The 57,671-nt window shown below is 59.1% G+C and carries 50 protein-coding genes, 1 tRNA gene and 2 pseudogenes (1 of these 53 only partly in view); 28 read left to right on the top strand and 25 right to left on the bottom strand.

Features of this window, described 5'->3' with window-relative positions:
- Positions 1–130 precede the first annotated feature (130 nt).
- The gene (locus PHA81_RS13760; protein ID WP_273837232.1) at positions 131–622 is read left to right on the top strand and encodes a nucleotidyltransferase domain-containing protein; all 492 of its coding nucleotides are present in this window, start codon (positions 131–133) and stop codon (positions 620–622) included.
- Positions 612–1,040, top strand: coding sequence for a DUF86 domain-containing protein (locus PHA81_RS13755; RefSeq protein ID WP_273837230.1), 429 nt, complete (start codon positions 612–614; stop codon positions 1,038–1,040). Before PHA81_RS13760 ends, PHA81_RS13755 begins: the two co-directional genes overlap by 11 nt.
- Before the next feature lie 223 nt (positions 1,041–1,263).
- Here the strand turns inward: PHA81_RS13755 and PHA81_RS13750 are convergent, their stop codons facing one another.
- Positions 1,264–1,569, bottom strand: a complete 306-nt coding sequence (locus tag PHA81_RS13750) for a hypothetical protein (protein WP_273837228.1) — start codon at positions 1,567–1,569, stop codon at positions 1,264–1,266.
- Positions 1,570–1,727: 158 nt separating this feature from the next.
- Between PHA81_RS13750 and PHA81_RS13745 the strand changes: the two genes are divergently transcribed.
- The 5 genes from PHA81_RS13745 to PHA81_RS13725 all read left to right on the top strand — a co-directional run bounded on the left by PHA81_RS13745 (position 1,728) and on the right by PHA81_RS13725 (position 4,754).
- On the top strand, positions 1,728–2,009 hold the full coding sequence (locus tag PHA81_RS13745) for a PadR family transcriptional regulator (protein WP_273837227.1): 282 nt from the start codon (positions 1,728–1,730) through the stop codon (positions 2,007–2,009).
- A gap of 100 nt (positions 2,010–2,109) precedes the next feature.
- Entirely contained in the window at positions 2,110–2,604 is a 495-nt protein-coding gene (locus PHA81_RS13740) for a TRAM domain-containing protein (RefSeq protein WP_273837225.1), read from the top strand.
- Between the two features lie 100 nt (positions 2,605–2,704).
- The gene (locus tag PHA81_RS13735; protein ID WP_273837222.1) at positions 2,705–3,019 is read left to right on the top strand and encodes a non-histone chromosomal MC1 family protein; all 315 of its coding nucleotides are present in this window, start codon (positions 2,705–2,707) and stop codon (positions 3,017–3,019) included.
- 50 nt (positions 3,020–3,069) lie between these two features.
- Entirely contained in the window at positions 3,070–3,309 is a 240-nt protein-coding gene (locus PHA81_RS13730; protein WP_273837221.1) for a hypothetical protein, read from the top strand.
- A gap of 449 nt (positions 3,310–3,758) precedes the next feature.
- Positions 3,759–4,754 carry a hypothetical protein gene (locus PHA81_RS13725; protein WP_273837220.1) on the top strand — a complete coding sequence of 332 codons (996 nt, stop codon included), beginning with the start codon at positions 3,759–3,761 and terminating at the stop codon, positions 4,752–4,754.
- 1,048 nt (positions 4,755–5,802) lie between these two features.
- Here PHA81_RS13725 and PHA81_RS13720 read toward each other — a convergent pair.
- Positions 5,803–5,926 (bottom strand) — tRNA-Ile (locus tag PHA81_RS13720).
- 157 nt (positions 5,927–6,083) lie between these two features.
- Between PHA81_RS13720 and PHA81_RS13715 the strand changes: the two genes are divergently transcribed.
- Complete coding sequence (locus PHA81_RS13715) at positions 6,084–6,917, top strand: DUF5821 family protein (RefSeq protein WP_273837217.1); 834 nt, start codon at positions 6,084–6,086, stop codon at positions 6,915–6,917.
- A 187-nt stretch (positions 6,918–7,104) separates the two neighbouring features.
- Positions 7,105–7,272 carry a DUF1931 domain-containing protein gene (locus tag PHA81_RS13710; RefSeq protein ID WP_273837216.1) on the top strand — a complete coding sequence of 56 codons (168 nt, stop codon included), beginning with the start codon at positions 7,105–7,107 and terminating at the stop codon, positions 7,270–7,272.
- Positions 7,273–7,499: 227 nt separating this feature from the next.
- Here the strand turns inward: PHA81_RS13710 and PHA81_RS13705 are convergent, their stop codons facing one another.
- Positions 7,500–8,198 carry a nucleotidyl transferase AbiEii/AbiGii toxin family protein gene (locus PHA81_RS13705; RefSeq protein ID WP_273837215.1) on the bottom strand — a complete coding sequence of 233 codons (699 nt, stop codon included), beginning with the start codon at positions 8,196–8,198 and terminating at the stop codon, positions 7,500–7,502.
- A 122-nt stretch (positions 8,199–8,320) separates the two neighbouring features.
- A complete protein-coding gene (locus PHA81_RS13700) occupies positions 8,321–8,932 on the bottom strand; it encodes a hypothetical protein (protein WP_273837213.1) in 612 nt (203 codons plus the stop codon).
- 328 nt (positions 8,933–9,260) lie between these two features.
- On the opposite strand from PHA81_RS13700, the gene PHA81_RS13695 reads away from it, so the two are divergent.
- A complete protein-coding gene (locus PHA81_RS13695) occupies positions 9,261–10,493 on the top strand; it encodes a hypothetical protein (RefSeq protein ID WP_273837212.1) in 1,233 nt (410 codons plus the stop codon).
- A 78-nt stretch (positions 10,494–10,571) separates the two neighbouring features.
- Here the strand turns inward: PHA81_RS13695 and PHA81_RS13690 are convergent, their stop codons facing one another.
- Positions 10,572–11,168: a hypothetical protein gene (locus tag PHA81_RS13690; protein ID WP_273837211.1), complete on the bottom strand. Its 597-nt coding sequence runs from the start codon at positions 11,166–11,168 to the stop codon at positions 10,572–10,574.
- Between the two features lie 163 nt (positions 11,169–11,331).
- On the opposite strand from PHA81_RS13690, the gene PHA81_RS13685 reads away from it, so the two are divergent.
- From PHA81_RS13685 to PHA81_RS13670, 4 genes are all read left to right on the top strand, one after another.
- Positions 11,332–11,688 (top strand): calcium-binding protein, encoded by a 357-nt coding sequence (locus PHA81_RS13685; protein WP_273837209.1) that lies wholly within the window; start codon positions 11,332–11,334, stop codon positions 11,686–11,688.
- 126 nt (positions 11,689–11,814) lie between these two features.
- Positions 11,815–13,275 (top strand): DEAD/DEAH box helicase family protein, encoded by a 1,461-nt coding sequence (locus PHA81_RS13680; protein WP_273837207.1) that lies wholly within the window; start codon positions 11,815–11,817, stop codon positions 13,273–13,275.
- Positions 13,276–13,315: 40 nt separating this feature from the next.
- On the top strand, positions 13,316–14,668 hold the full coding sequence (locus PHA81_RS13675; RefSeq protein WP_273837205.1) for a DUF790 family protein: 1,353 nt from the start codon (positions 13,316–13,318) through the stop codon (positions 14,666–14,668).
- A 142-nt stretch (positions 14,669–14,810) separates the two neighbouring features.
- Complete coding sequence (locus PHA81_RS13670; protein WP_273837203.1) at positions 14,811–16,220, top strand: ATP-binding protein; 1,410 nt, start codon at positions 14,811–14,813, stop codon at positions 16,218–16,220.
- A gap of 368 nt (positions 16,221–16,588) precedes the next feature.
- Here the strand turns inward: PHA81_RS13670 and PHA81_RS13665 are convergent, their stop codons facing one another.
- Both PHA81_RS13665 and PHA81_RS13660 read right to left on the bottom strand, forming a co-directional pair.
- Positions 16,589–17,215: a TRIC cation channel family protein gene (locus PHA81_RS13665; protein WP_273837200.1), complete on the bottom strand. Its 627-nt coding sequence runs from the start codon at positions 17,213–17,215 to the stop codon at positions 16,589–16,591.
- Positions 17,216–17,517: 302 nt separating this feature from the next.
- Positions 17,518–17,886, bottom strand: a complete 369-nt coding sequence (locus tag PHA81_RS13660) for a helix-turn-helix domain-containing protein (RefSeq protein WP_273837197.1) — start codon at positions 17,884–17,886, stop codon at positions 17,518–17,520.
- A 62-nt stretch (positions 17,887–17,948) separates the two neighbouring features.
- On the opposite strand from PHA81_RS13660, the gene PHA81_RS13655 reads away from it, so the two are divergent.
- Positions 17,949–18,650 (top strand): SDR family oxidoreductase, encoded by a 702-nt coding sequence (locus PHA81_RS13655; protein ID WP_273837195.1) that lies wholly within the window; start codon positions 17,949–17,951, stop codon positions 18,648–18,650.
- Positions 18,651–18,694: 44 nt separating this feature from the next.
- Entirely contained in the window at positions 18,695–19,546 is an 852-nt protein-coding gene (locus tag PHA81_RS13650) for a VOC family protein (protein WP_273837266.1), read from the top strand.
- A gap of 413 nt (positions 19,547–19,959) precedes the next feature.
- Here PHA81_RS13650 and PHA81_RS13645 read toward each other — a convergent pair whose 3' ends face one another.
- From PHA81_RS13645 to PHA81_RS13630, 4 genes are all read right to left on the bottom strand, one after another.
- Positions 19,960–20,736: an SDR family oxidoreductase gene (locus PHA81_RS13645; RefSeq protein WP_273837193.1), complete on the bottom strand. Its 777-nt coding sequence runs from the start codon at positions 20,734–20,736 to the stop codon at positions 19,960–19,962.
- A gap of 199 nt (positions 20,737–20,935) precedes the next feature.
- Positions 20,936–21,574 (bottom strand): dienelactone hydrolase family protein, encoded by a 639-nt coding sequence (locus PHA81_RS13640; RefSeq protein WP_273837192.1) that lies wholly within the window; start codon positions 21,572–21,574, stop codon positions 20,936–20,938.
- 1 nt (position 21,575) lies between these two features.
- On the bottom strand, positions 21,576–22,529 hold the full coding sequence (locus PHA81_RS13635) for a ring-cleaving dioxygenase (RefSeq protein WP_273837190.1): 954 nt from the start codon (positions 22,527–22,529) through the stop codon (positions 21,576–21,578).
- A 59-nt stretch (positions 22,530–22,588) separates the two neighbouring features.
- Positions 22,589–23,011 carry a DoxX family protein gene (locus PHA81_RS13630; RefSeq protein ID WP_273837189.1) on the bottom strand — a complete coding sequence of 141 codons (423 nt, stop codon included), beginning with the start codon at positions 23,009–23,011 and terminating at the stop codon, positions 22,589–22,591.
- 249 nt (positions 23,012–23,260) lie between these two features.
- Between PHA81_RS13630 and PHA81_RS13625 the strand changes: the two genes are divergently transcribed.
- Entirely contained in the window at positions 23,261–23,599 is a 339-nt protein-coding gene (locus PHA81_RS13625) for a helix-turn-helix domain-containing protein (protein ID WP_273837187.1), read from the top strand.
- Between the two features lie 184 nt (positions 23,600–23,783).
- Positions 23,784–24,860 carry an RNA ligase family protein gene (locus tag PHA81_RS13620; RefSeq protein WP_273837184.1) on the top strand — a complete coding sequence of 359 codons (1,077 nt, stop codon included), beginning with the start codon at positions 23,784–23,786 and terminating at the stop codon, positions 24,858–24,860.
- Positions 24,861–24,947: 87 nt separating this feature from the next.
- On the opposite strand, the pseudogene PHA81_RS13615 reads toward PHA81_RS13620, so the two are convergent.
- The 3 genes and pseudogenes from PHA81_RS13615 to PHA81_RS13605 form a co-directional block, all read right to left on the bottom strand.
- Positions 24,948–25,109: pseudogene (locus PHA81_RS13615) on the bottom strand (PadR family transcriptional regulator); the annotation flags it as partial.
- Positions 25,110–25,340: 231 nt separating this feature from the next.
- Positions 25,341–26,531: a cation:proton antiporter gene (locus PHA81_RS13610; RefSeq protein WP_273837183.1), complete on the bottom strand. Its 1,191-nt coding sequence runs from the start codon at positions 26,529–26,531 to the stop codon at positions 25,341–25,343.
- On the bottom strand, positions 26,532–27,074 hold the full coding sequence (locus PHA81_RS13605) for a TrkA C-terminal domain-containing protein (protein ID WP_273837180.1): 543 nt from the start codon (positions 27,072–27,074) through the stop codon (positions 26,532–26,534).
- A 143-nt stretch (positions 27,075–27,217) separates the two neighbouring features.
- Between PHA81_RS13605 and PHA81_RS13600 the strand changes: the two genes are divergently transcribed.
- From PHA81_RS13600 to PHA81_RS13570, 7 genes and pseudogenes are all read left to right on the top strand, one after another.
- A complete protein-coding gene (locus PHA81_RS13600; RefSeq protein WP_273837177.1) occupies positions 27,218–28,384 on the top strand; it encodes an ISH3 family transposase in 1,167 nt (388 codons plus the stop codon).
- Positions 28,385–28,940: 556 nt separating this feature from the next.
- Complete coding sequence (locus PHA81_RS13595; protein ID WP_273837175.1) at positions 28,941–29,957, top strand: hypothetical protein; 1,017 nt, start codon at positions 28,941–28,943, stop codon at positions 29,955–29,957.
- A gap of 1,084 nt (positions 29,958–31,041) precedes the next feature.
- The gene (locus tag PHA81_RS13590) at positions 31,042–35,883 is read left to right on the top strand and encodes a S8 family serine peptidase (protein WP_273837174.1); all 4,842 of its coding nucleotides are present in this window, start codon (positions 31,042–31,044) and stop codon (positions 35,881–35,883) included.
- Positions 35,884–35,985: 102 nt separating this feature from the next.
- A pseudogene (locus PHA81_RS13585) lies at positions 35,986–36,285 on the top strand (hypothetical protein); the annotation flags it as partial.
- 178 nt (positions 36,286–36,463) lie between these two features.
- Entirely contained in the window at positions 36,464–37,297 is an 834-nt protein-coding gene (locus PHA81_RS13580; RefSeq protein WP_273837172.1) for a DUF5821 family protein, read from the top strand.
- A 104-nt stretch (positions 37,298–37,401) separates the two neighbouring features.
- Entirely contained in the window at positions 37,402–38,856 is a 1,455-nt protein-coding gene (locus tag PHA81_RS13575; RefSeq protein WP_273837170.1) for a DEAD/DEAH box helicase family protein, read from the top strand.
- A gap of 28 nt (positions 38,857–38,884) precedes the next feature.
- Positions 38,885–40,237, top strand: a complete 1,353-nt coding sequence (locus tag PHA81_RS13570) for a DUF790 family protein (RefSeq protein WP_273837168.1) — start codon at positions 38,885–38,887, stop codon at positions 40,235–40,237.
- 73 nt (positions 40,238–40,310) lie between these two features.
- Here the strand turns inward: PHA81_RS13570 and PHA81_RS13565 are convergent, their stop codons facing one another.
- The 5 genes from PHA81_RS13565 to PHA81_RS13545 all read right to left on the bottom strand — a co-directional run bounded on the left by PHA81_RS13565 (position 40,311) and on the right by PHA81_RS13545 (position 45,956).
- Complete coding sequence (locus PHA81_RS13565; protein WP_273837166.1) at positions 40,311–41,006, bottom strand: hypothetical protein; 696 nt, start codon at positions 41,004–41,006, stop codon at positions 40,311–40,313.
- A complete protein-coding gene (locus PHA81_RS13560) occupies positions 41,003–41,674 on the bottom strand; it encodes a winged helix-turn-helix domain-containing protein (protein WP_273837164.1) in 672 nt (223 codons plus the stop codon). The genes PHA81_RS13565 and PHA81_RS13560 overlap by 4 nt, the downstream gene beginning before the upstream one ends.
- 197 nt (positions 41,675–41,871) lie before the next feature.
- Positions 41,872–42,870: a hypothetical protein gene (locus tag PHA81_RS13555; protein WP_273837162.1), complete on the bottom strand. Its 999-nt coding sequence runs from the start codon at positions 42,868–42,870 to the stop codon at positions 41,872–41,874.
- Positions 42,871–43,168: 298 nt separating this feature from the next.
- Positions 43,169–44,878 carry a ThiF family adenylyltransferase gene (locus PHA81_RS13550; RefSeq protein ID WP_273837160.1) on the bottom strand — a complete coding sequence of 570 codons (1,710 nt, stop codon included), beginning with the start codon at positions 44,876–44,878 and terminating at the stop codon, positions 43,169–43,171.
- 7 nt (positions 44,879–44,885) lie between these two features.
- On the bottom strand, positions 44,886–45,956 hold the full coding sequence (locus PHA81_RS13545; RefSeq protein WP_273837158.1) for an E2/UBC family protein: 1,071 nt from the start codon (positions 45,954–45,956) through the stop codon (positions 44,886–44,888).
- 170 nt (positions 45,957–46,126) lie between these two features.
- Between PHA81_RS13545 and PHA81_RS13540 the strand changes: the two genes are divergently transcribed.
- Together PHA81_RS13540 and PHA81_RS13535 are read left to right on the top strand one after the other, a co-directional pair.
- Entirely contained in the window at positions 46,127–47,566 is a 1,440-nt protein-coding gene (locus PHA81_RS13540; RefSeq protein ID WP_273837155.1) for an AAA family ATPase, read from the top strand.
- Between the two features lie 266 nt (positions 47,567–47,832).
- On the top strand, positions 47,833–48,825 hold the full coding sequence (locus PHA81_RS13535; protein ID WP_273837154.1) for an ADP-ribosylglycohydrolase family protein: 993 nt from the start codon (positions 47,833–47,835) through the stop codon (positions 48,823–48,825).
- Positions 48,826–48,893: 68 nt separating this feature from the next.
- Here PHA81_RS13535 and PHA81_RS13530 read toward each other — a convergent pair whose 3' ends face one another.
- Positions 48,894–49,169 (bottom strand): hypothetical protein, encoded by a 276-nt coding sequence (locus tag PHA81_RS13530; protein WP_273837153.1) that lies wholly within the window; start codon positions 49,167–49,169, stop codon positions 48,894–48,896.
- A 268-nt stretch (positions 49,170–49,437) separates the two neighbouring features.
- Here PHA81_RS13530 and PHA81_RS13525 point away from each other — a divergent pair, with 268 nt between their 5' ends.
- Complete coding sequence (locus PHA81_RS13525; protein ID WP_273837152.1) at positions 49,438–50,268, top strand: IS5 family transposase; 831 nt, start codon at positions 49,438–49,440, stop codon at positions 50,266–50,268.
- Here PHA81_RS13525 and PHA81_RS13520 read toward each other — a convergent pair.
- The 5 genes from PHA81_RS13520 to PHA81_RS13500 form a co-directional block, all read right to left on the bottom strand.
- Positions 50,246–51,247 (bottom strand): endonuclease/exonuclease/phosphatase family protein, encoded by a 1,002-nt coding sequence (locus PHA81_RS13520; RefSeq protein ID WP_273837263.1) that lies wholly within the window; start codon positions 51,245–51,247, stop codon positions 50,246–50,248. The two genes, PHA81_RS13525 and PHA81_RS13520, sit on opposite strands and share 23 nt — an antisense overlap.
- 55 nt (positions 51,248–51,302) lie before the next feature.
- Positions 51,303–51,767: a TIGR03668 family PPOX class F420-dependent oxidoreductase gene (locus tag PHA81_RS13515; RefSeq protein ID WP_273837150.1), complete on the bottom strand. Its 465-nt coding sequence runs from the start codon at positions 51,765–51,767 to the stop codon at positions 51,303–51,305.
- 174 nt (positions 51,768–51,941) lie between these two features.
- Positions 51,942–54,680: an AAA family ATPase gene (locus tag PHA81_RS13510; RefSeq protein WP_273837148.1), complete on the bottom strand. Its 2,739-nt coding sequence runs from the start codon at positions 54,678–54,680 to the stop codon at positions 51,942–51,944.
- A 228-nt stretch (positions 54,681–54,908) separates the two neighbouring features.
- A complete protein-coding gene (locus PHA81_RS13505; RefSeq protein ID WP_273837146.1) occupies positions 54,909–56,669 on the bottom strand; it encodes a metallophosphoesterase in 1,761 nt (586 codons plus the stop codon).
- A 206-nt stretch (positions 56,670–56,875) separates the two neighbouring features.
- Positions 56,876–57,671, bottom strand: partial view of an AAA domain-containing protein gene (locus PHA81_RS13500; RefSeq protein ID WP_273837145.1) — the end only. Its footprint extends 4,016 nt past the window's final position; 796 of the gene's 4,812 nt are visible here — the last part of the coding sequence; its start codon lies beyond the right edge, outside the window; the stop codon is at positions 56,876–56,878.

Here is a 57,671-nt window from a genome sequence, read left to right as displayed (position 1 = left end):
CCGTTCGAGCGAGTCCCTCGCGCGTTCTGCCGGCTTGCGCCGGCATTCATCGCGCGCCACTGCTTGCCGTATTCCGTAGAAAGACTGGCTACACCTCCGCTTTTATTGCGTGAAGACGTGAGTTATGACGATGAAGACCGTCGAGTCGGCTGATGCTGCTCTCGCCCTCCCGATCGAGAGGGTGCAAACTACGCTACAGGAGCACCCGGTCGAGGTAGCGATTCTCTTCGGATCGCACGCGACTAACACTCAAACCACGCAGAGCGATATCGACATCGCGATCGCGTTTGAAGAGCTACGTTCGAGCGATACAAACTACAATACGGAGTTTTTCGGGGTAAGTGCGGACCTCAGCGATACTCTCGAAACCGACGATGTCGACTTCATCGATCTCCACTCGATGTCACCGGAGCTCGTTGAAGCAGTCTTTGAGCACGGTGTGCTCCTCGTCGGCACCGAGGCGACAGCCACCAGACTGCGCCAGCAGCTCACGGAGTCAGGCGCTGAGGGACACCCACCACGAGATCGACTCGACACCGCACTCGCACAGATCGACGAACATCTCGACACCGATCCCGCCACATCGACGACACCAGCCTCGGGAGGCCCTGATGACGGGTGAAGAGTTGTCAGCGGATCGCCTCAGTCGGATCTTGAGTGGTATCGAGACGATCGAGAAGAGCCTTGGGGTACTCGCGCGCAAACAGCAGGTGAGCCGCGAGGAGTACAAGAGCGATTCGGATACTCGGGACATCGTCGAACACCGGTTCGTGAAGATGACTGAAGCCGCGATCGATATCGCTGAAGAACTCGTGAAACACGAACGCGGCGACCCGCCAGTGAGCAACCCGGCTGCGATGCGGGCGCTCGGCGAAGAGGGGATTCTCTCGGCAACTCACGCTGAAGAAATGGCCCAAGGTGCCCGATTCCGCAATGTATTGTCGCATACCTATGGCTCGATTATTGATCACGATGTGGTCGTCATCCATAACCATCCTCGAAAATTAGCCCAACGGCACAAATTTCACAGCGGATCGTGATGAAGAATCTTGCCTAGCCATCATCAGATCGGCTAGGTTTATTCGTCATGCACAGCTCCCGGTGAAATTAGACACCGGTATTGGTTTCGATTCCAGCCATGCATGAGCAAACTACCTGCCTGCCTTCAGTGTGTACTGTTTCGTGGACTGTCGGAGAGTGGCTCACGAGAAAAACCGGTCATCGGTAGAGTAGTCAGCTGTTGTGAGCCTCCCGAATCAGTGGCTATGAGGAACTCTCGACGGTGGCTTCGATAGACATCTCATCGACTGTGGTAGTGATATCGTCGATCCGTCCATTGAGTCCAGCAACGAACTCGCTGGTTTCCTTGGTCGTAGCTGCTCCTTGGCTGGTGGGCTCGATCAGGCTCGCTTCTTCGAGCACACGCAATGAGTACCGGATTTTGTGGTGGGGGTGGCCAGTTTCGTTCGACATCCGCACGATCCCGATGGGTTCGTTTTCGAGGACCATTCGTAGGACTTCGAGATGGCGTTGTAGCGTGTCGACTTCTTGTTCGAGTCGATCGATCATAGGGATCGTTCTCTTGAACCGACACAATTGTAAGCCTTGTTATCGAGCCCGCCAATTCTGGCGATTTATCGTCGAAACTGCCCTTGTGGCTGTTCTATTCCTCGGTTAGGATTTCAGAAATCGACATGTTTTACTGTGGTAATAACCAATACGTAGATATGCACGATCTAACTGGCTTCCAGCGTGATCTGCTCTACACTATCGCGGGACAGGACGAACCCCACGGACTGGCGGTCAAAGAAGAACTCGAGGACTACTACGAGACGGAGATCCATCACGGCCGACTCTATCCCAACCTCGATGAGTTAGTCGACAAAGGACTGGTCGAAAAGGGGCAGCTCGATCGGCGGACCAACTTCTATGAGATCACCCGGCGCGGCCGCCGCGAGATCGAGGCGCGTCGTGAGTGGGAAGATCAGTACGTGGCTGTCGAGGCGTGAGTCCACTGATGGTTCGTATCAGCGACAAGCAGCGGTCGACGCCAAGGCTGGCTCGCGGAGACGGGCTTCAGACGCCACCCATCTGTGAGGAGAGGGAGTAATGGTCGAGATCCCTGACCAGCTGGAGTGTCTCTTCAGCGGATCGATCGACCAGCAGGGTGACGCGTATCGGATCGAAATTCCACGGTCCGAACTCGAAGACGGGACGATCACCAACGGTGAGACCTACCGGGTGGCAGTTCTATCGAGTACGCCGCAATACGACGATGCTGAGGCTCGCCAGCAATCGAGTGGTACGCCGTCGGATGCGGATGGTTCCGACCGCCAGTCACCACCCGTCGAACCGGGCGACATCCGTGATGTGACGATCGAATCACTAGGCGATCAGGGTGATGGGATCGCGAAAATCGATCGGGGATACGTCGTGATCGTCCCCGGGACGCGTCCGGACGAGGAGGTGACCATTGAGATCGAACAAGCCAAAGAAAACGTGGCGTTCGCGCGGGTTTGCGACGATTCGTCAGATTCCACCGACTCCGGAACGGACGATTTCGACGGTTCATTCGCCGAGGAGACACTCGGCGAAAGCGAGTGAAACGCTCTCGGAATTCGACACTCCTCTGAGGAAACCCCATTACTGCGGGGGATAATCTTATCCTACTCCCTCTGATGGATACGCTTGGAGGAATGAAACTATGGCAAGAGAGGCGGATGATAAGCGGAACTTCGCACTGCGCGAGGAGAGTGGTGAGGAAACCAGCGTGTTCACCGGGAAGGTGCCTCGGCAGGCAGCGTTGAAGGCTGCCCGAAAGCTCGACCCCAGCGAGAGCGAGGACGCAGCACCCAGAGAGGAGTTCCGCCTCCGCGAGCGGGGGACGCACAAACTCCACATCTACGAGGGATGGGCGTGGCGTGAGGCCGCGCCAGAGGACAGTCCCGAGTGGATGCCCGAGACGGTCACAGAAGCCAACGTTGCGAAACAGGGGATCGAACACCTCGAAGGGCTGTAGCAACGCCGCTGTCTGACACAGATTCATATACCCCGAGTCAAAACGCCCATATGGACCGAGAGCGGCGACTCCCGCCGTTCGCCGACGATGCCCTCACCGTCCTGACTGAGGCGGTCGGCGATGCAGACGACGAGAGTGATGGCCTCCCGAAAGCCGAAGCCAAAGCACTGCTTGCCGACGACGACCGATATACCGAGTCGGATGCTGCTCACGCGCTTGAAGTGCTCGACGATCGGGGGCGCATCTACTACGTCAACGACCGCGTTCGGATTACGCCGACCGACGAGTAGTCCGACCGGGAAGCTTCCAGAGGTTTTCCGGCCGATTTCACTTTCACTGCTGTAGGGAAGTCCCTATAATCGTCGGCTGAATAGCCAGCGAACGAGGGCGGAATGGTCCGACCTCAAAAGAGCACGTCACACGCTCGCTTTCCCTTTCCAACTATGATACAGACAATGAGACGGCTCCTATCTGATTCGCCGCGGATATCTCTTGTCGAGTGCCGTGACTGCGGTGCGAGCGTCGAGCCCGACACGGAGTCTTGTCCGAGGTGTGGATCGAGCGAGATTGCTCACTACAACATCGGTCCAGGAGACTGACTGGCTCACTTGTCCGTACCGAAGTGCTCTCTATACCGGCGAGTCGCTGGAACGGGAACGCGCCACAGCGGCGGAACTGTCTCCCGAAATCCGGTGTGTGGCCCACGGCTATTTTGAGGTGGGCTCTCTGAGGAGGGTGTATGGCGATTCCGTTCGATGCGACATGGGGAACGCTCTGCGAGCGTTGTGAGGAACTCCCCGACGACGCCACGTTGATCACGCCGCTGGCGTCGAGGCGCTTTCGGATCACTGACGTCCAGGTGCCCCGAATCATCATCGAGGACGTTGATTCGGGCGATTCGCAACCGCTCCAACGCGAGCAGTTCGAAGCACTCGCCGAGCACACTCACGAGGCACCCGAAGGCTACGAGCTCGATCGGCTCCCACCGAAGGCCGAGCCCTACGCGGCGGTGCTTGCACTCCACCCACGGTACGTGCTCGACGAGCGCGAGGGGACGTTGACCGAACTCGATGAAGTCGACGAGAACACGGTGCTGGACGACGCGCCCCACCTCTCGATGAGTGAGGAGAGTGAATCCACCGACCGAGAGGAGCCGGACATCGACGTCTATGCGGACATGCTTCTGTTGATCGACGCGCTCGAACGGGAGGAGATGAGTGCTCTCGACGCGGTAGAGACGCCGGCGCTGGTTAATCTCTACACGCTGTTGTCGGATGTCCAGCGCAATGCGAACGATCTCCGGCAGGACGTGACCGACGTGCTGCTGGATCGCGTCCAACACGACCGGCCAGCCCATGGCCAGTATGGATCGGTCCAGCGGACGACGCGCCAGAATCGCTCGCTGAAAGACGACGAGACCGTGCTCGAAGCGTTCGAGGGTACGGGAATCGATCGCGAGCAGGTGATGGGCGTCGACCGCGGGAAGGTCGACGAAGCGTTGGATGTGGTCTCCGTACCGGAGTCGGCCGTCTACGATGTTTCGGAGAGCGAGTACGTCCGGAAGGCCGACGTCGACGAGGAGCGTAAGGAGACGCGCTTGCAGGGGCTCAAGGACCGGCTCGCAGTGAGCGACGATCCGGAAGCCGATGTGCTTCGCCAAGAGATCGATCGGTTGGAACAGGAAATCGAGGATCTAACAGAGTTCTCGCCTGGTAGTGCGTTCGGTGAGAGCTGACAGAAGCTGATTTGATGGCCACCAGCATGAGATGATATAAGATCAATGAGTATGACCGCTATCTTGGAGTGGGGGTGCCGATTCGGATGGCACGACTACGAACCAGAGGGGATCACGACCGAGGACCGATTCGGAATCACGCCCCGAGAACAACCGCCGCGGATGGTCTGGGTTTGTACTCGATGTAGCGATGAGAAGTGGCTTGAGCCGGGTGTCTGGCCGAACTGATCCACTCGTTCAGACAGATGAGTGTGACCGGCTTCTCCACAAAGCATATATCGTTTATGGCCGTTGTACTGATATATTGGGTGGAACATGGGAGTACTCACCAATCCGAAACAGGAGGAAGACGCCGATTCCCAGTACGTTTGCCGCGGGTGTGGCGAAGCGTTCGACCTTGAGCATTACACTTGTCCGGAGTGCGGTGGGTATAGCGTTGAGCGACCGCAAGCCGGTCGATCGGTCGATTCCGACACCCACTCGCAATTGAGAACGTTGGGAGGACGGGTAGTAGTGGAACTCAAGCGACGGTTTACAATCGATCAACAATTCACTGAGAGCAACACTGCGAAAGTGCAGAAATAAGGCGACGCGTTCGAGACACGGGCTGATCACTTATCCGATCAGTCTCGTGAAAGTCGGTGGCTATATCGGAGTGTTGTGAGAGCACCCAGACATGCCTGAGTGTGAGAATTGCGGTGACTTCGTGACTGAACAGTACGTGCGAGTGTTTGCCCCGCCTGAGATGGCTACCGTGCGGGTGTGCCCGAACTGTCCAGATATGATCCGTGAGAACGGTGGTGTTCGAGAGGCGAAGTCCCAACGGCGCAACTGACACGCACGAGCAGCAGACGGGTGTGGGGACGGAGGACTGGTGAGTAGTTTCGATGTCTCCGCGACGGTAGTGACAACCGGAACCCGTCCGGTCGAGCCGGCAGACGGCATCGCAGCCAGCTCGCCTGCTTACTCAGCCAGGTGAGGACCAGTTTCTCTCACGGTGTCGACCGCCTGTTGGGAGGCTTCGCGTGCGCGTCGTGAGGAGTCAGGATGGGCCCTGTCGGATTCGAACCAACGACCACTCCGTGTCTCCCAGCAGGGGGATCCATGTGAGAGCACGGTGGACCCAGAGTGCCATTATGAGCCGAGCGCTCGTACCACTGAGCTAAGGGCCCGCGATTGTATCGCTACGAGGGCATTCCGCGACACCTCCCATAGTCGTTCGGGTTCTGGAAGGATACTACGGTGGATTCCATTATTTGTCTGATACAGAGATGAAGATAGAAGTTACAATTCAAAAGGTGGATATAGCGTAAAGACTTATCTCATCTAATGGCAATCAGTACGAACACCGTTGAGTCATCACGAGAGGGGTTGTTCAGCGACATCTTTGCAAACGAGGGCGGTGAGGTATTCGCTGTCGGATTCAATGCGGAGAGCGTCGAAGCACTGGTCGAGGTTTTGGCAGATCTCGACGACCCGCCGAGAGTCCAGTTGATGACAGAGGAGTCGGTGCTGAAAGCGCTCCGGAGTGAGTTCGAACTCGCGAGCATGGCAGCAGAGTTGGTTGCGGCCGAGACACTCTCACTGCGAACGACCCACGAATTGTTCGAGAACGCTCTCGTCGTCATGGAGGAAGTGGTAATTTCAGTAGTCCCAACGGGTCGGACGGTTGCTGGGCTCGTGAGCGACGATGGCGAGTTCGTCGACGCTGTCTCCGAGCGGTGGCGTAGTGTGTGGGAAGTTGGGACGGAGTTCGGGTTGCGGACACCGGCGTGGTCGCGGGTTGCAGACTCGCTCACGACGGAGTTCGGTGCAGATATGGAAGCGGACTTCGAAGCGATGATTGGAGCAGTTGCGACTCCACGTGGGACTGAGAGTGCACTCGATGAAGTCGAAGTGAGTGTGCTGGCGGCAGCGAAGCATGAGAAGATGCTCTACGATGTCTCGACATGGGGTGAAGACGTGGGTGTGGCGAGCAGAGCGACGTTCTCGCGAGTGAAAAACCGGCTCGAAGACCAGGGGCTGATCGAGACCGAAAAGGAGCCGATCGACGTAGGGCGTCCACGGCTGCGATTGCTGCTCGGCGACGAGCGGCTTCGTGAAGCGAACGCTGATGAATTAGCGAGTGTGGCTGGGAGCCTGCTCTCGACGACTGGAGCGTAGTTCATCTGTTTCGGTCCGAGACCACGCTGAAGGCTTGCCTCAGGTTGAGGGCATCAGCCCAGGGAGTTGCTTGCTATGCCCCAATCCTCACACCGCTCTCATTAGTAACAAGACGGGCTAAAATGGGCGATTTCCACTTTCGACGTGCTTCGACAGGCTATAAGTAGCGACCAGCGGGAGATATGGCATGGCGAATACCATCGTCAAAGCGGCCGTGAAGGAGCACCTCGCAGACCAGAACGTCTCGTCGGACTTCTACGATGCGCTTGACAATGAGGTGTCGGACCTGCTCGACGACGCTGCCCAACGTGCTGAGGATAACGATCGCAAGACCGTCCAGGCCCGCGACCTCTGATGCGGGCATTCTCTGACTGGTGGTGTTTGCTGGTGAAGACGGAAACTCACAGCGGGAGCGACGGACTGTAGCGTCGGTGAACCTTACCAACGGTGGCGATCCCGGGAGAATGATTGCGCGCCATTCGTTAGTAAGGAGATGGCGATCAGCGATCTCGGTGATGGACAGTGCAAAGTACGGAATGAATCGCTGACCCCCTTGTACGCGTAATTCGGAGCACCAACCGGTCAGACGAACAGACGCTCGATTGACTGTTGGACGATGGTCGGGTCGACGTCGATCAGGCGTGCTGTTCGATCATAGAGATCCGTTCCGACGGTCGATTCGAAGGCCGCACCGTCGTCGGTGGTGATCTGATCCTGGACCGCGGTTTTGAGGTCGTTGTACTCGGTGACGTACCACAGGAGGGCGTGCAAGTCGGCAAGGTCCTTCAAGCGTTTGTGGCTCTTGTCACGGTCAGGGAATGCTCGCACTTTCATCGCGGCTAGCGTCGCTGCTGGTGCGATCTGAACCTCCTCTGGTACCGCCCACTCGACGTGTTCGTCGAGAGGTTCACCGATACCGTCCGTGAACACGGGTTCGAGCAGTGGCTCTGCGGGTGGCCGGAACCCGAAGGCGTCCTCGAACGCGTCGAGTTCCGTTGTATCAGGGAGAACGTCGATGTCAACCCGAAACACGTTGTGAGACGCCAACTTCCGGGCTCGAGCGTCGTCTAATCGCTCTCCGGTATCCCGGTGAAACTGCTGGTAGAACCCGAACCGACCTCGACTGTACCCCAGTTGGGTTTCGATGCGGTCGAGTGTCTCGGCGACCGGCGAGTCGGTGATAGTCTCTTCGGTCCACTGTTGGTCGACGTGAATCCCGATGTCGATGTCGCGGGAGCCGATGTAGTCCCGGTCGTGCGCCTCTCGAAACCCGTCGGTCACGTGGATGTGGACCGCCCAGCCGCCAAGTAGACAGATGGGGGGGCTCGGCGACGCTCAGAACATCCTGAAGTTCGCCTTCGGAGAGGCGGGTCACTGTCTCGGCGTACTGACCGCGATCCGCCCTACTCATTGGCCAGCCCGTGGTGGTGATTGATCAATCGGTTCGCGGCCTCGACCGCTGGCCCGTCTTCATCGAGTAGATCGACGATCAGCTGGGGGATAGAGACGGTTCTGACGCTCTCGACGGTCTGGGCGTTGTAGAAGACGTGTTCGTCGGTGGCACGGAGTTCAGTGTTGCCGCCGCCGACGAATCCCTTCTGCTCGACGAGGTCCAGCCAGTTGTCGATGTCGTCTTCTCGCACGTAGAACGCAGCCGTCGAAGCAAAGAGGAACCCCTGGTGAACCTGCTCGGCCTCGTCGGTGGTGAGCGCGTAGTCGAGACCGGCTTCGCGGATCCTGTTGAGTGGCTGTTGGAGCGAGACTCGGACCGCGTTCGGTTTGACACGCGTCTCCTGCCAGTACTCGTAGAGTGCTGGCGGGTCAAGGACGGTTGTCTCGTCAAGGAGTTCCTCGCCGGCAAGACGGTCGAGGTACTCGTAGGCCCACGACGAGGAGACACCGGCTTGTTTGGCGACCTCGTACCGGCTGAGTTCGCCGTCGGGGTGATTCAGAAGGATCCGGTGGAGCCGTTCCTTTTTGAATCCCCGCTCGCGGGCAGGTTTTTCGAGAAGCATTCTGTCTAGGTTATCGCGGTCACTTATATATCTAACCGGAATTCCGGTAACTGGAGTTATTTATATTCTCAACCGGACGTATTCTCGTTCCGCCGCGGGACCAAAGACGGAGTCCGTCTAACTCAAGGAGACAGGCACGTACAGGTAGGTTTCTTCCGTCTCACAACTAGTCGGGGGCTCTGGAGGGGGATCAGACGTACATCGGAAACACCAAAGTGGATAGCTGATGCTACTACCGAGTGCTATGTCACTGCTCGAACGGCTGCTGGGAGAGGACACGCCAGATGAACAGGTGGACCTCGAAGACTGCCACAGAGAGTGAGTAGAGATGGGGACACGCCTCGCTGAACCAGTTGTTCTCGCTGCGGCGAAGACCGCCCTGTATCCCGATATCGAGAATCGGCCACGCCGGTATGCAGTCACTGATACGCAGTTTACGCTCGACTCGTGGGGAAGCTGGCCGGTGCCATCTGCGGTCCATGACCAGTTACGGCCGTTCAACGCACTGCGACTCGCATCCGGCGAGCCGGATCTGCTCGGGATTGGGGCACCGCCGACAGGTGTTCTAAACGGTGATGCAGCTAGTGATCCGGTCGTCGCTGTCGAAGCCAAGGGCCACAACACGACGCCGCAGAACGCGGACATCGGCCGTGGTATCGAGCAGGCTCACGCACATCTTCCGGAAGTCAATCTGGGATACGTAGCTGCTCCGGCCGAAAGCGTCACCCAGACAGCGCGCTCGTTAGCCCGCGACCTCAACATCGGAGTGCTCGGTGTTCACACTGACGAGAGTGTCGACTTCCTTGAAGCGGCTCGTGTGACCGGTGCGGGCGACCTCTCGACGGGGATCGAGGCCCTCCGATTTCAAGCGAGCACCCACCAACTCACAGAAGGGAGTTTTCCAGTGAACCACCCGAAGAACTTCCTCGGGTATGCTCTGGCAGTTGCGGCCAGCGGTGATACCAGCGAGATCTACGCTGAGAACGTTATTCGCGCGGTATCAGATGGCCGTCGTGGGGCGATCCTGTTAGGATTGATCGATTCTCGGAGTGATGATGAGTATCTGACCCACCTCGGTGCGGAGGTGGTTCGGTTTGCCCAACAGCAGTGTGGAAGCATCCCTGCCGCTCTCGACCGATTTACTGAGTGGAGAGGAAAGCGAACCCGATTCACGGAACTCGCACCACGCTGGGCGCAGCTCGCACGCGCAGCAGCAATACAGTACGAACCGACGCGTCTGATCGTCGATTCGCTCGAACAGATCCACGAGGATGGGACGGAGAGTGTGCGGCTTCCTGCTCTCGTGAGCCGTGCCTGTCGACTCAACAAACCTCTCGGCGTAGAAGTGTTCATCACCTCTGGAGAGCGCGAGAACGTGCTCACGCCCGATGGCGACCTCGATGAAGCACAGTTGGAGAAGCCGGCGATATACAAATCGGGAGCGTACTTCCAGTTCAAGGCCCAGCTGTATCACGTGGGGTTGCTCACTACTGGGGGGAAAGACGATGGCACGAAAGCCCTGAACGACGAATGGCGGTTAGAACACGTTGCGATGCTGTGAATCCGGACTGTGCTTCAGCGGCCATCTATGCGCGAACCGATAGTCCTCGGTGTCAGTCGACCGATCCAGACATCGGAATCACGATCCACGTGGAGGGGGGCTCTCATCGAAGATCCCGTCCATTGCGTTCGAGAGCACGGAAAACGGCTTGTTGGTGTGGAAGGTCACGTTTTCGTACGCCTGCTGGATGTGCTTTCGTTCGGGGTCCGTGTGGCTAGCCTTGAGCGACTCGAGTTCCTCAACGAGTCGCTGAAGTTCGTTCTCGGCCTCGATGATTTCGGCAGTCAGCGCCAGGTCCTTGATTGCCTTGGCGGCTGCGCGCCGCACGCGACCGTCATCGTCGGTGAGTGCGTCGAGATACAACTCGCGGAGTCGTTGGCGATGGGAGGCTGTTTCGTCGGTGGTGTGGTCGCCCGGTAATGCATCGTCGGTGAACTCCGAGCCGACCGTTCGGAACGCCAGTTTGGGATAGAGTTCCGCTGCGAAGCGGATCGCCGCTTGGCGCTGGTAGCCATCGCCGTTTGCATACAGTTCCCGGCAGATCTCGAAGCTCTCATCGAACAGTTCGGCCTGATCCTCGAGTTCCATCTCATGGATTTCATCGATTACGCGATTCACCTGGTCGGTATCGCCGGACCAGAGGGCCTCGGAGAACGCGGCGGGTGTGCGCTCCATACGGGGGGTTCAGGACACAGCCGCGTAACTCCTCGGGATGGCTGTATTGGTAGGACTGTGGTAGCCGTACGTTTACGGTAACGATTGAACGCCCTCCGGATAGGTTGGTGGGTGGGTTTGCCCGCCCCGAGCATCTTACGTCTGGGGTGAGTACTGGCGGGCTATGACACGATCCGAGAGAGACGAAGAGCGAGACGAACGCATTGAGATGGAAATCGTCGTCGACGCTTACGGCCGGGAAGAGCAGGCGATGGGCTGGCACGTCTCCCTCGACGACACGCTGGAGTTCCCGTTCGAAGCGCGCTGTCGCACCGAGCGCGAGGAATCGCCCTTGGAGGAAGGCGAAACCGTCCGTGTGGTTGGAATGTCCTCGACAGAGCCGACGCTCAGCCAGCAGTTCGTGACGATCAAGTGGATGGATAGAACACTTGGCGCGCCCCTCGAGCAACTCGAACCTGTTGACGTCGGCAGTGCCACCGAACAAGCGATCGCCGACTGGCAATACTGGCTCGAACGCTGACAGCCGTGGCTCTGTCCCCACTGGAATCCCCTCTGTGCCCACAGAAGTACTGGTAGATGGTACGAACACGAACGTCCCTCGCCAATCAGTATGGTTTATTCGGGTCCCGGTTGTGATATCTCTCAGATGCGGATCGAGTTCGACGGGGGCACGCTCCTACTACGGGAGGCCAGTGAGGAGGTTCCGTACGCGGAGTGGGACGACCGAGTCGAGGAGTACCGTGTGCCCGCGTATCGCTATCACAACGTGCTCGAATGGGTTGACGCATGGGATGACGATGATTCCACCTCTGCTGCACAGGAATCAGCTCACCAAGAAACCATCCAATCGGCTACTGTTGCGGTCGAAGATACGGCTCGGGCGTACCCCGAACTCGCGCTCGATCCCGCCCTCCAGATCGAACCCCGAGAGTACCAGCAGGCCGCGCTTGATGCGTGGCGAACCCACGACCGTCGAGGTAGTGTCGTGCTCCCGACCGGGAGTGGGAAAACGTTTCTCGGTATTCAGGCGATCGCCGACGCTGGTGTCGCCACGCTCGTGGTCGCGCCGACGATCGACCTGATGAACCAGTGGCACGCCACCCTCACCAACGCCTTCGGCGATCAACTGCCCCATCAGGGCGGAGACGGGCCCGAACAGGCAGTCGGCGTGCTCGGTGGGGGGACTCACGAGATCAGACCCGTGACGGTGACGACCTACGACAGCGCGTATCGCTACATCGACGAGTACGGCGATCAGTTCGGCCTGCTGATCGCGGACGAAATCCACCACCTGCCAGCCCCGACCTACAGACAGATCCCCGAAATGACCATCGCGCCGTACCGTCTCGGCCTGACGGCTACCTACGAGCGCGCCGACGATGCCCACGAACTCCTCGAAGATACCGGCCTGATCGGTCCCGTCGTCTACGAGGAGGAGGTCGACGAGCTCGCTGGGGAGTATCTCAGCGAGTACGAAACCATCCACATGCAGGTCGAGTTGACCGACGACGAGCGCGCCCAGTACGACGAGGAGTACGGCCTCTATCGCGAGTACGTCGACACGCACGACTTCGACCTCTGGAAAGCCGAGGGCTACCAGGAGTTCCTCGCGCACACCTCCTACGATTCGGATGGTCGCCGGGCGCTGATCGCCAAGCAGCGCGCCGAGGAACTTGCACGTACAGCGGCAAAGAAACTCGACACACTGGATACGCTGCTCAAGCGCCATCACGACGACCGCACGATCATCTTCACCGCGAACAACGACTTCGCCTACGAGATCTCTCAGGAGTTCATCGTCCCCTGTATCACTCATCAGACCAAGACCGACGAACGCACGGAGATCCTCGAACGATTCCGAAGTGGTGAGTACTCGATCTTAGCGACGTCGCAGGTGCTCGACGAGGGGATCGACGTGCCCGCGGCGAACGTCGGGATCATCCTCTCGGGGAGCGCGTCGAAACGCCAGTACGCCCAGCGCCTCGGTCGCATCCTGCGGCCTACCGACGAGCGCCAGCCCGCGCGACTCTACGAGATCATCGCCACGGACACGATGGAGAACTACGTCTCTCAGCGCCGCCGTGAAGGGGTCGAGGCAGGAGCGTGACCGTGATTACGATCGTGAGCGCCATAGTGAGACAGGAGCCATGCTGACGGCCGACCTCGCGCGCTCACGGTCATCTGACGGCGAGGTAACGCCGCTGTTCATCGATCCCGACGACACTCGGTACCAGGAGACGGCGAGCGAGTTGACCGAACTGTTCGAGACGCACGTCGGTGAGCCGAAAGCCGACCTCGACACCGCGATCGACCAACTGACGGTGGCGGATACCGACTACAAGATCATTCAGGGCCTGGCGAAACTGCTGCGCGACGAGTGCGATTTCGAAACGGTGGCGGCTGTCGAGCCGCGCGAGATTCGCCAGCGGCTGTTCGAACACGCGAATGACTCGTATCCGATCGTCCGGCAGCCGACGCTCGGTGAGGATGCCCAGAAGCTCGATGTCTACACGGCGGTCGCCGACGAGCTTGGCATCTCGCTCGCGGAGTGCCATCAGGGGATGTATGCGGATCTCGACGCGAACAACCGGCTCGTGCGCTTCGGCGATCAGGTCGCCGAGTCGGTCGAACTGAATACGGATGGGACGACCAGCACGACTCAGTTGACTGGCCAGAGTGAGGAGGCGTACACAGGCAAGGCCCTCATCGTCGAGTGGCTGCTGCATCGCTATAACCTCGCGCTCGCCCAGGCGGTACTGTACGACGCGACCGAGTTGCGCATCCGGGTCTGGGACCACTTCGCGACGGTATTTAGCTACGTGAAGCTGTTCGGGTTGATGCACCGGATCTATCCGATCGACGAGCACGGCGAGCGCGTGTCGAGTACGGACCTCGCCGCTGGGTACGAAGCGATCTTGGATGGCCCGGCCTCGCTGTTCCGCCAGTCGCGCAAGTACGGCATCCGGATGGCGAACTTCCTGCCCGCGTTGCCCCACTGCGAGCGGTGGGAGCTTACCGCGGAGATTCTCACTGACGAGTCAGCCAACGAAACACGAGAACTGACGCTGGATCAGACATCGAGACTCCAAACACACTACAGTGGTGGCAGCCAGTTCGACAGCGATCTCGAACGCACGCTCGCGACCAAGTGGGAGCGGGCGAACACCGACTGGGAACTGGCCCGCGAAGACGACGTGATCGATCTGGGACCAGAGGTGATGCTGCCGGACTTCGCGCTCGAACATCCCGACGGCCGTCGAGCAATCCTCGAGATAGTGGGCTTCTGGACGCCCGAATACCTCGATGAGAAGCTCGCCAAGGTCCGTCAGGCTAATGTGGAGAATCTGGTGCTCGCGGTATCCGAGGAGTTGGATTGCACGAGCGAGGACATCGACCTCGGAGCTGAGCGGCTGCTCTGGTTCAAAACCGGCATCCACGTCTACGATGTAGTTGACCTCGCTGAGGAGTATGCAGTTCAAGCTCCCCCTGCTGATCCCTGAGCAGAGACAATTCGAGCTGATGGGAGAAGGAGTCCCCAGTGCTGTCGGGCCCAACAATATTCTGGTCTACGTTAGTTCAAACTAAGTTAGCCGAGGCTATCTTAGGAGAACTGTTTTGTATGTGCTCTTCGAAGCGGGTGTGATGACTGGGTTCGTCAACCGGGAACGGGAGCTGGAGCGCCTTGAGGAACTCTACGGGAGCGATACTGCCGCATTGGCAGTGGTGTGGGGCCGACGGCGGATGGGGAAAACGACGCTCGCGATCGAGTCGATTCGTGATCGCGATGACGCTGTGTACTACCAGGCAACCAGAGGGACTGCAGACCAACAGATTGCATCGTTCATCAACGACGCTGCGGAGGTGTATCCGGGGATCACCCGCATCCGTGAGGAGTGGGAACCGCTGTTTGAATTTCTGGCCGAGCAGGATGCAGTCGTCATCGTCGACGAGTTTCCGTATCTCGTTGAGCAGACGGACGCCCTTCCGTCGATCCTGCAGCGTGTCTGGGATCACACTGCCGAAGCAACCGCGACGGCGTTCGTGCTGACGGGTTCGGCGATCGGTATGATGCACGAGTACGCTCTCGAAGGAACAGCCCCGCTGTACGGTCGCGTTACCAAGAGTCCGAACGGGGAGATCGAAGTCGGTTCGCTCCGCTTCGCCGCGGCGATGGCGTTCTTTCCCGAATACGCCCCCGCTGAACAGGTGATGACCTACGGTGTCTTTGGCGGGACGCCGGAGTATTTGCGCGCGGTCAGCGATAATGAGTCGCTCGAAGAGAACGTCACGAGAACGCTGCTCCGGCGTGATGGAGGGCTCCATGAGGAACCCGAAAACGTGCTTCACCGAGAGCTGGAGGAGGTCGATCGCTACTTTGCGATCTTGAAGTCGCTCGCGGAAGGGAACCGGGCACAGAACGAGATCGCACAGGGAGCCGGAATCACCAGCAGTAGCCTCGGATACTACCTCGACCGATTGAACGACCTGCGTATCATCGAGCGCCACTATCCGGTGACCGTCGATCCGGCTCGGAGCCGCAAAGGGCGATACACGATCGCCGATCCATTGTTCCAATTTTGGTTCCGATTCGTCTATGGACGGACAGCGCGGTACGAAGTGTACGGCGAAGACGCCTATGCTGACCTCATCGAACCAGATCTGTCTGATTTCGTGAGTGGGACGTTCGAACAGTTGTGCCAGCACGCGGTCCTGTACGCGTTCGGCGACGAGCATCGGTTCGTTGAGGAACCCGGGAACTGGTGGAATGGCAACGGGAGCGAGATCGATATCGTCGCTCCGACGAACGGAGAGACACTCGTGGTCGGTGAGGCGAAGTTCCAGCAGGATGCGGTCGGCTATGACGTTCTCAGTCAGCTCGAATCCGACGCGTCACTGGTCGATTGGCACCCGGATAGCGGTACTGACCCGGACTACGAGTATACGTTGTTCAGTCGATCTGGATTCACGTCTGCAGTCGACGAGGCTGCATCGGAGCGGGACGATCTCTACCTGTTCACTGTCGATGACGTCGTCGGACTGATCACCGAGTGACGGTTTGGAGCCTCAGATCTCGACATGCTCCACCCTACGCTGAACAGCACGAAGAGCACTGCACGGAGTTTGCTCGTGCAGTGCTTGAACATGCAGAGACAGTGGAGCTCATCGATCAACCAGGCCCTTCGAAGCAGGGCTTTATCGAGTATCTGGAGACAGGACTCGTCGAACGAGACTTCAGAGAACGGTTCTGATCAGTCGCGAAGCTCTGCGACTGACTGTCCGACCTCGCGGACGTGCTCGCTTCGCTCAAGGTCGAGTTCCTCGGCAAGATAATCAACCGTCTCTTCGAGGCTCATGTGAAAAGGGGTCTTCTGAGGGGTATAAGCCTGCTGTTGAATCGTCCATCACGTCGTTGAATCGGGCTATCGGTTGTCATCGCCATCTTGACGCGCCAGTCCCAGTATCTGTGCGTTGGGGAGTCCCCAGCCGTAGTTGATTGCCGCCAGTCGTATCCCGACGGTCACCGCTGCACACACTCCCGCAGCGGTACTTCCAGCCCCGCCAGCGGTGACCACGAGCCAGTATGCGCTCCCGCCCAGCACGGCACAACTCGCGTAAAAGTCATCAAAGAGGATAAACGGGGACCGATCCAGCAGAATATCCGCGAACGCGCCGCCACCGGCCGCGTTGATCGTTGCGACAGCGACGACACCGAACGCGGAAACGCCAGTGTCCGTTGCAACGATAGCACCAGTCGTCGCAAACGCAGCGAGTCCAACGGCATCGGAAAGAAGCGAAATCGGATGGTCGTCCGGGGAATCGAGCACGACGCTCAATCCGAGCGCCAAGGCCACACCGAGCAGTCCGAGGCTGATCTCGATCGGCGACTGGAGTGCCAACGGAACACGATTCACGAGGAGATCTCGCGTCACCCCGCCGGCAAACGCCATTGCGAGGCCGACGACAGTAATCCCGAACAAATCGAACTCCTCGCGGATCGCTTTCGCCGATCCGACGAGTGCGAACGCGACCAGTCCGATCGTGTTCATCACGGCAAATGGGTCAACGAACAGTACTCTACTGAAGCCTTGAATCACTACTTCCGCTTACGAAAGAGTACATATTGAGGGCTACGCATCGATTCTCGCCGATAGTGCTTCACCGTCCCCTGATTGATCGAGAGCCAGAGAGACGCTCTTCACCGAAGGTGAGACAGCGAGCACATCCGCTATACTGCCCTGCTATAGGAAAAAGCGGAAGTCTTCGCACGTTCCAACATCACGAAATGCCGCCCTGTTGAAATCGCTGTGCAAGATACAGAGAGTATATGCAGCAACTCGGTGGTTTCAGATCACTCGCCGGTCGATCCGAGCCAGTCTGTTCCCCACTCGTCGAGTGCATCGAACACAGGACAGAGTGCGCTCCCCTTCTCGGTCAACGTGTAGTAGCTTGCGACTGGCGATTCCAACTCCACGCGGTTGTCAACGAACCCGTTCTCCTCCAATCCATCGAGGACGCGCGAAAGCGTGTGAGAACTCGCTCCCGTTGACCGCTTGAGTTCGTTGAACCGCTTTTCGCCATCCCGGAGGTCATTCAGGATGACGAGTTTCCACTTCGAGCCCACTTCCTCGACTGCCCCAACGACGGTACAGACATCCGCATTACGCCGCTCGACATCGGACTCTTCATCAGCATCAACCGAGGGTGGTTGGGTCGCCATAACCTGGTCACACTATTGTTGCCTGAGCTATATATGAGTTTGGAACCAAACTAGGTACTGTAATGGAACTGCAAAACGCGACAGTGCTCGTGACCGGTGCCACTGGCAACATGGGTCCATACGTGACCGATGCACTCGTCAACCAGGGAGCCACCGCCATCGGCACTTACGTCACCGAAACCGAGCGAACCGATGTCGAAGAACATAGCGACCAGTCCGGCGCAGTCTCGTATCATCAGGTCGATCTCACCGACCAGCCGGCGATCGAAGCCTTCGCTGAGACTGTCCACGAGCAATATGGGTCGGTCGATCACATCGTCGGTCTCGCCGGCGGATTCTCGATGGGCACCGTTAGCGATACCGATGGAGGCACGTTCGAAGCTACGCTCAGTCGTCACGCAACGACCGCGTTTCTGACCGCCAAGGCCTTTGCGGATCAGCTCGATGAACAAAGTAGCATCGTTCTGTTCAGTTCTGATCGCGCTCTCGATCCTGTTGGGGGGACGCTCGCGTACGATGTCGGGAAGGGGGCGGTTCGAACGTTGGCTGAATCGCTTGACGTCGAACTCGACGCGCGGGTCAATGCGGTTGCCCCGTTCCTCATCGACGTGCCAGGCAACCGTGAAGCGATGCCCGACGCCGACTTCTCTGAGTGGACTGCGCCCGAAGCGATCACGGACGTCGTCCTCCACTTGCTGGCGAACGAGGGCGTTACTGGGCAGATCATCCGAACGACCGGCGGACAGCCGGAGAAAGAGGTTTGATGGAGCAGACAGAACGAGCCTCCAGCACTGGAGGCCGAACGAGAATGCAATCAGACTCAGATTCGCACGTGCTCCCGTCCGAAACTCGAATAGGCCGAACCGCACTCCGGGTGTCGGACCTCGGTGAAATGGTCGCATTTTACCGGGAGGTCGTTGGTCTGAGTGTCCTCGGTCACTCCGAGACGACAGCAATCCTTGGCATCGAGAAGACGCCGCTCCTCGTTCTGGAGCGAGATGAGGACGCACTCGCACGAGACCGGTCGGGAGCGGGACTCTTTCACACCGCATTCAGAGTTCCCTCGCGTGGCGCGTTAGGTGACGCGTTGACGCGCATACGGAACCGCTGGCAGCTTAGTGGTGCGGCCGACCACGACGTCAGTGAGGCGTTATACCTCACTGATCCGGAGGAAAATGGCGTCGAAATCTACCGTGACTTTCCCCGTGAGGAGTGGCCCATCGCCGACGACGGAAGGGTCCAAATCGGGACCTACTCCATCGACCTCGACCCAGTGGAAGCGGCTGCCACAGGCAAGCCAGGAGTCCCAGTCGGAACAGATGTCGGGCACGTGCATCTGGAAGTCACCTCGCTTGAGACGTTCAGCGACTTCTACGTCGATACTCTCGGATTTGACGTCCAAACGGCCGTGCCGAACGCGTCGTTCGTGTCTGCTGGAGGGTACCACCACCATCTCGGTGCAAACACGTGGCACCATCGTACGGCCCCAGTCAGGGGCAGAGGGCTGTCCTGGTTCGAAGTGGTCCTTCCAGAGCCCCAGGCGCTTGCGGCGATTCGAGACCGAGTAGCGGGCAGTCAGTTCACCGTGACTGAGACGGACGACGGAATCTCGGCCATCGGTCCGGATGAGATCGAGGTTCGGTTCCGAGTCGAGACGTAACTCGTCGCCCGGCTCTGTCTGCTCTCCATCGGTCTTTAGCTAACCGACGAATCACATGACAGCAGTGAGCGATCGGTTGAACAGTGAGTATCTACTTCACTTCGCACGTTAGACGAAGACCCCCTCGATCTCTTGTATGAGTTCGTCGGTGTCTCGGTTCGGGTGGTTGAGTGCTCAGGGAAGAAGGTTCTCGACGCTTTCACGGAAAATCGTCTGATATCGTTCCGAAGCGACGTTGCTAGGGTGAGAATCGTTCCAAAAAACGCTCATCTGTGTTCAACTAAGGCACAAACCGCATGACAAGACTGGATCGTGGCTGAAAGTACGGTTACTGATCCTCGATTTGGCGTACTTCAAGTTCTACCGCTTCGTTCGGATCGACGAGATCGGCGGCTACTTCGTGAGCCAGCTGATTAGCCGGAGTTCGTCATCCCACCGTCAACGTACAGAGATTCCCCGCTGACGTAGGACGCGAGGTCGCTGGCGAGATAGAGTGCGGCGTCGGCGACGTCCTCGGGCCTGCCGAGCCGGCGCAGCGGGATCGTCTGGCGGTATCCTTCTTCGGCCTCTGTCCCGACGATCTGAACGTCGTCTTTGAGCATCGCCGTCTCGATAGCTCCGGGGTGGATCGCGTTCACTCGGATGTTCTCCGGTCCGAGCTCGTCGGCAAGTGCGTACGTCATCAGCCGGACCGCACCTTTCGTCGTGGAATACGTGACGAAGCCGGCACTGCCTTCCAAGCCAGCGTTGCTCGACATGTTGATGATGCTTCCACCGCCGTTCTCAGTCATTTTCCGAGCGGCGTACTGCGCGCCGAAGTAGACGCCCTTGACGTTGATGTCCATCATCTGGTCGAAGGCGTCTTCTTCGACTTCGGTGAACGTCTCTTCGCGGAAGATGCCCGCGTTGTTCACCATCACGTCGATACCGCCGAGGTCGTCCGCCGCGTCGACGGCTGTTTCGAGGTCCTCGAGGCTCGTCACGTCAGTCTCGACGTACACCGCATCGACCCCGTACTCTTCCTGAACGAGTTCGTGGGTTGGCGTTCCGCCCTCGCGAGGGTCCGACTGAATGTCGGCGACGACGATGTTCGCGCCTTCCTCGGCAAACGCCCTCGCGATAGAGCGTCCATTCCCGCTTGCGCCACCGGTGATGACTGCTGTTCGACTGTCTAGTAGTGGTCCTGGCACTGCATATTGAGATACGTGGAGCACATACATAACTACTCGCTAACACTAGAACAACCAGGTTATCCAGGTGTGACCGCAGAATATCAGCTACTACCAGCCATACTCCTGCTCTATTGAAAATCCGGTACGGGAGTATGATCATAGCGTCGCAGCGAGACGTGTCTGTGCCTCGTTCGCCGTTATCGGATCGGCGATCTTCCTATTCGACGAGCCCCGCAACCATCGTGGAAACCTGGTCGATCTCGTCTTGGTTGATGCCGTGACCCATCCCCTCGTAGAGGCGCTTGGTCACGTCGCCGTTGAGCTGCTCGAAGATGGCTGCCGACTCGTGAACCCGGTTTTCGGGGATATGCGGGTCGACATCGCTGCAGCCGAGGAATACCGACATCCCTTCGAGGTCACCGTCGTAGTCGTCCTGATCGACGATGTCACCAATGAGCGCGCCGCTCAATACCGCAAGCCCACCGTAGCGCATGGGATTGCGCGCGACGAACTCGCTGGCGAGACACGCACCCTGGGAGAACCCGAGCACCATGACGCGGTCCGTCGGGATTCCCGCCTCGTTGGCTGTACTCACGGCATCGTCGATGGCCTGTAAGCCAGACATCCGTCCGGGTTCGTTCGACTCGACGGGGGCGGTGAACGCGTTCGGATACCACGTGTTCCGGGCAGCCTGTGGCGCAAGGTACGCGACTCCGTCCTGGTGGAACTCGTCGGCCATCTGGACGATGCTCTGCGCGGTCGCTCCCCGTCCGTGAACGAGGACGAGTGCGGCCTCGGCGACATCGAAGGGTGCGCCGGCCGTCACGAGAGGGTGGTCTTGGTGCGGTCCAGTCACGTCAGTTCGCCTCCGGTACGCTGGCGGGTTCGATCTCCGGAAGACGTTCTTCGAGCATCGCTCTATCGTTCTCCAACCATGGCGGCAACTTCAGTTCCGTTCCTAGCTCCGAGACGGACTCATCACGGGTGAAGCCCGGTCCATCGGTCGCGATCTCGACCAGGATGCCGCCGGGCTCTCGGAAGTACATCGACGTGAAGTACTGCCGGTCCTTCTGAGGCGTCACCTGAAGTCCGATTTTCGAAAGCAGCTCGCGCCACTCCTCTTGGGTCTGCGTATCGGGCGTTCGGAACGCGACATGGTGAACGGTGCCACCACCCTGCTGGCCTCGCGGAGCATCCGGCCGAGCGAGAACGTCGATGAACGAGGCGCGAGTGCCGTTGCCGGATGCCCGATATCGCGTTCGGTTTCCATCCTGTGCAGTTGACTCGTATCCCAACGTCTCAAGCACCGCTCTCGTCTGCTCGGGGTTGAGCGAATCCAGCGTCACACTGTGGAATCCGCGGATAGCCTTGTCTGCGGGTACCGGCCCGTCGGCCCACGGTTCGATGTCACTCGTGCCGGTCACGAGTTCCAACGGCTGGCCGTCGTGATCGCGGAACGGGACGACCGTCTCGCCGAGCCGGGTATGCGGTGTGTCGACATCGACATCTCTCGATTCGAGCCGGTCGACCCAGTAGTCGACCGATCCATCGGGAATGACGAACGCGGTGGCGCTCGTCTGACCACGGCCGACGCGGCCCTGTCGACCGCCCTCGAACGGGAAGAATGTCAACACAGTACCTGGGTTGCCAACCTCGTCATCGTAGTAGAGGTGGTACGTGTATTTGTCGTCGAAGTTAACGGTCCGTTTGACGAGGCGCAACCCGAGGACTTCCGTGTAGAAATCCACGTTCCGCTGGGGATTACTCGCGATCGATGTTACGTGGTGGAGTCCGGGTGTTTCGGTAGTCATGTGTTGTTTGAGTGTATTGTTCGAAAGGCTATCTCGGCGATCAAGCGTTTCGTGGGCGATTAGAGCCCGAGACCAATGCCCAGCGCGTACGCCCATGCCTCACTGCTGAGGGCGAGGAAGACCACCGACGCGCCGAGGAGCTCGACGTTCTTGATGAAGCTCGTCATCTCATCCTGCTGCTGGTCTTCGGGCACTGCCCAGAAGTCGTGCATCATCGGCGTCGTAACGAGGAGGAAGACCGCGATTGCCCCCGCGGCAATCGATGGAAACACTCCGAGTACGATGCCGAGCCCCCCGAAGATGAGCATTCCGCCGGAAAACAGGACGCTCGCCCGGGCTGCAGGGACACCCTTCGATTGGGCGTATCCGCTCATCGCGCTGGCGTTCTGGAAGTGGTTGAGGCCCTGAAACGCGAGGAGGCCGCCGAAGAGTACCCGTGCGACGAGGAATCCGATTGCGCCGAGTCCTGCATCGATCGCCATTATTGGCTCCCCTCCTGCGTCTGCGACTGGTTAGTGTGCGGTGCGATCAGTGGTGCGATCGTAGCTGCCATCACAACGATATCTAGTTCGTTCTGGAACCTACTTATATCTAATCTGACACCAGTGTTATCAGGAAGCGACGATGTTAGCCGGTGACGCCGGTGTTACTTCAGGTTTCATAATGCTACCAGGTTTGGAAGCGAACCTATTTCGGGGTGCAGCACCTACGAGCATTCAAGGAGCAAACCAGTGGCCCAAGCAAACAGCCTGTCCGAAACTGACGAACGGTACGACGAGGAGGCGTGTTCGGTTATCGATTCGTTGAATCAGATCGGCTCACAGTGGCGACTCATCGTCCTCCACGACCTCCAAGACAATGAGAAACGTTTCAACGAACTCAAACGCTCGACCGGGGCAAGTTCACGAACGCTCTCCCGTGTTCTTGATGATTTACAAGAAACCGACTTTGTCACACGTCGGCTCGAAGAAGACGCACCCGTCGCCACGTACTACTCGCTCACGGAGAAAGGACAGTCGCTCCGCCCCGTCTTCGAAGAAATCGAAGCTTGGTCTGCGGAGTGGCTGTAGGTCCAGAGCCAGCATCAACTGTTTGAGGAAGTTCCTCGAAGATCGTGATAATGTCGCATAATAGCAGATGTCAAAATGATCTATGCTTGATCGTGACAGTTCGTGATAGGGTCACGCTTTCGATCGAGCGTGAGGACCGATAATCTGTCACACCTGACGAGGATGTCGGTGATATAATCTAATCATGAAGGTGTATCCGAAGATTCCGCGCTACGACCATCCGGTCGTCCCGGCAGAGTTGTTTACCGCTGACGATCTGACCCTCATCGAGAAGTTCGATGGAAGCGCGTTTCGATTCACACTGTACGATCAGCGATACGCGGAGCAGTATCCGGACCAGGTCGCCAGTGCCGCCGATGGGGTCGAGAGTCTCATCTTCGGGACTCGCAAAACTGTCCGGGGCAGTCACCGCGACTCGCTGGACGAGATCGACGGTGCGTTGCATCGTGCCGTTCGCTGTCTCCGCGAGGGCGTCGATATCGCTGCTCTCCGCACGCTCCACGACGAGTACGAGGGGCCGCTGATCGTGTACGCCGAGAATCTTGTCTACTCGACGCTCGACTACGGATACACCGACCGCGACCTGCCTGCACTCGTTGGCTTCGATGTCCTCCCGTATGCGGCAATCGAGACAATGACGCCGCCGAGAAATCCCTACGAGGAGACCTTCGAGGGCTTTCTCGACACTGATACTGCGTGGGAGGCGTTCGAGCGGATCCGTGTCGATACTGCGCCGACCGCTTCGTCGTTCGTTCCGGCAACGATTCTCGATCGTCTCGACGACGGATTCGACCCGGAGACGTACACGTTTCCGGCGTCGTCGCTGGCTGAGGAGATGCAGGTGGAAGGTGTGGTGGTGCGAAGCGACGCCTCGGCGCGTCGCGCGAAGCTGGTCCGCGAGGAGTTTCAGGAGTTGAACCGCGAGCAGTTCGGTCAGCAGCCCGAAGATGCGGAATCGGGGGCCGAATACGTGGTTGCGACGTACTGCACGCCGGCGCGGATCCGGAAACAGGTTCGGACGATGGTCGTCGAGGAGGGCCGTGAGTTTGGCCTGCATCTGAACGACGACCTCTACCCCCGCGTGGTCGAGGATATCTGGGCCGAAGACTGGCCGGAACTCATGGAACTCGACGTCTCGTTCACACCCGCTGATGTCTATCCGCTGGTCGCCAAGCGCTGTATCACCGAACTCCGGAAGATGCAGACGAACGCCGAACTGAACGATGCCGATCCAACCGAGATCTGGCAGCATCTCTCGTGATGGCCTCAGATACCGATGTATCCGCGTGACTGAAGAGACGAACATCGACTGCAAACGGTGTCCCGAGTCGATCTCTGGCAGCTACCCTCAGTGGGGGCGCGGCGCGTTCTCGTACTTGATCATCTTCTCGGGCTTGTCGGAGATAGTCTTGTAGATGCGTTGGAGCGTCTCCTCGGCCTCCAGTAGGTTGTGTTCATCGAGGAAATCTCGGCCCGCATCGCTCACGCCATAGAACTTTCAGGGATAGCCGTTATCCCAGAGTGTAGCCACTTGTCGCATTCGTCAATATCGAATTAGTTACAAATCAGCCCAGAAGGCACGCACTATCGCTGACGCTGACTCGTCAAGTTCTCCTCGCAGTAGGTGGCGATGTGACGGGTAATTGATGTTCGGCCTAGTTTGGACTGCTGCACCCCTATCAGCAACACCTGAAAGGTTCGTTATCTCCACCCTATACTTTTATCGCCGGGACAAATCGGATCACTCGGGAGCCATCCTATTGAGGAGCCTCCCAGCAGTGTCCGCAGACCCCATTAGTGTGGTGCCGAGTACGCTCATAACAAGCACGTAGCCAACAGCGAGGGCGGGCAGAGTTTCGGTCAGTACCGGCCCCGATCCCTGCGAAGCGGCGAGGGTGGCAATAATGAGTGAAAACTCCCCACGAGTGACCATCCCACAGGCAACTCGCACTGACCGACGCGAATCGAGGTCGTACAGCCGTCCGCCGAAATAGCCCGAAACGAGTTTTGTTGGTGTCGTGCATACGACTAGGAGCGCGAGCGGGCCAGCGACCGCAACCACCAGTCGCGGGTCGGTCGTCAAGCCGATCCAGAAGAAAAAGACCGCAGCGAACACGTCCCGAAGGGGCACCAGTAACTCCTCGATGCGTTCGGTATGTCCGGTCGAACTGAACCCCATCCCGACGAAAAATGCCGCGACCGCCTCACTGGCCCCGAGTGCGAGTGCCGCGCCAGCCACGAGAACGGCAGCCGCCACAGTTCTGAGGACGAACAATTCGTTCGATCTAGTGGCGAGAAATCGCTCAAACAGCGCATCGCCGAAATACACCGTGAGAACGAGGACGAGGAAAAATCCGCCGACGATACTGATGTTCGAAAGTAGCGTCCCGAAGTCACCGCTTCCGCTGAGAAGCGCCGCAAGCGTTGCGAGATAGACCGCGATAGCGAGGTCCTCAAAGACTAGCGTGCCGAGAATTGGTCCGCTTTCGGCGTTCGCAATCCACCCTAAATCGATGAGGGATTTCGTGATAACAGCACTTGAAGAAATATAGACTATTCCGCCAAGAACGAGTGCTTCTAACCCTGTCCAACCGAGCGCCAGTCCGATGGCGATTCCGACGGGAAGGTTGATGCCGATATCGAGCAGACCCGCCCTCGTCATCTGCTGCCCGCTCGATAGCAATTGGCCGATGGAAAACTCCAGTCCGAGGAAAAAGAGCAGGAAGACGATTCCCAACTCGCCAACCACGGTGATGACTTCATTATCAGAGAGGGCAGGTAGGCCAAGAGCACCGAGCACGAATGGGTTGACCACAAGACCGGCGACGATGTAAAACGGAATCACCGACTGGCCGAGCGCCTGCGCAAGCGCTCCAGCCAGCGCGATAGCCGCAAACATCGCGCCCAATTCGAGGAGCAGCGTTTCCGCCATCTACTCCTCAGATGGGTGCTTCGTCTCCGAACCCGTTCCGGTCCCGCCATCTATGTCAGCCTCGCCGGTGACAAAGTCATCGAGTTTTCTGCACTCTTCCTGCGAACCGAGCACAACGAGTGTATCATCTGGCTCGATGCGGGTCTTTGGACCGGGATTGGTCAAGGTCTCCTCGCCGCGCTGGATGGCGATAACTGACACACCGATTTTCTGACGAAGGCCGGTTTCACCGAGGGTGCGGCCCGCGAGCGGCGAATCGGTTGGGATATTTTCCCATTCAATAAGCGTATCGTCTGAGAGCACCGTTTCGATGGTTTCAGTGCGGATAGGCTGGAAGTACGCTCCTTCTAGGATTGTCCCGATCTGTCGAGCCAGCCGATCAGAAAGTTCGAATAGTTTCTCTGCATCGGCGTCAGGGTCATCCCGAACGTACAGTTCACGTCGACCAGTGTTATGGATGATAATGAGGAGCCGTCTCTCACCCTCAAGTTCGATCTCGAACTTCTTACCGACCCCAGGGAGATCATCCTCGTAGACGGTCATGCTAGAACTCCGAAAGCGAGCGACAAAAACACATGGACCGAGAACAAGGGAGAGTTCTCCCGGTCGCTCCTCTTGCCAGCAGCGGCTCAGGAGGTTCAGTACCTCACAAAGCCGGTTAGTGGAAACGTCTGCTTGCTGAAAATGTGCCTAACACTCAGCAAGCAGACGATGAAATCCACGAAGACCAACTCCTCAATTTCCTCGTCAACACACTCACCGGCGCGTTCAGTCTGAATTTCGGTGAGAACGCCGATATCGATGCCGAGGACATCTTCGAGGTCCTCGTCGGCGCGTGCGCCGACGGGACCTCTATCTCCGAACTCTGTGACGTCAGCGAGGATGCGCCTCCTGCTACGGATGTTCTCTACCATCTCCGTACGAAGTTCGACTTCGATACCGTCGAGTTGATCGGTAATTCGCTGCTTCAGCGGGACGTTCTGGAACTCCTCCCCGAGCAGGTGGAGGTCGTGATCGACCTCCATCTGCGACCCTACTACGGCGATGAAGACGAGACAGACGGCCTCTATTACTCCGAAGCGAAGGACGGAACCACCGCGTTCCACGCCTACGCCACTCTCTACGCTCGCGTACGCAGCAAACGCTACACGCTTGCGGTGCGCCGTCTTACCGACGGCGACACCGCAAGCAGCGTCCTCGCGGAGTTGCTCGGTCTCCTCGAACAGTTCGACGTCGACATCAAGGCTGTCTACCTCGACCGCGGATTCTACGACGGCAAGTGTCTCACGTTGCTCCAAGCGCACAACTACGCCTACGTCACACCGATCGTCCGGTGGGGAGACGCGATTCAGGACGAACTCGACCAGGGCTGGAGTCGAACTATCGAGCACGATCTCACCACGGAATTCGACGGTCACGAATGGACCGTCGAATTCCCGGTCTATATCGACTGTACCTACCAGAACGGCCGCTACGATGAACACGGCGTGGCGCGTCACGGCTACGCCGTCGACGCGCCGTTCATCGACACCCCACGCCAAGCTCGCGAGAACTACAGCAAACGCTTCGGCATCGAATCGTCCTACCGCCTCGGGGAGAAAACGATGATCTCGACCACAACGCGAGATGCGACGCGGCGGATGCTATTCGTTGTGCTGAGCCTCCTATTCCAGAACGTCTGGCGATATCTGCACTGGGAGTACGTGGCGACGCCCCGCCGTGGCGGGCGTCGCCTTTGGAAGTGGTCGTTCGAGGAGTTCATCGACATGGTGACGCGGGCAGCGTGGACGGCCCTCGCGGTACGTCGGGCCGTCCCCGCGAACAGACCACCGGACGACCGCTTCGAACGGTAATCCACCGACCGGGATCGTCCGCTGGGTGAGTGGCGACACCGTCGCGTCGGCGGCGTTCCGCCGCCGACTGCGACGAAATGCCGAACCTCCCACCACGCTAAGCAAACGTTCCGGGTGTTCGTTTTGCTAAGGACGGCCTCCCTGCCGCTAATCAAGACAACGTTGGATTCAGTTTGGGCAGAGGGATTGCGCTTTGCGAGGTACTGAGGTTGGAAGATGGGGGACCGGTGGAACTTCAAATTTCGGTGATAGGTTGTGCGATACGCTGTCTTCCCGGTGCCACCGAGAGGCATTGCCTATCAGCATCGCCAGCGGCTTCCAGGAGTATTTGATCGGAAGGGCCTCAATCTGTTGGGACCGACTCGGCGTGATCCACGAGGACTATTCCCCTGTCAGTAGTCACATGATTACTGACAGTCTGTCAGCACCCCCACGTCATTTAATGCAGGATACCCCTGTCGACAGGAGCGGTCGTTTTCTGACTGACAACAGATTCACTCGCAATCCGGTGTGTAGCCCGCGACTACTTTCATGCCGGGTGTGCAAGGAGGGCGATATGCCCCTCCCGTTCGATGCGACATGGGGGACCCTCTGCGAGCGCTGCGAGGAACTCCCCGAGGACGCGACGTTGATCACGCCGCTGGCGTCGAGACGATTCAGCATCACCGACGTCCAGGAACCACGGATCATCATCGAAGACGTCGATTCAACCGATTCCCAACCACTCCAACGCGAGCAGTTCGAAGCGCTCGCTGAGCACACTCACGAGGCATCCGACGGCTACGAACTCGATCGGCTGCCACTGAAGGCCGAGCCCTACGCGGCGGTGCTTGCACTCCACCCACGCTACGTCCTCGACGAGCGCGAGGGGACGCTGACCGAACTCGATGATGTCGACGAGGGTGCGGTACTGGACGACGCGCCCCACCTCTCGATGAGCGCGGGTGCGGACGACGAACAGGATAGCGAGCGCGAGGAGCCGGACATCGACGTCTATGCGGATATGCTTCTGTTGATCGACGCGCTCGAACGCGAGGAGATAGGCGCTCTCGGCGAAGTAGAGACTCCGGCGTTGGTCAACCTCTACACGCTGTTGTCGGATGTCCAGCGCAGCGCGAACGACCTCCGGCAGGACGTGACCAACGTACTGCTCGATCGTGTCCAACACGACCGACCAGCCCACGGCCAGTATGGATCGGTCCAGCGGACCACCCGCCAGAATCGCTCGTTGAAAGACGACAAGACAGTACTGGAGGCGTTCGAGGGCACGGGAATCGATCGCGAGCAAGTGATGGGCGTCGACCGCGGGAAGGTCGACGAAGCACTGGATGTGGTCTCCGTGCCGGAGTCGGCCGTCTACGATGTTTCGGAGAGCGAGTACGTGCGGAAGGCCGATGTCGACGAAGAGCGGAAGGAGACGCGATTGCAGGGACTCAAAGACCGGCTGGCGGTGAGCGACGATCCGGAGGCCGATGTGCTTCGTCAAGAGATCGCCCGGCTAGAACAGGAGATCGAGGAGTTGACGGAGTTCTCGCCAGGGAGCTCGTTCGGAGACCGAGCGGAAGGAAACTAATTCGATGACCACGGTTATGAGATAAGATCAATGAGTGTGACCGAGATGCTGGAGTGGGGGTGCCGATTCGGGTGGCACGACTACGAGCCGGATGGGATCACGACTGAGGACCGATTCGGAATCACACCCCGAGAACAACCGCCTCGAATGGTCTGGGTTTGTACTCGATGTGGCGACGAGAAGTGGCTTGAGCCGGGCGTCTCGCCAGAGTGACCCATGTAGCAGCCGCACAGGTTTGGTCTGGTAGCGGCAGTCTACATGGTGACTGCTATGGGTGCGAATTAGCTAACGGCTCTCCTAGACGGCCGGCCGCTGGGAGTTCGGCACGTTCAGTGAGAGTGAGTTAGAGAACGTCGATGTGCGGAGGTTGACGACCGATGACCGACCGAACATCTGGCATTTCCCAGATTACACACGAAGTGAATATCTCCAAAGGTAGTACGTATGATATTAGTGTGGTTATAACGGAATAACTGTTGCACACTTCCATTCAATATCACTTTGCCATCTATGCACGAGTCTGGATGTGTGTTATTGTCTGCAAATGACCAAAACCATTCATTCAGACACACACTTCTGATTTAGAACTCTTCTCTGTTCACCAAGATTTAATAGTTTGGTAATTATGCTCGTGTCTATCACTCGCACAAATATCGTACGGCAAAGATGTACTAATGGGCGAGTGTGAGAAATCATCCAAGCATCCATGACAAACGGACGAGCTACACAGTTTCTGACGGTTGTTGTAGCGTGTGTCGTCGCGCTTTCCATGACAGTGCCATTTGTTGGTGCAGTGGGAGTAGGTCAGCAGACGGGACATGCCAGTATTGACACGGAAACCGGTATCACACAGCAGCAAATCGACGCCAAACAAGGCGACGCCGCGTCCGCGATAGGTGGGCCTGCCGAACAGTCCGCCAGCCCGGATCAACCCGGCGCAACGATCGATCCGGCGCTAAAGCAGGCCGAAGGAACAGTTGAGGTCGTCGTTCGGCTTGGACAGGCCGATGTCCCGATGTCAGCCGACAGGCAGGCAACAGTCGAGTCATTGCAAGCCCAAGCTCAGCGGTCCCAGCGTCCAGTTATGCGCTTCGCCGACGCGACGGACAGCGTGACGGTCCGCAATCGGCTCTGGGTCGCCAACGCTGTCCTTTTGCAGATCGACAAGAATGAAGTCAATTTAGAGCAAATCGCCCAAATAGAGGGCGTCAAGCGCCTGCACGCGAACTTCGAACTCAGCCTGCCGAAGCCAGTGAAGGAGGACGCAGGTGATGGTGACCTCGGTGCGCTCAACGCCACCGGACCCAGTAGTACCGCTACCGGGTACAACACCACGTACGGTCTCGACCAGATCAACGCCACGAAGGTCTGGAACGAGTACGATACCATGGGTCAGGGCGTGAAGGTCGCGGTGCTCGATACCGGTGTCGACATCAGCCATCCCGACATCAATCTCTACACTGAGAACAAGTCGAATGAGACCTACCCCGGCGGGTGGGCCGAGTTCGATGGTGATGGCAACCGCGTCCCGGGTTCAGTCCCCCACGACTCCGCTGAACACGGTACCCACACCAGCGGTACCGTTTCCGGTGGCGATGCCAGTGGCGAGTACATCGGTGTCGCACCAAAGGTCAGCCTGATGCATGGGCTGGTCATTCCTGGTGGCGGCGGCTCGTTCACGCAGGTTGCCGCCGGGATGCAGTGGGCCGCCAACAACGATGCTGATGTCGTTAGCATGAGCCTTGGTGCGCCAGGCTACTTCCCAGCGATGATCGAGCCCACGCAGAACATTGAGGCCGCCGGAGCGGTTCTCGTCGGCTCCGCTGGTAACAGTTATGAGGGATCCAGCGGCTCGCCGGGCAATGTCTACGATGCGATCGCCATCGGTGCGTCGAACGAGGGACTCGGTATCGCGCCCTTCTCCAGCGGCGAAGTGATCGATACCGCTGCCGACTGGGGATCGGATGCACCCGCCTACTGGCCCGATTCGTACGTCGTGCCCGACGTTTCCGCGCCGGGTGTCGACGTGAAGAGTTCGGTTCCCGGCGGCGGGTACTCGGAGTTATCCGGCACGTCGATGGCCGCCCCCCATACTGCGGGCGCGGTCGCGCTGATGCTCTCGGCTGCCGATGGAGATGTCTCGAACGGAGCGATCAAAAACGCGCTCTACGACACTGCGTTCAAACCCGCAAACTGCAACCCGAACTGTGATCCACGGGGTGGCAACGACACCCGGTACGGCACGGGTATCGTCGACGCCTACAACGCAACCACGCAGGTTGCCTCCACCGCTCCCGAGTTTGAACTCGGCGATGTCAACGAGAGCGGCGACGTCAACGTACAGGACGTTCGATTGACTCAGCAGTACCTCTACGGTGAGGAACCCGAGACCTTCAACGCGAACCTCGCGGACATGAATCGTAATGGTGAGGTCACCACCGAAGACCTCCGACTGCTCCAGCGGAAAGTCCAGGGGACGCTCGACGAGGGCGAGATTCAGGTATCGAACCTGACCGCACCCGCCACCGTTAACGACAGCGAGACGATCAACGTCTCCGCCCAGCTTGAGAATCCCGGCGACGAGGGGGCGATTCAGCAGATCTCGCTCCACGTTGCCGAGAACGGGAGCGAGCTCGGCGACGGCACGCCGGTCGCAAATCAGACAGTCGATATGGCACCCGAAGGCGTTGACGAGCCGGTCGATCGACCGCACGAGACCACGGTTACGTTCGAAGTCGACGCGGATCAGATCGGCGCAGGTGACTACCATATCGGAGTGTTCAGCGAGAACGACTCTGCGAGCGACGAGATCACGATCAGCGGGTCGAACTTCGAGGTCTCGGACCTGAGTGCGCCGAGCGAGATCGAGCAGGGCGATGCGTTCGACGTGAACGCTACGATCACCAACACGGGCAACCAAGAGGACACCAAGGCCGTTGAGTACCGCTTCGGCGGCACGGTCGAGCGGACGACGAACGTCACGCTCGCCGCCGGTGAGAGCACCACCGTCGCGTTCGAGGAAATCGAGACCGCCGGCGTGAGTGCGGGCACCTACGACCACGGCGTGTTCACCGAGGACGACTCACAAACCGCGAACATCACGGTGCTCGAAGGGTTCTTCGACGTCGAGATCACCGACGCGCCCGACGAGGCGTCGGTCGGCGAGACGGTCAACGTCTCCGCGACTGTCGAGAACACCGGCAACGCGACCGACGAGCAGACCGTTACATACGACCTGATGCGGGGTGAGACCGCTGTGGCTATAGTCGATTCCGATGAGGGCTACGGCGATCAAGTCGCTGCGACACTCCGAGAAGAACTCCCTGATCGATACAATATCACGGTCGTCGAGGATCAGAACGCGATGGAAGCGGTCGGGGCGTACGATACGTTCGTGATGCAGGACCTCGACCCGGCCCAGCTCGACGTGCAGGCGTTCGTCGAGGCGACCAACGGTCAACAGACCGGCGTCGTCTGGCTTGACGGCTGGGGATCGGGAAGCGACGCTATCCCGGAGCTGTCTACTGCGACCGGCGATCCAACCAACACCGCCGATGGCGACGACGGCGGCACGCCCGTCTACTACAACGTTACCCAAGGCCATCCGATCTTCGAGGGAGTGGCTGACCCTGGCGAGACAATCGAGGTTCACAACGCGAACTACGCCGATCGTAGTTGGTTCACCGGCTACAGCGGGCAGGTGATCGCCACCGTTGGTGCCCAGAACACCGACCAGGGTGGTTCGGCCATTGGCGTTGACGACGCAAACTCGACGGTGCTCGCGTCATCGCTCGGTCGAGAATTATTCGTCCAAAATCCGGACTTCACCGAGGCGGCGAACCAAACCTTGGCAAACACGGTCACGTACGTGAGCGGTCCAAGCGGGACTAGCGTTGGTGAAGTGACTTCACAGGACGACACGTCCACGAACGTTACGCTCGACCCCGGCGAGAGCGAGAGCGTCGAGTTTACCTACACGATCGGCGACCAACTCGACATCTCGGCAGAGTGGCTCCATACCGTTACTTCCGAGGACGATGTGGACACTGAACCGGTCACGATCGACGTTGACCGCGGTGCCGTCGAAGGCACCGTCACCCACAACGCAACCGGCAACCCGATTGAAGGCGCGACAGTCAACGTCTCTGCGGCGGTGGATGACGGCAACTACACCGCAGTGACAGGTGCAGACGGTACCTACCGGATCGAGAACGTGCCTGCGGGAACGCGTAATGTTTCGGTATCGGACGACGGCTACACCAACGAAACTGCCGAAGTCGACGTGCCGGCGAACGGGACGGTCACCCAGAACTTCACGCTCGATCCAATCGATGGGTCGATTAGTGGTACGGTCACCGCAAGCGACACCGGGGAGTCGGTCGCAAACGTCACCGTCACTGCCGAGGACAACGAAGGTAACGTCTACGAGGCGGCGACCGGCGCGAACGGCACGTACACGCTTGACGTGCCGCCTGGCAGCTACGTCGTGAACGTCGCCGACACGCCGGGCGACTACAGACCGCAGGAGGTCATCACGGTCGCACCCGGTGAGGAAGTCACGGGCGTCAACTTCGAGATCACGCCGCGTAACGGCTCCATCACGGGCTATGTGGAGAACGCCGCGGGCGTGCCCATCGAGGGTGCACACGTGGTCGACGCCGATCAGGGGGCGTTCAATGTGACCACTGACGAGAACGGGCGCTACGAGATCGGCGATCTCGACCGCGGCACGTACGCGCTGCGGGCGAAAGCCGACGGCCACAACGCTACCGACATCAGCTTCGTCGAAGTGCCGGCGAACGGCACCGCCACCCAGAACTTCACGGTCGGGTCGTTCTTGGCGGTCTCGGACCTGAGCGCGCCCGACACCGCGGCACAGGGTGAGACCATCAATGTCAGCGCAACGATCACCAACACCGGGGCGGAGCAAACCACCCGGACGGTGTTCTACTTCCCGCCGGGCACTGACTTCGGTGGGGACATGCGCGCCGCCAGCTCTCACCTCTCCGAACGGGTGACGCTCGATGGCGGTGAGAGCACCACCGTGACGTTCACCTACGACATCTCGGCAAGCCGCGAACCGGGCGAGTACCGTCACGGGGCTTCCGCCGATGAGGTGGCGTCGACGACGATCACGATTGAGGAATCCGAGACTCCCGGTGAGGCGAACTACTCGGTCTCGGACCTCTCCGCCCCCGCCACGGCTGAACCCGGTGCGGAGATCGGCGTGAATGCGACGATCACCAACACGGGCAATACCACCGGCACGCAGACCGTCGAGTACCTGTTCAACGGGTCGACGGCGAACACGAGCAACGTGACGCTGGCTCCAGGCGAGAGCACGACCGTTGCGTTCTCGCCGACGGTGCCAGCTACGGAGGGCACCTACGAGCACGGCATCGAGACGGCCGACGATAGCGTGCTCGCAAACATCTCGGTCGAGGGTGGCGATCCGGAGCCGGCGTACTTCGCGGTCTCGAACCTGACCGGTCCCTCGGAAGTCGGCCAGGGCGAGGAGTTCACGGCGACCGCCACCATCACCAACACTGGTGACGAAGAAGGGACACAGACGATCTATCCCTTCCTCAGTGAGGCAACGGCAGTCAGTCAGTACGATCTCAGCGAGCTCGGCACGCAGGAGATGCTGGCGAACTTCCGGCCGCAGGCCGCGCCACAGGAGGTGACGCTCGATGGTGGCGAGAGCACCACCGTGTCGTTCACCTACGAGATTTCGGCGGACAAAGAACCGGGCAACTACTCGTACGTTGCCTCTAGTCTCCAAGAGATCGCGTCCCACCCACTGACCATCACCGCTGCGAACGGGAGCGGGCAGGCCAGTGCGTCGTCGGCACCCACGCTAGACGATCGTGCTGACGGTCTCGAACACCAACGATCCGTTCGAGGGGTGGCGGTGATCGCAGGCTAACCGACGGCCCTACCGCCTCGGCGACCGTTGTCCCGACCTCAATACTCTCTGGAACGCTGGTCGGACGGGTAGTAGTGAAACTCAAGTGGCGGTTCACTATCGATCGATCGCGAGCAGGTGATGGGTGTCGACCGGGGGAAGGTCGACGAAGCGCTGGATGTGGTGTCGGTTCCTGAGTCGGCCGTCTACGATGTTTCGGAGAGCGAGTATGTGAGGAAAGCCGACGTCGACGAGGAGCGCAAAGAGACCCGACTTCAGGGCCTCAAGGATCGGCTGGCGGTGAGCGACGATCCGGAGGCCGATGTACTTCGTCAAGAGATCGCCCGGCTAGAACAGGAAATCGAGGAGTTGACCGAATTCTCGCCAGCGAGTTCATTCGAGACACAGCCAGAGCAAGGCTGAGACGAGAGCCCGAGCCCCCCTATCCCGGCGGTTGGTTCAGCTGTTGTGAGCGATCGGTTTACATTGAAAGGCGTTTGCCCATAACATCCCGTATGGGTTTCCCTACCACATCGTTCGTGTCGATTAGTGCTAATATAATACAGAAGATGGATATGGCTTCAATGCCTATAGTTATTCTATGACAATCACTTCGAACCAGGTAGGAACATCGGTTGGTGAGAACCTGCGGACGATCCTTTCCGAGGAGAGCGGAGAGGTCATTGCGGTGGGTTTTGATACGGGCTCGACACGCGCGCTCGTCGAACTACTCGCTGAGAGCGAGGAGCCGCCGAAAGCGCGCCTGCTCGTCAGCGAAGGCGTGCTGAAATGGATGCGCGATGATTTCGTGTTGGCGAGCACAGCGGCGGAGTTGCTCGAAGCGAATACCTTGGACGTACGGGCGGCAACCGACCAGATAGACGGTGTGGTATTGGTGACTGAGGGGACGGTCGTCTCGCTTCTCACGCCGGACGAAGAGCACAGCACCGCGCTCGTTACCGATAACGCGGAATTCGTCGAGGCGGCTCGTGGCCACTGGAACGATCTCTGGGAGGATGGTGAGGAGTTCAATCTGCGGACGCCGGCGTACACGCGTGTGGTGGAATCGCTCGGCGAGGAGTTCAGCTCGGAGATGGAGTCGGACTTTCGGACGGTACTGGAATCGATCGAGAGCATGCACGATGAGGGGGAATTGGATGAGGTGGGAGTAAGCCTGCTCGTGGCAGCCAAACACGAACAGCAGCTCTACGATATCTCGCGGTGGGGAGAGGACACCGGCGTTGCGAGTAAGGCGACGTTCTCGCGGAAAAAGACCCAGCTCGAAGATCAGGGACTTCTCGACACGGAGAAAGTGCCGATCGACGTTGGGCGTCCGCGCTTGCGGTTAGTACTGGGCGAGGAGCGTCTCCGGGATGCGGATGCCGAGGAGTTGGCGAGCGTGGCTCGTGAGCTGCTGTCGGCGGCTCCGGCCTAACCAACGGAACCGGGCGACTATTCGGGATTGGCGAGAATGCGCGGCTGTTGATCTCGCTGTCAATCAGTATGGCTTATTCGGGTCGCGGTTGTGGTATCTGCCAGATGCGGATCGAGTTCGACGGGGGCACGCTCCTGCTGCGAGAGGCCAGCGAAGACGTTCCGTACGCGGAGTGGGACGACCGGGTTGAGGAGTACCGCGCGCCCGCGTATCGCTACCGACCTCTGCTCGAATGGGCCGACGCGTGGGATGACTCCACCTCTGCTGGACAGGAGTCAGCCCATCAAGAGACCATCCAATCGGCCACTGTTGCGGTCGAGGACACGGCTCGGGCGTATCCTGCCCTTGCTCTCGATCCGGCACTCCAGATCGAACCACGCGAGTACCAGCAGGCGGCGCTCGATGCGTGGCGCACTCACGAGCGTCGAGGTAGTGTCGTGCTCCCGACCGGGAGTGGGAAAACGTTTCTCGGTATTCAGGCGATCGCCGACGCTGGTGTCGCCACGCTCGTGGTCGCGCCGACGATCGACCTGATGAACCAGTGGCACGCCACCCTCACCAACGCCTTCGGCGACCAGCTGCCTCGACAGAGCGGAGATGGGCCCGAACAGGCGGTCGGCGTGCTCGGTGGCGGCACCCACGAGATCAGGCCGGTCACGGTCACGACCTACGACAGCGCGTATCGCTACATCGACGAGTACGGCGACCAATTCGGCCTCTTGATCGCGGACGAAATCCACCACCTGCCGGCCCCGACCTATAGACAGATCCCGGAGATGGCCATCGCGCCGTATCGTCTCGGGCTGACAGCCACCTACGAGCGCGCCGACGATGCCCACGAACTCCTCGAAGACACAGGCCTCATCGGCCCGGTCGTCTACGAAGAGGCGGTCGACGAACTCGCTGGCGAGTACCTCAGTGAGTACGAGACCATCTACATGCAGGTCGAGCTGACCGACGATGAGCGCTCCCAGTACGACGAGGAGTACGGCATCTATCGCGAGTACGTCGACACGCACGATTTCGACCTCTGGAAAGCCGAGGGCTATCAGGAGTTCCTCGCGCACACTTCATATGACGCGGACGGCCGGCGGGCGCTGATCGCCAAGCAGCGTGCCGAGGAACTCGCGCGCACCGCGGCGAAGAAACTCGATACGCTGGATACGCTGCTCAAACGCTATCACGACGACCGCACGATCATCTTCACCGCGAACAACGACTTCGCCTACGAGATCTCTCAGGAGTTCATCGTTCCCTGTATCACCCACCAGACCAAGACCGACGAGCGCACGGAGATCCTCGAACGGTTTCGGAGTGGTGAGTACTCGATCTTAGCGACCTCGCAGGTGCTGGACGAGGGGATCGACGTGCCCGCCGCCAACGTCGGGATCATCCTCTCGGGAAGCGCGTCGAAACGCCAGTACGCCCAACGACTCGGGCGCATCCTGCGGCCCACCGACGAGCGCCAGCCCGCGCGGCTCTACGAGATCATCGCCACAGACACGATGGAGAACTACGTCTCCCAGCGCCGCCGTGAAGGCGTCGAGACAGGAGCGTGACCGTGAGCACCAGAACGAGAGAGAAGCCATGCTGACGGCCGACCTGGCACGCTCGCGGACATCCGACGGCGCGGTGACGCCGCTGTTTATCGATTCCGATGATGCACGATATCGGGAGACGGCAAGCGAGTTGATCGAGTTGTTCGAGACGCACGTCGGTGAGTCGAAAGCCAACCTCGACACCGCGATCGACCAACTGACGGTAGCGGATACTGACTACAAGATCATCCAGGGCTTGGCGAAACTACTCCGCGACGAGTGCGACTTCGAGACGGTGGCGGCAGCCGAACCGCGCGAGATCCGCCAACGGTTGTTTAATCGAGCGAATGACTCGTATCCGGTGGTCCGGCAGCCAACCCTCGGTGCTGACACTCGGAAGCTTGATGTCTACACGGCGGTCGCCGACGAGCTCGGCATCTCGCTCGCGGAGTGTCATCAGGGGATGTACGCAGATCTCGATGCGAACAATCGGCTCGTGCGCTTCGGCGATCAAATCGCCGAGTCGGTCGAACTGGACACTGGTGACACGAGCAGCACGACCCAGCTGACTGGCCAGAGCGAGGAAGCGTACACAGGCAAGGCCCTCACCGTCGAGTGGCTGCTGCATCGGTACAACCTCGCGCTCGCGCAGGCAGTGCTCTACGACGCGACCGAGTTGCGCATTCGGGTCTGGGACCACTTTTCAACGGTATTCAGCTACGTGAAGCTGTTCGGGCTGATGCACCGGATCTATCCGATCGACCAGCACGGCGACCGCGTATCCGGAACGGATCTAGCCGCTGGGTACGAAGCGATCCTGGATGGTCCGGCCTCACTGTTCCGTCAGTCGCGCAAGTACGGCATCCGGATGGCGAATCTCCTGCCCGCGCTGCCCCACTGCGAACGCTGGGACCTCGCAGCGAAGATTCTCACCGACGAGTCAGCCAACGAAACGCGTGAGTTCACGCTGGATCAGACGGCAGGGATCCAAACACACTACAGCGCGGGCAGCCAGTACGACAGCGACCTCGAACGAACGCTCGCCGACAAGTGGGACCGAGCGAACACGGAGTGGGAACTGGTCCGCGAGGACGACGTGATCGATCTGGGGGCGGAGGCACTGCTGCCGGACTTCGCGCTCGAACATCCTGACGGCCGCCGGGCGATCCTCGAGATAGTGGGCTTCTGGACGCCTGAATACCTCGATGAGAAGCTCGCGAAGATTCGGCAAGCGGACGTGAATAATCTACTCTTAGCGGTGTCCGAGGAATTGGACTGTGCGAGCGAAGACATCGATCTCGAAGCCGACCGAGTGCTCTGGTTCAAAACCGGCATCCATGTCTACGATGTGGTCGACCTCGCAGAGGAGTATGCGGTTCAGGCCTCCTCTGCTGGTCCCTGAGTAGGGACTGTCTGTTCGATTCGCTCGGGAATGGTGGTTGGCAAGCGTGGTCTGTAATCCGGCGTCAGATCGGTCAGTACTGTTGCTCCCTGAGAAATTCGAGCAAAGCGTCGATATCCTCTGACGAGGCCGATGATTGGCCGAACATGCTTTTGAATCGGTGATCCAGCCCGCCGCCTTCGATGAACTCCTGAGCGTCCGTGAGCTGGGCTTGGAGTGCGTCTTCGTCTCCTCGATGAAGATGCGATGCCACGGTCGGAAAGTCGACGTGAGGGACGGCAGCGAGGACGTCAGCCAGATCGGTTTTGCGGGCGCTGTGGAGCTTGGCAGCGACCAAGACCTCACCGTCGGCGACAGAAGCGGTGGTTGACCGTGTTCCTCCGGAGATGGTCGTCTCGGAGCTGTGATCACGAAGGTAGTCGAATGACCACTCGGCCTCGGTCTGGCGGCACCCCAGACCGTTCACCAACAGATCAACGCCGATCGGGTGTGGCAGTCCTTCGGTCCGCTCGAAAAGTTCGATTTCGCGGTCATACGTGGTTTCTTCTGGTGGCACTTCGAGTTCGTTCTTTCGTTCGAAATCGTGGTCTTCCAAGAACGCCACCACGGCATCCGTATCTGCGGGTGCGATGACGAGGTCCAGATCGGTCGAGAAGCGCGTCTCGAACTGCGAGACGGCGTAGCCCCCAACGAGGACGAAGTCGATGGTGGAGCGCTCTAGATCGGCAAGCACGTCGATGAGCGCCTCGCTCCGTTCTTCTTGGCTCATGGCGAGGCCGGCGTCGTGTGGTAGTCGGCCTCGGTTTCGATATCGTCGTACATCCGGTCGAGGATATCTAGTGCCGACTCGAAGGTCGCGTAGTGCTCTCGCGCGAACGCAACGGTTTCCGAGCGGGAAATGACCGGCCGCCCATCAACCATCTTCGCATCGATCTGCGCACGCGGTTCGAGGACGATCTGCAGCGGCCCAGGAATCTCGTCGGATGGCTGGCGCTGCTGAGTCGTGGGAAGCCCGAACTGCTCGAAAAATCGCTCCCAGTCGGCGAGATCCGACTTACGGACGGCAATGAATAGCGGGTAGTCCGTTTCGTCGCGGGCGACCTGGTAGCCGCCTTGGGTCCAGATGTAGACAGCGTCGATAGCGGTGTAGGCGAACTCCATGCCGGCGAACTGGGGGAGGACGTACGCTTCCGAGATGGTGGGCGGAGACACACCTGCTGCGGCCGCGAGAAAGGCGAGGCCTGCCTCTCGGACGGCGTCGTCGACGACGGATAATCCAGCATCATATTGTACGTAGCCCGCCTCTTCGAGGCGGTTTACAGCTCGGCGGATCGTCTCACGGTTCTCATTGATTTTGCGAGCCACGCCCGAGATGGAGTCGCCCGGGTCGATAGCGAGGAGTGTCTTGAGCTCTGTTTCACCGCACTGTTCGAACATCGTATGGTTACACAAAAGTGTGCAACAGTAAAATACTTGTCGTTGAGAGCTGGTTCGGAGCAGGACGATCTGCAGTAAGAGGCTCGAATCCTGACGAGTATCATCTGGCGGCCATCTGTGACGTATGTTGCTCGAAGGGACGCCAACGCTCCCGCAAAAGCGAGTTCCGAGATTGCTGGTCGCAGTCGTGATCCGTATCAGAGCGTGAGGTCAGTGATGTCCCAGTCTTGTGGAAGATCGTTCTCAAGGCCCTCTTCCCTAACGAGGCTCCGGATACGGTGTTCTACGTCGTCCTCTAGTTCGAAGTCGAATCCGAGGTCGTCGTGCCAGTCCCAGTACCGTGGGCTGGTGGGCCAGAAATGATCACTGGCGGCTCCAGCGGGCGCATCCAAGAGCCAGCGTGCCCCGGTAATCGTTTCATCCAATTGGTATGTAATCTCGTGTTGAACCGCGTCGTCGTGGATCATCCGTTCGAGGAGGTCGACGGCCATGTGCTGATCGGCGTAGAACGCGTGTTCGAGCATGGGGCTTGTCGAGAAGATATGCTCGGATGCATGCTCGTGGATCCGCTCTGCGACGGCGATATCCGGGTGTCCGATGCCCCACCCGTATGGATGGAGGCCTTCGATGATGTAATCCTGCTGCTCGCCAACCTGGGTGCGGATAGTTTCGAGGTATTCGAGCGCGTCGACGGGAATCGTCTCCACCTCCTCTGCGAGTCGCGTCCGAATGAAGTTCCGCCCGGTGACGTTCTGGAGAATCGTGGTCACATGCGGGAAACCCTCGGCCGTGTTCGGGTGATACGCGTTGAGAAGTTCTTCGAGAACCGTCCAGCCCTCGGCTTGGGTCGCCGCGTCGAGTTCGCTGATGAGTTGTCGTCGATACCCGTTTCGAATGCCGGAATATCTATCGGATGCACCCGATTCGCTGGCAGACTGCAGTTCACTCTCGTAAGCCGCCATCGCCTCAGCGAGGCTGTCTGGTGTCGCGTCTGTCCCGCCCTCGAGGAACTCGTCGAGCGATGCGAGTTCGACGGTTTCTGGTCTTCGATCCGTTTCTCCAGGTGGTGTCAGTTCTTCAGTATCCGATGGGTCAACGGTGGTATCCTCAGATATCTCCGTCGGCGAGCAGTCGTGGAGCCGGAGGCGTGTGAGCGTATCGAACTCTTGGCCACAGTCATCGCATTCGTGGCTCATGGCCAATTGCTCCGGGCAATCAGCGGGTAAGGGTTTGTATTCCGGAGTGGCAGTTCTTGCTGTCCGGTTCACTTTCGGTGTGAACGATCGGTCGCTCTCGGTTCGTAGGTGAGGCGCGAAAGGGAACCCTTCTGCGCCTCCTGCGCAAAACCCTGCTCTTTTATATGCTGAAGAGGATGGAGCGAAACGATCGACTATTTGGGTTAGCAGAGGTTTTCAGACCGACCGATCAGACGAGTGTCTGACGTGTTGAGATCGACCCGAGTTGTCGGTCTATGAAAGACTGACGAAGACGACGCTACTGAACCAGCCCAGCGATTTCCCTGCGAAGGCGTTGCCAGAGCGAGTCTGGATCGTTGACGGACTCAACTTCGGCCTCTTTCCTATCACTGGTTTCGACAGCGGCGGGGGCTGTCCGAGTGAGGTCTTTCGAGGCATCCGGTGCGCGGTCGCCGAGCGCACGGAATCTCGATTCTTCGTGGCAGTATGGACAATCCTCCTCACTTTTTGTGCCGTCCGGCTGGGTCCTATTCGAAGTCATGTCGAACGTACCTGTATCGAACGGCGCACCAGTTTCGGCGAGGAGCCCAGTGACATAGCGGTGGACTGCAAAGGCCGCACGCTGTGCGGCGTCCATGTTAACCGTCATCACTGCCGGCTGATGGCCGATACCGTACTCGGCTTCATCTTCGTCGCCGTGTTGTTCGCGTTCCAGTCTCTCTTCGTTGATCACACCGGCACAGTCCAAGCACGGTTGGTCCGGCCGGGACATCGTCATTCGGCTCACAATAGATGTTGCTCCGTCAGTGTCGATCGCGACACCGGCGTCAACGAGCGGCCGGTGGTATTGCTGACAAGCAAACGAGATGATACGCCGCGGAGTCTGACGGTCGACCGCTGTGATAACCAGATCTGAGGTTTTGATGGCCTCGATACCGGTTTCGGATTGGCCGACCTCCCTAATCGTCTCAACGCTAATCCGTGTGTCGATACCCTTGACATACCGCTCGACGACATCGACCTTCGGGGTGCCGATCCCCTCTATCTCGTCGGCCCACTTTGCAGGCACAACGGTATCGTCGTCCGGCGTAGCACTCGCCTCGCCAGCGTCGTTTGGTTCAGCACCGAGTATACGCGAACGATTCGACTCTTCGACGACATCGGGGTCGACTATCGTGAGGCTCCCGCCGTCACGCCCGACGCCGATATGGGCTAGCTGGGCTGCGACAGCCGACCCCAAGCCTCCAGCGCCGATAACTGTCACCTCAGCATCAGCAAGCGCGTCATTGCCCTCCTCGTCGTGCAGAAGCGCTTGGCGATCGCGCATACTGTCCCCATCATCTGACCGGACCGACCCCTTTTCCAGTCGGCTGTCTGTCGGGATGAACCGCTTCTCGGTGTGCTCATCTATGACGACGACTTCGTCCAGCGGAGTGGCTGCAAGCGGACCATGTTCTTCGATGGCGCTTGCGTCGTTCGGCCAAACGCGGCCGGTGATTGAGTTGTGGTCCTCGCCAACAATGAGTGATCCGTGGGGGCCCTCCCGGTCGCCGGTGATCGACGCGAGTTGCGGTGGCTCTGCATCGTCGTCAACAAGGGAGTACTTCGGCGACTCCGACCAGGGGTGGCTATGCGCCATCAAGACAGCCAGGTCGTCGGTGAATCTGTCCTCCGTCTCGGCGTCCACTATCATCTCGCGCGTCACATCACCAGGAATCCCGACGTAACCGTTCGAATGAGCGGTATACCTGAACGGCGGTATACATACCACATCACGGACGAGGTACTCGAGGATGGTTGATCCGTCCTGCTCGTACTCGTGGGTGCCAGCGAGGAGGTACGCAGCGTACTCCTTTCCGTCTCGGCGAATAAGGTGCGAGCGGAGTGCGTCATAGTCGGCACCAGAGATACGGAGAACGAGACGATCGGCAACCGGCTGGATGTCCTCCGGAGTCGTCTCTTCCCAGTCGAAGCTGATGCCCGCGTTGCGTTCGTCCTGCGGGTTCATGAGGAGGCTACTCTCCTGTTCGCAGACGCCCCCGCACGATGGTGTCGAGGTACCAGCGAAGCCCCGTTTCGTAGGGAATCCACTTGACGCCGCTTAGGCTTCGAATGTGCCACGAGAGGGACATCCAGCCTTCGAGGATATCTCTGGCGCTGGGATTGTCTTCGTAGCGGTTACCATTCTTCGGCACGTTACCGTTTGCGAGCCGAAAATCCTCATCGACGTAGACCCAGTCTGGCGGCTGTTCAGGGTAGTTCTCTGGAACGCGGATGAGCGTGTCCGTCTGGTTCTTGTTGTACGTATCGGACGGGACAGGGTAATCCCGGACGATAACCCACACGTACTGTCCCTCGGCCTCGGTGTCCACATCGACGTCGTAGTCCTCGCGGAGGTCGGCGACTTCGTGAGCGAGACCTGCTGGGAGATCTGCATTAGGTTTGCTGTTGTCGTCGGCCTCCTCGTCGGGGGCAGTCCCACCGTAGCCCGTCTCGTCGGGGATGGCCGTGAACACGTGATGCTCGCGAAGGTCGACTTCAGTTTCCTTCTCGATATGTGGATCTTCCTCCTCGGCGTCGACGCCGTAATAGAGGAGGTAGTCCGCACGATCGAAGCCGGCTTCCTCCAATATCTCATCGGGCTCCATCACGTACTCGTCGGGGACGAAAGTCCTGTGGCTGACCTTGACGATGAGTTGGTCTTTGCGCTCAGTTTCCAGCGCGTCTTCGAGATCCTCAACGGAGTTGTCGAGACTATTGACGACGTCAGCTGTCTCCTCGGGGTCAGTAGAGAAGTCCACCTGGTCTTCGAGGTGCCGGGCCGCTCGTTGCACGTCGTCGATGAACGGGTCGGCTTGGGCTAAGATATCCGCGTCGTTGGAGTCTTGGGCTTCATCGATGGTATCCTCAACCTCTTCCAGGCCGTCGTCGATAGAGTTGAGGACGTTATCGTGTCCGGTGAAGAACGACTCTGCACGCTCGTGTGCGTCTTGGGCCCTCTGTACGAGTTTCTCTAGCGTTTCATAGTCGGGTTGATCGGCGGGCTCTTCCTCGGAACCGTCGGAGTGCGCATCATCTGAACTCATGTACCATACGCTATTGCAGCCCGATGGTTAAATCTGCCGGACAACAACACCACAATGTCTCTATATTAGATTTCGAATGTTCGTACCTGCATGACTTCGGCATCGGAATGGCATCCGTTCATTCTTAGGGGCATCGGGAAGTATATACTTCTCTACTACATACCGGGACTGTGATTACCAGCAGACTCCAGCAGGATCTTCCACTCTACAATCAGTGGTGGCAGAGTGATGATCCCCCAGGCTCCGAAGATTCGCCGTATCGAGAGTCGAGACGGAGTGATTACGAGAATCATATTGATGCTGTGCGTAATCGACGTTTCTACGCGCTTGTAGGTGCAGATGGAAGTGGAAAAAGCTCAACATTATATCAGATAGTCCATGACTTTATCGTTCGTGACGATATTGATCCAGATCAAATTGTATACGTACCAGTTGAGAACCCACTGTACGCACTCGAGAGCGACCAGTTTGTTTTGGATGTCTATGAGTGGTATACGTCGTATGTTCACCGCAGCCCGTCAGATGATGAGCGCATATACTTCTTGTTTGACGACATATATCAAATAACCGACTGGCCCGAGCAAGTGAAAACGTTGCTTGATCAGTCGGAGTCAATTCACGTCGCAGTTACACTTCCGACGGATGTACCGGCACTTGAAAAGTTTGAGAGATCTCTATTTGAGACTCGGTCGATCCTTCTCCCACCGAAATTCTACGACTTTGCGCGGATTGATTCTGATGTTCCAGGATTGGCTAAGAAGGACCATATATACCCTATTCGCAAGGGTCTTGCCGACCAGCGTAGTGTTGATTTCGCAACGTTGGTTGACGAGTGTCTCACTCTCCAAGATCAGCTCAGTACCGAGTATGAGAATTTGCCATCTGTCGTTGATGATTACCTCTTCAATAGTGGTCTCCGTGATAAAACCGGTCATGGTCTCTCAACCATCAAACAGCGACTTCAGCTTGCATTATACAAAGACGTTCAGCAGTTCTATTCGATTGAGGATCCGAGTGATCTCTTTACGCTTTGCGTCTTAGTTGCTCAGGAACCGGTTCGGGAGTATCAATTCAGCCAACTGGTAGATCAATTGGAAACTGACCGACGGACAGTCCGAAAGTATCTCGACATTCTACAGGAGTTTCTTATTCTCTCGCCTTCCTACAAATGGGGGTATGAACGACATCGGACGCTTCGAATGTACCTTCGTGATCCGCGGTATGTGAGTGCGTTGAATCTATTATCGGATACTGATGCACGACCAGTGACTAATGAGCATCGACGGAACCTCATCCATTCGGTTGTCTACGATCATCTCCGCCGGCTTGCGTTCTATCTCAACGACGACACTGATGTTGGGATACCAGTCCGGTATTGGGACGAAGCGAACGAATCTGTGGAGTATGTCCTCAACGTGAATGGGTCACCATTCCCAGTTGCGTTAACCACGCGCCGTGGAGAGGAGGCAGCGACAGAGGCAGTCTTCGACTGTCTCGAAGACACGGAGGCGGCTCAGGGGGTTGTGGCCGGTGAGGACATACAACAACCCTACGCTGGAGATGATCGAGTGGTCCGTCTCCCGCTTTGGATGCTGCTCTATATCTGCTGATAGAACAATCAGACCGGGAGGCACTGCTAGATTGAGCCGTCCCGTTCGATCGCTTTGATTAGCGGACAGGATTCACGTATCACTCGGTATGTATCGACTGCGCCGAGCAGTTCGACTGTGATCCCAATCGTGACGCCCTCCAGTGTCCGGCCTGCGGGTCGTATGCCGTCCAGTTCATCCTCGAACTCGTTGGATCGCCGTGTCCAGCCTGTCTGGATGGCACGTTTACGAAAGAGGATACTCATGCAATTGCGTGAAACCCATCTATGACCACACCTGCTGCAACGGGCGTTCTCCTGGGACTGGCCTGCGGGGACGCTCTCGGTCGACCAGTCGAATTCAGCACTGCCGATCGAATCGAAGCCGATCACGGTCGAGTGACCGAGATGATCGGACACGGGACGTGGAACCAGCCTGCCGGCACGATCACCGACGACACCGAGATGGCACTGTGTATCGCTCGAAGTCTCGCTGACCGCGGGCAGTTCGACGCTGCCGATATCGGGAGCCGGTTCGTCGCATGGTACGAAGGTGGCCCCTTCGACATCGGCGGCATGACTCGACGGTCACTCCAGCGAATCCAGCAAGGTGACCCGTGGGACGACGCCGGCCAGCGCGTCTGGGAGGAGAGCCCAGAGGGGAGCAACGCGGGCAACGGCAGCGTCATGCGGTGTGCGCCACTGGCGATCGCCTACGATGAGTATCCAGCCGCGCTCACGCGCGTCAGTAGGGTCTCCTCACGGATCACCCACGCCGATCCTCGGTGTACGGTTGGGTGTGCCGTGCTCAACCTCACGATTGCCGCGATCCTGAACGATGTAGAATCCCCGCTGGAAGCCGCGCTCCAACTCCTTGCTGATGATCTGCCGACGAATATGCAGTCATCGATGGGCGTCGTCCCTGAGACTCCCTCACCGATGCTTGAGGGCGATGTACCCACAGAACTGCGAGAGGCCCTGCAGGCCGTCCCCGATGAGGTGACAGACGATGATCTCTCCTCGTCGGGATACGTGGTCGATACGCTGCAGACGGCACTCTACGACGCCCTGACTGCCTCGTCCGCTGAAGAAGCGATCGTCTCAGCGGTCAATCGTGGCGGTGACACCGACACTATCGGAGCCATCACCGGAGCCGTTGCTGGAGCCCGATTCGGTAGTGACGACCTGCCGGAGCGATGGCTGAATGGGCTGGACAACCGCGAAGAACTCGAAGACCTGGCGAGTGCGTTGGATGCCCATCCGGGCCGAAGAACGCAGTAACCACGATACTGCTACGAGAAAAGGCCGGGCTGGATACTCCCGAGCGGGGTTGGATGGCCTGTGGGAGGCTATTCGAGGGTAGCGAGAACGCGGATGTCGGTGTCGGCGTGGCGCTCGCGCTGGGTACGTGCGCCGTGATCGCGGAGGAACGCTTCGACGCGGTCAGCGAGGTCGTCTGCTTGCTCTCGATCGATATGGACGATCAGGGTCGAGTGTTCGTGGTCGCTGTTGTCGATGACGATCGAGAGTTCATTGAAGCCATCGGAGTGGCGGTAGGCCTCGAACTCGTCGGCGACGGCGTCACCGAGATCGTTGAGAGTTCGATCAGGCGGTGAGCTGTTCACGCTTCACCCGGATACTGGATTCGGTGCGGTATTACAGCTGTCGGCTGACGCAGGGGGAGGAGGTAGCTGAGTGGACGACCTTCTGAACAACAGCGTGATGACACGATGAGCAATCATCACTCTGCGTAGATCAGTTCAGCAACGACAGGCGCGTGATCGCTCACGTCGAAACTATTGATTGCTGTTTCTTGGGCTGTGTTGAATCACTAGACGGCGGCAGGATGGATCGCTAAATCGAAGGCGTTGAAGCGGGAGATTTCAGTTGCCTATGACCCAAATCTCCCGCTTCACCGAGGAAGTTGTACTGGTTGCTCAAAGGGTTACTGGCGATGGAGACGAATCCGCCGCCCCGAACGGTGGCGGCGGATTCGCCGACTACGCACTCGTTTCCCTCCACTGTCTCCGGATTTACCTCAACACGTCCTACCGCATGACCATCGATCTGCTGAAGGAGATGCCACAAATATCCGGGGAGATCGGCCTCGACGCGGCCGATCTCCCTGCCCCATCGACATTGTGTAAGGCACTCGATCGGATCGAGATGAGCCTCTGTCGAGTGCTGCTGCGCCGGTCGGCGCAGCATCACGATCCCTCCGAACACGCCGCCCTTGACGCCACGTTCTACGAACGAGACCGCGCCAGCCGCCACTACTGCCACCGCACCAACTACCACGTACAGACGCTCAAGGTGACGAAGCTCGTGGATACAGAATCTCAGGCCATCCTTGATGTGCATTGCTCGACCACGCTCGAAGGAAGCGACGCCGACCTCTGCGAGCAGATCGCCCGCCGAAACGCGGGCGATCTGCGGACGCTCGCTGCCGACAAGGGTTACGACAAGAACGCTCTTCGAGAACGGCTGCGTGAGCTCGAGATTCGTCCGCTCATCAAGCACTGCATTCGCGCACCGTACGACCACGCTCACAACGCCCGAATCGACGGAGAACTCTACGCACAGCGGTCGATGACCGAGACCGTGAATTCGGCCGTGAAGCGCTCGCTCGGCTACGCCGTGCGAGCGCGTGACTGGTACCGCGAGTTCCGGGAGATCGTTCTGATGTGTATCGTCTACAACATCAAACGCTCCGTGAAACAGTGAAATCCACCGCCTTACAGCGATTCAACAGAGCCGTTTCTTGTCCATTCCAGACCTCACACCGATCTACGTCGAAGTGGTCCGACACCAATACGTGGTCCAACCGTTTGCGTGCCCCGCCGGGTATATCGTGGGTGTGGTCTTCGCTACTCGCTCTCTTTTGACTGTTCTCAGCGATCCAGTAGGCATCTCGCATATCCCACCGACCGATCTCCGGGTCGAACACGTTGGATTCAGCTCTCTGCCAACGATCCGTGAACGTGAATTCATCTGTCTCTTCTATTGACTCGCCGAAATAGTATGGTTCGCCGTAGAACGGATAGTGAGTGTACTCTGGAGTCCCGCTTCCATGAGGTGTGACTGAATCACGATCCTCTTGCTTGGGAGCGTTGAAATCGCCACCCAGCACCACTTCCTGATCGGTTCGCTTGTTCTGAAGGTAGAGACGGCCGTAGATCGTTTCAAGCATCTTGATCTTCTCTTCGTGCCAGTTGGCTCCGTTGATGACCCCCACGTTCCAGATGTCCAGAGAATCGCCGCTGAGTGAGTCGGCTTCGCTCAGATCGATTTCAGAGACCAGCAGGTTTTCGGGAAAATGAGTCGTGTAGTAGGTGAGTTTTCGAGGGTACCAATTCCCCTCACTACGGAGCGAGAGCGGTGTTCGTTCGATCGGCCACTGACTGACCGTGAGGTTGCAGCGATTGTGCGGCGCGTTGATAGTCTGCTGTGGTTGAACCTCCGACTCAGAGAGTTCGTGGGCCCAATCTGCGGTGTGTACGTGATAGTAGTCCTGTTCGTTCTGCTCGAAGTAGTCTATCAGCGAGCCCAATTGCCCACCCCACTCATCGCCACTCTGTGGCTCGTAGTTCACCGATTGAAACATGATGATATCCGTCTCTGAAGCGTGTTCCTCCAAGAACGCCAACTGGCCCTGCATCCGGTTGGTAGAGATGCCGATCTCTCCCTGTACGTTCCACGTCATGATCTCGAATCGATCATCCATCACTGCTCACTCCATAGAGCGTGAGTTGCATACTTCAACTGTTGGGCGAATTGAAGTGGTTTGCTTGATCTGCCGTCAGCGAGCCCCACGAGACGGTATGGCCCGGGTCGATGACGATCGCTGGTCGATGATCCAGTGCGTGGTCGGCATACTGAGAATATTTGGTTCTGAGAGCGTCGACCGCCGGTCCGTGGTCAATGTCGGAGGGAGCGACGAGACGAGCCGTCCCTCGCATCTGCACCCATCCGAGCTCGGTCCAGTCGTCGGTATAGCGGTCGACGATCACCGCAACGTACGGATTTGCCTCGATATCGCGTACTCGCCGGAGCGAGCGCGGATCGACGTCTTTTGGTTTGTCGTCAAGCGGCGTGACGAGACGACCCTCAACGAGCGCAAAACAGATCGGCACGACGTGGGGTCGCCCGTTCTCGTCGGCAGTCGCAAGTCGAGCGACACGGGCAGTCGCGAGGAAACGGTGCTCCGCGCACGAGGGAGGCATACCGTCAGTACACACGCAGGAGATACGTATCTTCGGTGTCTCGGAAGGGTAGTCGCCCGTCTACTCCTGCGAATGACCTCCCCCTCGTTCATCCACTATGGGGTAAAGATGCATCACCGATCCTATCAAACCCAACACATGACGCACGACACACGACACACGTTAACCGAAACGCTACGGGGCCGGTGGCGCACCGAGATCCGGACCGGCGTCGGGTGTCGATACCGAGGACCGGTTGGTCGTGGCGTCCTGTGTGAGGTGGATTTCGCCGTCGGCTCCGTCGACGATCTCGTCGTCGTGGCTCACGATGATGGTCTGTGAAACGCCGAGATCTCGCATGATATCGACCACCCGCGACAGCCGACTCACGTGGCCCGTATCGAGGTGAGCGGTCGGTTCGTCGAGGATGAGCGGCGGCATCGACCCCTCGCCACGGACGCCGCGAGCGAGTAGCTTGTAGATGGCACACCGAAGCGCGAGGTTAAACAGTACCTTCTCGCCGCCGGAGAGCTGGGAGGGGTCAAGCGTTTCGCCGTTCTTCTCGTGGACGGTAAACTCGTAATTGCGGTCCAGTTCGATGCCCGCGTAGGCATCGTTCCGGTAGAGTTCGTCGAAGATGTCATTGAGGATGCGCTGAAGATGGTCGATGTTCTGCTGGCGGAGGTCGCTTCGCACCTCTTCGTACATGGCTTCGAGTGCCTCCATCTCAGCGTAGAAGTCGTCAAGACGATCGGCCCGCTCGACGGCCTCATCCTGCCGCTCCCGTAGGTCTTTGAGCTCGGCAATCGAGCCGTTGATCTCGCCGAGCGTCTGCTGACGCTTATCGCGCATCTCCGTGAGGTCGTCGTCCCACCGGTCGAAGCGGTTGATGCGGCCCTGATGGCGCTCCACAGCGGTGCGTGCCTGTTCGACGGCTTCATCTCCGGCTTCGGACTCCAGCTCAGCACGTTCGCGGGCGAGCGCATGGATCTCCTCACGGTGGTCGGCTATTTCATCGGTGAGGTCCGCCCGGCGGCGGGTAGCATCCTCGATCCCCGAAATGTTGGATGCAAGCGTTGAGAGTGTAGTATCCAACGTGCGGAGGTTACTCGCACGTGTCCGTGTCTGCTGGCGCTCTTTCTCCCGAGCTTCGGCATCGGCATCGGCTTCGGCGGCTTCCTCTTGTTTCTCTTGTGAGATGCGGTACTCGGAGATGGACCGCTCGTGAAGCGACTCGATTTCGTCTTCAAGGTCGTCGATCTTCTCGCGTGCCGCATCCCGGTCGTCTCGGGCAGTCTCTCGGTCGTCTTTGAGATCGGCAAGCGCGTCTCGTTCGGAGGCAAGCTCTCTCGCTGTCTCGGCCACCTCCTTCGTCTCGTCGCGCTCGTCCTCTAGTCGCTGATTTTTCGCCTGTAGGCGCTCGACCGCCAGACGCTCGTCATCGAGAGTTGTCACGTGGGGTGATTCGTCCACCGGCTGGCCACACTCGGGACACCGATCTTCCTCTTGGAGGGATTCTGCCTGCCGGATCTGGCCCTGTGCGGCCCCGATGTCTGTCTGCACGGTCTGCATGCGGTCGTTGAGCGTGAGTGTCCGGTTGGTGGCCGTCTCACGCACCGCGTCGGCATCATCGGGTTCGTAGCCGTACTCACGGAGTTGGGCCTCTAGCTCGGAAATCGTGTTTTCCTTGGCCGCTATCTCGTCGTCAAGCGTGCCAATTGTGGCCCCGTGGTCATCAATGCGGTCACGGTACTCATCGATACGCTCGCGCTTCGAGGCGGCATTCTCGGCGGCGTTAATGGCGTTGCCCTCATGAGCGGTGGCTGCCTCCCCTGCGGCTCGTTGCCGGTCGTTGGCGGCGCTCACGGCATCCGCTGCTTCGTCTTCGCTTGCCTCCGCACTCTCGATACGTTCCTGAACGGCGTCGCGATCGAAGTGGACGCCTGCAGCCTCTTCGGCGTCGGCATCGTCACCGAGAAGGTCGAATGAGGCGAGGCCGTCAGTCGGGAGCGTGGATTCATCCGCCTGCGTCGCGCGTCGTAGGCGGTCACGAAGGGTGCCGGCCTGTGCCCCCTGTTCACGGACGGTATCGAGATGATCGCCCCGACTGTCAGCGGCGGCCTGCATCTCGCCGACGTGTGATTCCGCCTCGTTCTTGATGTCGTTGATGCGGTTGAGCCGCTCTTCGTGTGCATCAACCACCTCTTGAGCCTCATCGCGTGCCTTGACCGTCGACTCGCGTCGCTCAGCAACGTCGTCGATGCCGTCGGTGATACGACCGAGTTCCGTGGTAACCACGTCTCGGCGCGCTTTGAGGTTCTGGTCTTCTTTCGACTCGATCTGGTCATCGAGACTATCCACGGCACCGTCCTGTGAGTCACGAACGCGCCCGGTGCCGATACGGGCTTTACTCGCGCGTTCGCGGTATTCTTCGAGCGTGCCGAGCTGGAGGAGTTCATCAATCATAGCCTGCCGTTCGGAGGGCGTGGCGTTGATCAGCTTCGTGACGCCGCCCTGTCGGATGTAGGCGCAGTTGACGAAGGCGTCGGCATCCATGTGGAGGAGATCGCTGATGTAGCCGTTCACCTCACGAGAGCCGTCGGCGACGACCGGGCCGTCGGCTCGCAGCACACTCTTGGTGTTGCTTGCACCGCTACTGCGCCGCCGTATCTCTCGGGTCAGCTTGTAGCGGCTATCGTTATGATGGAAGTCGAGGACAACTTCGGCCTCGTCCTCGCCGGTCGTGATCACGTCTCCGAGCGTGACGCCCGTCGGCAGTGCGTTCGACCCGTAGAGTGCAAAGAAGACGGCTTCGAGCAGGGATGACTTTCCGGCTCCGTTCGAACCGTGGATCGCCACCACGCCGTCCTCGAAGCGAACCTCGGTGTCGCTGAAACACCGGAAATTCGTGATCGCTATCTCGGAGAATTGCATGATCGGGTACTCCACGATACCCGTGAGAGGGCCTTAAGAACTGGTGTCGGTAGGTGATTATCAGCGACGTTTCGTTCGAGCCGGTAGTGACCCTGAAACCCGGGATTCCGGAAGACAAATTGGCGCATGCCACCGCCCGTTGGAAATCATCTCTCTGTGACGGTAGTATCCCTTTAGGTGGCAATATATCGAGGCGTTCTCGCGGCGAGCTTACCCCACCATAAGCCATCAATCACCCCAGCGGTCATCAAGCGTGACCTGCTGCGCGTCCTCGTCTTCGCCATCAGCTTCCGCCTCTGTCTGTTCGTCCGTCTCCTCACCCTCGGTGGCGTCGTCGTAGTCGCCCTCGGGATTAGGTTCACCCTCGGATACGGCGTCATCCTCGGTGTCGGCAACGGTCTCAGTTTCGGGCGATTTCCCGGTTTCGGCGTCATCTTTCCCTGTCTCAAATGATGCGTCGGCCGGCGGCGACTCGGCGTCGTCATTCGGTGCGGGATCGGCATCGGCCTCAGCGGCGTCACCGTCGCTCTCCATGTCGGTGTCGTCAATCTCGTCCTCTGTTCCGGCCTCCAATTCTGATGCCTCACTCACACTGCCCTCGCCGTCGTCTGCGGCCACGTCGTCTGCACCGGTGTCGATACCGGCGTTAGTGCCGGTCTCCGCTTCGTCTTCGGATTCCGATTCCACCTCGGGTTCCTGCCGAATGAACTGGTCGGGATCATCTTTGATCCGGTCGTCGACGTCGCCCTCCACGGCATCGGCCATCGACGTCGTCGGGGTATCCTGTTCTCGGATACGCCGTTCGATGTCGTGTCCAGCACCGCTCAGGCGCATCTCGCGGAGCCGACTCTCAACCGCCGCCTCGGGGTCGGCGAACGAAACATCGTCTGTGTCTTCTTCCGAGCCGAACACGCGCGTATCGTTGACGCGAGCGGTCATGGCACCGACATCGCGAACGTATTCCTCGATGTTGGCGGCCAACACCGGATCACCGGTGCCGCTGATATGGATGATGGTCACGGCACCGGTCAGATCGGCGTCGTCGATCTCGTCTCGAACGCGAGCCGCGCCCTCATCCTCTTCTAGCGTGACCGAGAGATAGCGGAATGGGCGGGTACGCATCTCACGCCGCTCGACGAGGACCGGCGGTTCGCCGTGTGGTCCCTCGATGGCGCGTCGAATCCCTTCTTCGCGTGCCTCCGTGATCGATACGGGCCACGGGACATCGGCGTCTCGTTCGGCCACTTCGGGGCCGGTGGGAGCGAGGCCGACCGGCGTTTCCGCCCCACCGTCCGGTGTCGGCACCGCTTCGGCCTCGGTATTGACACCGGTCATGACCATGTTGAAGCCGCGAGGCGCACGCTGGTCGCTCTGCGTCCGGTCGGTTGATCCGGGATATGTGACAGTCGCGTCCCTGACGACCTGTACGTGCGGCATGTGGTCGTCGCCGAGCAGGAAGCCGTCGAACCTGACTGACGACGCCTCAATCACTTCCTGAAGCGGCCATCGACCGCCGTCGGCAACGGGTGAGAAGAGGCCATGGCCGACGAGGATCGCATACTCGGCGTCGTGCGGCTCGAAATCATATTCAAGGCTCGACCGGCGGGCGGGCGAGACATGATCGAGGCCGTAGAAGGCGGTGTCGTCGATTACCGTCGGTTCCCGGCCGAGTCGGATACCGAGTCGAAGCTGGTCGAAGATATCCACCCACTGATCGCCCGTGGTGCCTTCGTGGTTCCCGACCACTCCAAGGAAAGGAATTTCGGCATCATCGAGCCGCTGCAACTGTCTGAGCGTATCCGCGAGCGTGGTCACGTCGGGTCGTGAGTGATGGAAAAGGTCGCCCGAGTGAACGACGGCGTCGACGTCGTTATCTATCGCCTCGTCGATGACAGTCTCGAATGCCGCCGCGAAATCCGCCTCACGCACCTCCGAGTGATACTGCGAGTAGCCGAGATGCGTGTCGGCGGTGTGGAGTACGATCGCCATTACCGAATATATCATCCGGCCCCATTAAAGATAAGCGGCGGACAGAGCCATGATGACCGGAAGCAGCTTGGCACAAACGTGAGCGGTGGTAGATGGCGGCATCACCCGTTCGGATTCCAGATCGGGAGCAAGTACTTCCGACCGATCTTATTACTTGGAGATACTAGTCGTTCCAGACCCACTAATCGCGAATTGGGTAGTTGCTATCAGTCGAAGTGATCTGCCGGGATGGAGTGAACCGCCACCGGCACATCGCCACGGGCGGGACCCGCATCAACGTCAGCCACGAAGTTTGAGAGTGGGCCGGTCCAATCGGCGGCTTCGCCGCTCTGTACGTTCGCCTCAACATAGAGTGCCTTCCACAGCAACGATTCGTTGTAGGTATCGATATCGGTGGGCAGCAGGTTGAAAACCGATTGCGAGACCACCACAACGAGCTTCTTCTTCGCCCGCGACATGGCAACGTTGAGGCGATTCAGGCTGAGGATGAAGTCCTCTTCTTCCCGCAGGAAGGCGGGGTCGGAGGCCGTCGCAGAGATGATGATGGCATCTCGCTCACCGCCCTGAAATCGCTCAACCGTCTCGATGAGTGTATTCGAGTTCGCCTTTGTGGCGGACTCATCGTCGTCAGCGTTCAGTACGCGTCGAAGCCACGCTTTCTGTGCATTATGCGGAGTGACGACACCAACCGATTGATCGCGGTCGATGGCCGACTCGATCGCCTTGACGAGTGCCACTTCAGTCGGGTTGGACTCGCGTCCGAGGCGGTCATCATACACCACGACCGAAACGGGAACATCCGGGTTGAGTGTGGCTCGTTGACCGTCGGTCAGCGCGTCGCCGACCGGTGGGGTGAGACGGTGCGTTTCCTCGGAGGTGTAGTGGATCCCATCGAGGCGTTCGTAGACGTGCTTTGAGAGGAAGCCCGCGAGACATCGATGGCACCGGTAGGTGCGCTGGAGCCGGGTCATCGGTATATCGGTGTCACGCCGACCGGCGTAG

This window comes from Halococcus sp. PRR34, assembly GCF_028617175.1.
In the GTDB taxonomy this organism is placed as follows: domain Archaea; phylum Halobacteriota; class Halobacteria; order Halobacteriales; family Halococcaceae; genus Halococcus; species Halococcus salifodinae.
This window is presented reverse-complemented; position numbering and strand designations above follow the sequence as displayed.

Bases quoted from the DNA above. Each gene is read 5' to 3' on its own strand.
- PHA81_RS13730 (WP_273837221.1), top strand. From the start codon at position 3,070: ATGGACCGAGAGCGGCGACTCCCGCCGTTCGCCGACGATGCCCTCACC.
- PHA81_RS13665 (WP_273837200.1), bottom strand. From the start codon at position 17,215: ATGAACACGATCGGACTGGTCGCGTTCGCACTCGTCGGATCGGCGAAA.
- PHA81_RS13605 (WP_273837180.1), bottom strand. From the start codon at position 27,074: ATGACCGTCTACGAGGATGATCTCCCTGGGGTCGGTAAGAAGTTCGAG.
- PHA81_RS13570 (WP_273837168.1), top strand. From the start codon at position 38,885: ATGCTGACGGCCGACCTGGCACGCTCGCGGACATCCGACGGCGCGGTG.
- PHA81_RS13565 (WP_273837166.1), bottom strand. From the start codon at position 41,006: ATGAGCCAAGAAGAACGGAGCGAGGCGCTCATCGACGTGCTTGCCGAT.
- PHA81_RS13520 (WP_273837263.1), bottom strand. From the start codon at position 51,247: ATGACGTGGAACGTACAGGGAGAGATCGGCATCTCTACCAACCGGATG.
- PHA81_RS13525 (WP_273837152.1), top strand. From the start codon at position 49,438: ATGACCCAAATCTCCCGCTTCACCGAGGAAGTTGTACTGGTTGCTCAA.
- PHA81_RS13510 (WP_273837148.1), bottom strand. From the start codon at position 54,680: ATGCAATTCTCCGAGATAGCGATCACGAATTTCCGGTGTTTCAGCGAC.
- PHA81_RS13555 (WP_273837162.1), bottom strand. From the start codon at position 42,870: ATGAGCCACGAATGCGATGACTGTGGCCAAGAGTTCGATACGCTCACA.
- PHA81_RS13700 (WP_273837213.1), bottom strand. From the start codon at position 8,932: ATGCTTCTCGAAAAACCTGCCCGCGAGCGGGGATTCAAAAAGGAACGG.
- PHA81_RS13715 (WP_273837217.1), top strand. From the start codon at position 6,084: ATGGCAATCAGTACGAACACCGTTGAGTCATCACGAGAGGGGTTGTTC.
- PHA81_RS13745 (WP_273837227.1), top strand. From the start codon at position 1,728: ATGCACGATCTAACTGGCTTCCAGCGTGATCTGCTCTACACTATCGCG.
- PHA81_RS13580 (WP_273837172.1), top strand. From the start codon at position 36,464: ATGACAATCACTTCGAACCAGGTAGGAACATCGGTTGGTGAGAACCTG.
- PHA81_RS13750 (WP_273837228.1), bottom strand. From the start codon at position 1,569: ATGATCGATCGACTCGAACAAGAAGTCGACACGCTACAACGCCATCTC.
- PHA81_RS13660 (WP_273837197.1), bottom strand. From the start codon at position 17,886: ATGGCGACCCAACCACCCTCGGTTGATGCTGATGAAGAGTCCGATGTC.
- PHA81_RS13740 (WP_273837225.1), top strand. From the start codon at position 2,110: ATGGTCGAGATCCCTGACCAGCTGGAGTGTCTCTTCAGCGGATCGATC.
- PHA81_RS13505 (WP_273837146.1), bottom strand. From the start codon at position 56,669: ATGGCGATCGTACTCCACACCGCCGACACGCATCTCGGCTACTCGCAG.
- PHA81_RS13535 (WP_273837154.1), top strand. From the start codon at position 47,833: ATGACCACACCTGCTGCAACGGGCGTTCTCCTGGGACTGGCCTGCGGG.
- PHA81_RS13620 (WP_273837184.1), top strand. From the start codon at position 23,784: ATGAAGGTGTATCCGAAGATTCCGCGCTACGACCATCCGGTCGTCCCG.
- PHA81_RS13670 (WP_273837203.1), top strand. From the start codon at position 14,811: ATGACTGGGTTCGTCAACCGGGAACGGGAGCTGGAGCGCCTTGAGGAA.
- PHA81_RS13560 (WP_273837164.1), bottom strand. From the start codon at position 41,674: ATGTTCGAACAGTGCGGTGAAACAGAGCTCAAGACACTCCTCGCTATC.
- PHA81_RS13515 (WP_273837150.1), bottom strand. From the start codon at position 51,767: ATGCCTCCCTCGTGCGCGGAGCACCGTTTCCTCGCGACTGCCCGTGTC.
- PHA81_RS13690 (WP_273837211.1), bottom strand. From the start codon at position 11,168: ATGGAGCGCACACCCGCCGCGTTCTCCGAGGCCCTCTGGTCCGGCGAT.
- PHA81_RS13680 (WP_273837207.1), top strand. From the start codon at position 11,815: ATGCGGATCGAGTTCGACGGGGGCACGCTCCTACTACGGGAGGCCAGT.
- PHA81_RS13650 (WP_273837266.1), top strand. From the start codon at position 18,695: ATGCAATCAGACTCAGATTCGCACGTGCTCCCGTCCGAAACTCGAATA.
- PHA81_RS13575 (WP_273837170.1), top strand. From the start codon at position 37,402: ATGCGGATCGAGTTCGACGGGGGCACGCTCCTGCTGCGAGAGGCCAGC.
- PHA81_RS13595 (WP_273837175.1), top strand. From the start codon at position 28,941: ATGCCCCTCCCGTTCGATGCGACATGGGGGACCCTCTGCGAGCGCTGC.
- PHA81_RS13635 (WP_273837190.1), bottom strand. From the start codon at position 22,529: ATGACTACCGAAACACCCGGACTCCACCACGTAACATCGATCGCGAGT.
- PHA81_RS13710 (WP_273837216.1), top strand. From the start codon at position 7,105: ATGGCGAATACCATCGTCAAAGCGGCCGTGAAGGAGCACCTCGCAGAC.
- PHA81_RS13655 (WP_273837195.1), top strand. From the start codon at position 17,949: ATGGAACTGCAAAACGCGACAGTGCTCGTGACCGGTGCCACTGGCAAC.
- PHA81_RS13545 (WP_273837158.1), bottom strand. From the start codon at position 45,956: ATGAGTTCAGATGATGCGCACTCCGACGGTTCCGAGGAAGAGCCCGCC.
- PHA81_RS13725 (WP_273837220.1), top strand. From the start codon at position 3,759: ATGGCGATTCCGTTCGATGCGACATGGGGAACGCTCTGCGAGCGTTGT.
- PHA81_RS13630 (WP_273837189.1), bottom strand. From the start codon at position 23,011: ATGGCGATCGATGCAGGACTCGGCGCAATCGGATTCCTCGTCGCACGG.
- PHA81_RS13760 (WP_273837232.1), top strand. From the start codon at position 131: ATGAAGACCGTCGAGTCGGCTGATGCTGCTCTCGCCCTCCCGATCGAG.
- PHA81_RS13695 (WP_273837212.1), top strand. From the start codon at position 9,261: ATGGGGACACGCCTCGCTGAACCAGTTGTTCTCGCTGCGGCGAAGACC.
- PHA81_RS13735 (WP_273837222.1), top strand. From the start codon at position 2,705: ATGGCAAGAGAGGCGGATGATAAGCGGAACTTCGCACTGCGCGAGGAG.
- PHA81_RS13675 (WP_273837205.1), top strand. From the start codon at position 13,316: ATGCTGACGGCCGACCTCGCGCGCTCACGGTCATCTGACGGCGAGGTA.
- PHA81_RS13685 (WP_273837209.1), top strand. From the start codon at position 11,332: ATGACACGATCCGAGAGAGACGAAGAGCGAGACGAACGCATTGAGATG.
- PHA81_RS13590 (WP_273837174.1), top strand. From the start codon at position 31,042: ATGCGCTTCGCCGACGCGACGGACAGCGTGACGGTCCGCAATCGGCTC.
- PHA81_RS13755 (WP_273837230.1), top strand. From the start codon at position 612: ATGACGGGTGAAGAGTTGTCAGCGGATCGCCTCAGTCGGATCTTGAGT.
- PHA81_RS13550 (WP_273837160.1), bottom strand. From the start codon at position 44,878: ATGAACCCGCAGGACGAACGCAACGCGGGCATCAGCTTCGACTGGGAA.
- PHA81_RS13610 (WP_273837183.1), bottom strand. From the start codon at position 26,531: ATGGCGGAAACGCTGCTCCTCGAATTGGGCGCGATGTTTGCGGCTATC.